We start from the raw sequence: 41,479 nt of genomic DNA on the forward strand, positions 1-41,479 counted from the left end.
ATCTGCGAGAACCCGCGGCACAAGCAGCGGCAGGGCTGACAGCCCTCAGTCGAGCAGCACACAGCACTTTCGCACCACAGCGCGCATGCTCGTCCGGCCACGCACCACCGGCCGGACGTCGCCCCCGGAACAGAGGCCGGGGCCTTGCCGGTGACAACAAACGCACCGAGGCGGGCAAGGACGCGGCGCGCCACCACACCTCTGCCGACGAAAGGAACACCGCCACATGGCACGCCTCGTAGGAGTCGACCTTCCGCGCGACAAGCGCATCGAGGTCGCTCTGACCTACATCTTCGGTGTAGGCCGTACTCGCGCCCTGGAGACGCTGCAGAACACCGGGGTTTCCGGTGACAAGCGCGTCCACGACCTGGGCGACGACGAACTGGTGAAGCTCCGGGACTGGATCGAAGCCAACTACAAGATCGAAGGTGACCTCCGCCGTGAGGTGACCGCGGACATCCGCCGCAAGATCGAGATCGGGTCGTACCAGGGTCGCCGGCACCGCAGCGGCCTGCCGGTGCGTGGTCAGCGCACGCGGACCAACGCCCGCAGCCGCAAGGGTCGTCGCAAGGCGATCGCCGGCAAGAAGAAGAAGTGATGACCCGGATGACTTTCGACCACCCCAGGAGCAACTGACCTATGCCTCCCAAGAGCCGCACAGCGGCCGGCGCGAAGAAGGTGCGCCGCAAGGAGAAGAAGAACGTGGCCGCCGGTCACGCGCACATCAAGAGCACGTTCAACAACACGATCGTGACGATCACCGACCCGACCGGCGCGGTCATCTCGTGGGCTTCCGCGGGCACCGTCGGCTTCAAGGGTTCGCGCAAGTCGACCCCGTTCGCCGCCCAGATGGCCGCCGAGGCCGCCGGACGCCGCGCGATGGAGCACGGCATGCGCAAGATCGACGTGTTCGTCAAGGGTCCCGGCTCCGGCCGTGAGACCGCGATCCGTTCCCTGGGTGCGGTCGGCCTCGAGGTCGGCACCATCCAGGACGTCACCCCGACCGCCCACAACGGCTGCCGCCCGCCGAAGCGGCGCCGGGTCTGATCCAGAGAGGTAGGTAGCGAACATGGCCCGTTACACCGGACCGATGACCAAGAAGTCGCGCCGTCTCGGGGTCGACCTCGTCGGTGGCGACAAGGCGTTCGAGCGCCGTCCGTACCCGCCGGGTATGCACGGCCGCGGCCGTCCCAAGGAGAGCGAGTACCTGCTCCAGCTGCGCGAGAAGCAGAAGGCCCGCTTCTCGTACGGCGTCCTGGAGAAGCAGTTCCGCCGGTACTACGAGGAGGCCTCGCGGCGCTCCGGCAAGACCGGTGACAACCTGCTGATCATCCTGGAGTCCCGGCTGGACAACGTGGTCTACCGCTCCGGCCTGGCCCGGACCCGGCGGCAGGCCCGTCAGCTCGTCGTGCACGGTCACTTCACCGTGAACGGCGTCAAGGTGAACATCCCGTCGTACCGGGTGGCTGCCCACGACATCATCGATGTCAAGGCGAAGTCGGCCGAGACGACCCCGTTCATCATCGCCCGGGAGACGCACTCCGAGCGCGTCGTCCCGGCCTGGCTCGAGGTGATGCCCGAAAGGCTGCGGATCCTCGTCCACCAGCTGCCGACCCGGCAGCAGATCGACACCCAGGTCGCCGAGCACCTGATCGTCGAGCTCTACTCGAAGAACTGATCTCAGTCCCGCCGGCGGTCTGGTGGCCGCCGGCGGGACCGGTTCTGTTCTTCACCCTTCGCGACCTCAAATAGTGGTCGTCGCGACAGACAAGGAAAACCACAGTGCTTATCGCACAGCGCCCCACCCTGACCGAAGAGGTCGTCGGCGAGCACCGCTCGCGGTTCGTGATCGAGCCGCTCGAGCCGGGCTTCGGCTACACCCTCGGCAACTCGATCCGCCGGACCCTGCTGTCCTCCATCCCCGGTGCCGCCGTGACCAGCATCAAGGTCGACGGTGTCCTGCACGAGTTCTCGACCGTTGCCGGGGTCAAGGAAGACGCCACCCAGCTGATCTTGAACCTCAAGGACCTGGTCGTCTCCTCCGAGCACGACGAGCCGGTCACCATGTACCTGCGCAAGCAGGGCCCCGGTGACGTCACCGCCGCCGACATCGCGCCGCCGGCCGGTGTCGAGGTGCACAACCCGGACCTGAAGATCGCCACCCTGAACGAGAAGGGCCGGCTCGAGATGGAGCTGGTCGTCGAGCGGGGCCGTGGCTACGTCTCCGCGATCCAGAACAAGTCCGCCGACGCCGAGATCGGCCGGATGCCGGTCGACTCGATCTACTCGCCGGTGCTGAAGGTCACCTACAAGGTCGAGGCGACCCGGGTCGAGCAGCGCACCGACTTCGACCGGCTGGTCGTCGACGTCGAGACCAAGCCGTCGATGCTGCCCCGCGACGCCGTCGCGTCGGCCGGTAAGACGCTGGTCGAGCTGTTCGGCCTGGCCCGCGAGCTGAACGTCGAGGCCGAGGGCATCGACATCGGCCCGTCGCCGGTGGACGAGCAGATGGCCGCCGACCTGGCGCTGCCGGTCGAGGACCTGCAGCTGACCGTCCGCTCGTACAACTGCCTCAAGCGCGAGGGCATCCACACCGTGGGTGAGCTGATCTCGCGCAGCGAGCAGGACCTGCTGGACATCCGCAACTTCGGCTCCAAGTCGATCGACGAGGTCAAGCTGAAGCTGGCCGAGATGGGCCTGTCGCTGAAGGACTCGCCTCCTGGCTTCGACCTGCGTGCGGCCGCCGAGGCCTACGGCACCGAGGCCGAGGACGAGGACGAGAGCTTCGCCGAGACCGAGCAGTACTGACACCCACCCCGGGCCGCAGTGGCCTGAGATCCTTCTGGAGTAAGAGATGCCTACCCCCACCAAGGGTGCCCGGCTGGGCGGCAGCCCGGCGCACGAGAAGCTGATCCTCAGCAACCTCGCGACGTCGCTGTTCGAGCACGGCGCCATCACCACCACCGCGGCCAAGGCCAAGCGCCTGCAGCCGCTGGCGGAGTCGATGATCACCAAGGCGAAGCGTGGTGACCTGAACTCGCGCCGCCAGGTGATGAAGCGGATCAAGGACAAGAGCATCGTGCACGTGCTCTTCACCGAGATCGGCGAGCGGTACGCCGACCGTCCGGGCGGCTACACCCGGATCACCAAGCTCGGTCCGCGCAAGGGCGACAACGCCCCGATGGTGAAGATCGAGCTGGTCGAGGCGCTGGCCGACTCGCCGAAGGCCAAGAAGACCGCGAAGAAGGCCCCGGCCAAGAAGGCGGCGGCGAAGCAGGATGCCGCCGAGGACAAGGTCGAGGACAAGGTCGAGGACGAGGCCAAGGTCGAGGACGTCGTGGACGAGAAGGTCCAGGACGAGACTCCGGAGACCGAGGACAAGTAACACCCAGCTGTTCCGCAGCGCCCCTCACCGCACGGTGGGGGGCGCTGTTTGCGTTAGATTGCCGTGTGCGCTGGCGGATCGACCTCAAGTACGACGGAACGGCCTTCCACGGCTGGGCCCGGCAGGAGGGTCTCCGGACCGTGCAAGGAGCCTTGGAGGAGGCGATCCGGGTCGTCCTACGGCTGCCTGAGCCGCTCACGGTCACCTGCGCCGGCCGGACGGACACCGGCGTCCACGCCCGCGGTCAGGTCGCCCATGTGGACGTCGAAGGCGCTGTAGAGCCGCTGAGGCTCCTGAGAGGCCTGAACGGCGTACTACCCGAGGATCTAGCTGTCACGGCCGTCACAGCGGCTCCAGACGGCTTTGACGCCCGTTTCTCCGCGCTGGCCCGTCGCTATGTGTACCGGCTCTGTGACGATCCGGCCGGCTGGGACCCGCTGACCCGTGGACATGTACTGCGGGTAGGCCGCCCGATGGACGTGGTCCGGATGAACGCCGCCGCGGCCGGACTGCTCGGCGAGCACGACTTCGCCGCCTTCTGCAAGAAGCGCGAAGGGGCCAGCACCGTCCGGGCCCTGCTGGAGTTCTCCTGGCAACGGACCGGCGTGGGACAGCTGGAAGGCACTGTGATCGCCGACGCCTTCTGCCACTCGATGGTCCGGGCTCTGGTCGGCTCGATGATCCCCGTGGGGGACGGACGCCGTGAGGTCGACTGGCCGGCCGCCGTACTGGCAGGCAAGGTCCGGGACTCGGCTGTATCGGTGCTGCCCGCGCACGGCCTCACACTGGAGGAAGTGCGCTATCCGGCGGATGACGAGTTGGCCGCACGGGCTCTCCAGGCCCGCCAAGTGAGGGGAGAGGTGCACCAGCGTGGCTGACCACTACTTCTCGGCGGAGCCCGCTTCCGCCGACGTACGACGTACTGTCGAGGCGCGGATCTGGGGTCGTGAGTACACCTTCACTACCGCGACCGGAGTGTTCTCGCGGGACCGCTTGGACATCGGTACGGCGGTGTTGCTGCGCGAGGTGGACCCGCCGACCGGTTCCGGCACGTTCCTCGACCTGGGGACCGGCTACGGCCCGATCGCGTGTGCCATCGCGGTGGAGGCGCCCAAGGCACAGGTGTGGGCGGTGGACGTGAACACCCGGGCGCTGGAGCTGACCGCGGAGAACGCGAAGGCCGCCGGGGTCGCGGACCGCGTGCACCCGGTGCTGCCGGACGGCGTACCGGCGGATGTGAGGTTCGACGAGATCTGGTCGAATCCGGCGATCCACATCGGCAAAGCCGAGCTGCACAAGATGCTGCTGCTCTGGCTGGCCCGTCTTGCCCCCGGCGGCGTGGCACGCTTCGTCGTCGGCAAGAACCTGGGCGGTGACTCGTTGCAGCGCTGGCTGACCGAGCAGGGCTATCCCTGCGGCCGGACCGGCAGCGCGAAGGGGTTCCGGGTACTGCGTGCAACGAACGCGGGCCCGTCGCCGTCCTGAGGGTATGGAGGCAGCCTTGGCGGCAGCAGAGGCACGGACGAGCCCGATCGAGTTCGAGCTCTGGGTCACCGAGAAGGCAGACGCGCTGCTGCGGTTCGCGTACGTCCTGACCGGGGACAAGGCCCTGGCCGAGGACGCCGTCCAGGATGCCCTGACGACAGCCTGCGCCCGGTGGAGCCGGGTCAGCAGGGCCGACGACCCCGAGGCGTACGTGAAGCGGATGGTAGTGAACGCACACATCTCCTGGTGGCGCCGGTTCCGCCGCCGGGAAGCGCCGTCGCCCGACCCGATCCGGACCACACCGTCCGCCTCGGACGGTGCGACCGCGCGGGCCGAGTCCGATGCGGTCTGGGCACTGTGCGCGACGCTGCCGGACAAGCAGCGGGCAGCCGTCGTACTGCGGTTCTACGAGGAGCTCTCGTACGCCGAGATCGGCGTACTGCTGCACTGCGCGGAGGCGACCGCCCGATCGCATGTGCACCGCGCACTGGCCGCACTGAAAACCACGCTGAGCAAGGAAGGAGCCGAGGATGCCTGAGCACGACCCTGAGCAGGAGCTCGGCCCCAAGATCTCCTCCGCGTTCCAGAACAAGGCCGACGCCAGTGAGCTGACCGGCAGCGGGATGGCGAGGGAAGCGCGCCGGCGCGTCCGGAAAAGGCGCCAGACGCTCACCATGGCCGCGGCGGCGGCCGTGGTGGCAATAGCCATCGGCGGTGTGTGGAGCGCAGTGGGCAACGAGGTGCCGACCGCGTCGAACGCCAGCGACAGTGGCGCGAAGCGGGCGGCCGGATCCGGCACCGCTCCCGGCCTGTCGAGCCCAGGCATCCTGCCGAACAAGGAGGATGCGGCCTGTCCGCTCGACCACCCGATCTTCAAGGCCGGCGGGTACAACACCATCGCACCCGGCACCGGACTGGATCTGGCGGCGCCAGTGACCGGACTGCAGGCGTGCCGCTACCGCCTCACGCCCGACACGACCGGACTGCTCGGGCAGGAGCGGTTCAACGGCGAGGTAGCGCAGCAGGTGGTCGACGCGATCAAGGTGCTGCCGGAGCGCAACGCGTCCTTGCCGGTCTTCAAGTGCACCCCGCAGACGGCTCAGCCGTCCGAGGCGATCGTGCTGCGCTTCGACACCGCTGACGGCGTCCGCGAGGTGTGGGTCGAGTACGACGGCTGTGACTCGGCCGGCTTCTTCACCGGCACCCACACCTACGGCCTGTTCTCCGCTCCGCTGAAGCTGTTCATGGTCGGCGATGTCCGGCCGACCGGAGGCACCTTCCTGAGCGCGCTCGGGGATTGGTGACGATAAGGGTTCGCCTCTCGGCGGGTACGCCGGTCAGACTGGTGGGATGGGCCACGTAGATGTCGCCGGGATCGGTTACGAACTGCCGGACGGGCGGGTGTTGCTGGACGACATCACGTTCCGGGTGGCCGACGGCGCCAAGGTCGCGCTGGTCGGGGCGAACGGCTCCGGCAAGACCACGCTGACCAGGATCATTGCGGGCGACCTGAAGCCGCACTCCGGCAGCATCGCGCGGTCCGGCGGGCTCGGTGTGATGCGCCAGTTCGTCGGCTCGGTGCGGGACTCGTCGACCGTGCGTGACCTGTTGCTCGGTGTCGCGCCGCAGGCGATCCAGGACGCCGCGGCCAAGCTGGACAAGGCCGAGCTGACGATGATGGACGCCGAGGACGAGAAGACCCAGCTCAAGTACGCGCAGGCCGTGTCGGACTGGGGTGAGGTCGGCGGGTACGACGCCGAGGTCCTCTGGGACGTCTGTACGACGTCCGCCCTCGGCGTCCCGTTCGACCGCTGTCGCTGGCGTGAGGTGAAGACGCTGTCCGGCGGTGAGCAGAAGCGACTGGCGCTGGAGGCTCTGCTACGCGGCCCGGACCAGGTCCTGATGCTCGACGAGCCGGACAACTACCTCGACGTACCGGGCAAGCGTTGGCTGGAGGAGCAACTCCGCAACACCGACAAGACCGTGCTCTACATCAGCCATGACCGTGAGCTGCTGGCCAACACGGCCACCCGGATCGTCACGGTGGAGCTGGGTGCCGCGGGCAACACCGCCTGGACGCACGGCGGAGGCTTCCGGACGTACCACGAGGCCCGGCAGCACCGGTTCGAGCGGTTCGAGGAGCTGCGCAAGCGGTGGGACGAGGAGCACGCGAAGCTCCGCGCCCAGATGCTCATGTACAAGCAGAAGGCGGCGTACAACTCGGACATGGCGTCGCGCTACCGGGCCGCGCAGACCCGGCTGCGCAAGTTCGAGGAGGCCGGACCGCCGCAGGCGCTGCCGCGCGAGCAGAAGGTCAGCATGCGGCTCACCGGCGGCCGCACGGGCAAGCGTGCAGTGGTGTGCACTGCCTTGGAGCTCACCGGTCTGATGAAGCCCTTCGATCTGGAGGTCTGGTACGGCGAACGCGTCGCCGTACTGGGGTCCAACGGGTCCGGGAAGTCGCACTTCCTGCGGCTGCTCGCCAACGGTGGTTCGGACCCGGACATCGAGCACCAGCCGATCGGCGACGTCCAGATCGCTCCGGTCGCGCACACCGGCAAGGCCAAGCTCGGTGCACGCGTCCGGCCGGGCTGGTTCGCGCAGACACACGAGCACCCGGAGTTGGTCGGCCGGACGCTGCTGGAGATCCTGCACCGGGGCGACGAGCACCGGGAGGGGATGGGTCGCGAGCTGGCGTCGCGGAAGCTGGACCGCTACGAGCTGGCGCACGCGGCCGAGCAGACGTTCGACAGTCTGTCCGGCGGACAGCAGGCGCGGTTCCAGATCCTGCTGCTCGAGCTTTCCGGTGCGACGCTGCTCCTGCTCGACGAGCCGACCGACAACCTGGACGTCGAGTCCGCCGAGGCGTTGGAGGAAGGCCTGGACTCCTTCGACGGCACGGTGCTCGCGGTCACCCACGACCGCTGGTTCGCCCGCGGCTTCGACCGCCACCTCGTCTTCGGTGCCGACGGCACCGTCTACGAGTCCGACGAACCAGTCTGGGACGAGGGCCGGGTGGAGCGCGCCCGCTAAGGCGCTGTGCACCAGCCGTCGCGGTACGCCGCCCAGTTGGCCGGTGTGGCGGTGAAGTCGACGTACATGGCCAGACCGAAGTTCTGACGGTCCGAGTCGCCCAGTCCTAGGCGGGCGCCTCGGACTGCAGCCTCGACAGTCTCCGCATGGCCCCAGTGCGACGGGTTGCTCTCCCAGTACGCCGGCAGTCCCATGAGCAGGTCGGTGGACGCGGGAGTCACCTCCAGCGCGAGTTTGGTCTGCTTGGCGACATAGCCGCCGTACAACGAGTCCAGCGGCATGGCGGTGTCGTAGGACATCACTGCGATCTGGTCGACCCGGCGGGCGACCTCACCGAAGTACTCCTGTGACCACCACTTGTCGATCGGGATCCGGTGGAGCTGCCAGAGCGGGTCGATCTGGGCCGCCGCGACGGACAGGGGTGCGCCGAGGGCCCGGGTTGCGTCCAGCACGGCAAGGAAGCCCTTCGAACCGGACTTCACCGGCTCGAAGTCGTAGTGGATGCCCTGAAAGCCCTGGGCCAGAACAGCTTTCGCCGACGCAGCCACTCGGGTGCGCACCGCCGAGTCGTCCAGATCCATCCCCGGGTCCTTCCCCGGCTGTACGACGTCGCCCAGCCACGCCTGCAGGCGTACATCGGGAGCCGCGGTCCGCATCGCTGCCACGAACCAGCTGGCCTTGGGCGAGACCTTCGCCAACGGCAGTGAGCCGTCGTGCTCCAGCGGACCGGTGTGGACGTAGAGATCTCGGATGCCTGTGCCGTTGAGTTGCTGGGCCAGCGCGGTGACATCGGCTGCTGTCTTGCGTCCATCGACCCACGCGTGGCCGAGCCACAGGGCGTCGTTGTTGCGCGTCCGCGTGTCCGCTGCGGGCTCACCGACGTACTGCAGGCGCAACGACACCGGGTACGCCGACAGCAGGAGGATCAGAGCCAGCGCGATGACCACCAGGACCCGGCGTCTCCGCGACCAGCGGCTCACGAACGCGGCTTCAGGCCGTCATAGACCAGGACCAGCATCCGATCGCGCACCTCCGGCGTCAGGCCGACCGCCGTGGCACCGCGGGAGGCCCCGATCAGCAGGGCATACACCTCAGCGAACTGCGCGTCCGCCCGTACTGCGCCGCTGCTCTGCGCCTGGGCGAGCAGTTTGTCGAAGGCCTCGCGCATGCCGGCCCCCGCCTCCTGCACACCCGTGCCGACGCCCGATCCGGCGGCGATCAGCGCCTCGCCGATCGCCAGCTTCGTCGCCGACTCCGCCACGACCTGGCTGAAGAACCCGAAGAACGCCGGCCCGGGATCGTCGCTCGCGGCCAGCTCCAGCGCGCGGTCGCGCAGCCGCTCCAGCCGCAGCGCCAGCACCGCCTCGAGCAGATCGACCTTGGTCGGGAAGTGCCGGAACACGGTCGCGATGCCGACGCCGGCCAGCTTGGCGACATCGTCGGTGGACGCGTTCGGCGACCGGCCGAACACCTCGTCCGCCGCGATCATGATCCGGGCCCGGTTGTCCCGCGCGTCTGCTCGCACCCTGCTCCCTTTCCTTGCCTTCAGCCTAGGAGACGCACCGGACCGGTTCGGGGTTGTAACCGAAGTTGTTACTCCGTATATTCGAAGTCATCACTCCGTTTAATCTGTGAGGAACCAGAACATGACACCCGAAGAGGTCTTCCTGAAGCTGGTGCACGGCGTCGCCGACCGGGACTTCGCCGCGCTCCCCGAGCTGTACGCCGAGCAGACCGACGTACGGCATCCGATGAACCCGTTCGGTGATCACCCGCTGCGGTCCCGCGACGACCTGCGGCGGCACTTCGGCGGGATCGGTCCGAAGGTGATGGAGGTGGTGCGGTTCCAGCCGGAGAACATCCGGGTCCACCAGACCACCGACCCGGAGGTGATCGTCGCCGAGCTCGACTACGCCGGCACAGTGCTCGCGACCGGGGCGCCGTACCGCACGCCGTGCATCTTCGTCATGCGGATCCGCGACGGCCTGATCGTCGAGTCCCGCGACTACATCGACCATGTCACGAACATCCGGGCCCGCGGCCAGGCCGAAGAACTGATAGCAACTCTGTGGGAACCGGCCGGCGCCCCCGCCGCGTCGTAGTCCGCAGAGGCGCCGGATGGCCCCGGACCGAGGCAACTGAGCCCGCCCGGGGCCATCTCCAACTCTCACACCCGCAGCCGTACTGGCGAGGCGGCCAGGGCCTTGGCGGCGATCACCAGTCCGGCGGCCGCCAGCACGATGTCCTTCAGTACGTACTGCGCTTCCAGCGTCGGCGCACCCGGGAACAGGTCGCTGAAGAACAGCACCAGCGGCGACATGATCCCGACCAGCGAGAACCCCAGCACCAGCAGCCCGGTGCGCAGGAACCGGCCGGACACCAGCGTGAGTCCGATGAAGCACTCCATCACGGCGGTCAGCAGGACCGCGGAACGGCCGTGGATGACGCCGAGTGTGAGCGTGTTGATGGTCCGCATCACCAGCGCCTCCGCCGGGCTCGCACCCGGGAAGAACTTCAGTACGCCGAAGATGAGAAAGATCAGTCCGAGACTGACCCGCAGGATGTCGACACTTTGCCGGCCGAGCCAGTCGGCCAGTCGATTTCCCTTGTACAGCAAGGCATTCATGGTGGTCTCCCTGTCGTGTTCGATATCACGAACAGACTCCCGAAAACCACCCAGGTGCCGCGTCGGGCAGCCGACGGCACTTCGGCTACCCCAGCCGCGGTAGGCCTCAGGGTGACCCTGAGGCCTGGGGGAGTAGGTCACTCGAGCCGGCGGCCGTCCAGCTTCAGCCGTCGTACCGTGGTCTCGGCGAAGCGGCCCCGGTCCCGGATGCCGGGGTACGACGCGACGGTCACGGTACGCCGTTCGATCCGCGCGACCTCGCGGATCAGCACCTCCCGCAACTCGGCGACGACCTCCCGATGCCCGGCACTGTCGATCAGGTTGTCCAACTCGTACGGGTCGGCGTCCAGGTCGTACAACGCGCGCTCCGCGTAGTGATCGGCGGCCGGTTCGTCGCCCGCGTCCGGCGCGATCACGTGGTACTTCCACCGCTCGGTCCGCAGCGCCCGCCCGACCTCCGTCTCACTGATCTGGATGAGTACGGCGTCCGACGTCGCCTCCCGGAGCGGTACGCCGTCCAAGTGGTCCGGCAACTCGATCCCGGCCGCATCCAGCAGGGTCGGTACGACGTCGACGGTGCTGACCGGATTGCTGACCCGCGATCCACCTCGATACCCCGGACCCTCGACAACCAAGGGCACCCGGATCGATCCGTCGTGCGGTGACCGCTTGTACTCGCTGTTGCGCGTCTTGAAGTGGGAGCCGTGGTCGGAGGTGTAGAGGAGCAGAGTGTCGTCGGTGAGGTCCAGGCTGACCAGTGCGTCGCGCAGTCGCCCGAGACACTCGTCGACACGCTTGATCTGGCCGTAGTACCCGGCCGCGTGCCGATGCGCCGTACCCGGAAGGGACGCGAGGTCGGGTGGCAGCCACGCGCCGTTGTAGGTGTTCCGGTAGACCTCGGGGGCCGGGTAGTCGTCGTGCTCGTTCTGGTGGTGTGGCTCGATCAGCGAGATGAACAGCATGAACGGGCGGTCGTCTTCAGAGGCACGGGTGACGTAGCGGATCGCCGCGTCGGTCAACGCATCCGGCCGGTAGCCGGGCAGGAACACCGGCTCACCGTCCCCGTCGTACACGATGGTCCGGTAGGCGTCGGAGGTGAACTCCAGGATGTTCGCACCCAGCCAGAAGTCGTAGCCGCCTTGTTCAGCGGCCGGGACCGGGTCCTGCGTGCCGAGGTGCCACTTGCCGATGTAGGCGGTCTGGTAGCCGGCCGCACCGAACAGCCGGCCCAAGGTCGGCGCGTCAGTTGGCAGTGGCACGTTGTTGCGGTAGACGCCGGTGTTGGTCGGGTACATCCCAGTCTGCATGGCGGCGCGTGCCGGAGCGCAGACGGGATTGGTGGTGCATGCCGTCTCGAACATGGTGCCGCGGTGGGCCATCAGGTCCAGGTTGGGCGTCAGGCCGAGCGGACTGCCGGCCGCGCCGACGGTGTCCCAGCGCTGCTGGTCGGTGAAGAAGACGATGACGTTAGGGCGCGTCAAGAGGTACTCATTTCAATCCGGAGAGCGCGATGCCCTCGACCAGGAACTTCTGCGTGATGACGAAGAAGAGGGCGGTGGGGACGAACAGGATCAGGGCGCCGGCCGCAGTGAGGTTCCACTGGGTGAAGTACTCCTGATTGAACAGGGTCAGCCCGATCGGCAGCGTGCGCATCTCGGTCCGGCTGGTGGCGATCAGCGGCCAGAGGAACTCGTTCCACTGGAAGACGAACGTGAACAGGCCGAGCACGGCCAGCGCCGGCTTGCACTGCGGCAGGATCACCCGCAGGTAGATCCGGAACTCGCCCGCGCCGTCCACCCGGGCCGCCTCGATCAGCTCGTCCGGCAGCGGCTTGATGAACTGCCGCATCAGGAAGATGCCGTAGGCATCCATCAGGAACGGCACGATCAGGCCCTGGTAGCTGTCGATCCAGCCCAGGCTCGCGAAGATCGAGTAGATCGGCAGCATCCGGACGAAGAACGGCACCATCAGCGTGGACAGCACCGCCACGAACGCGATCCGTTTGCCGGGGAAGTCCATCTTCGCGAACACGTAGCCGACGAGCGGGTCGAAGATCAGGTGCGAGACCGTGATCGCGCCGGCCATCACGAAGCTGTTCAGGAAGAACCGCTCGAACGGCGCCGCCTCGAACAACCGGGTGAAGTTGCCCCACTGCAGGTCCGCGGGCCACAGCACCGGATCGCCCGACTGCACCTCGGCGTCACTCTGCAAGGCCAGCACGATCATGTACAGCAGCGGCAGCACCGTGACCAGCCCGAGCGCGACCAGGACGACGTACGCCGCGATCCGGTCGCCGGGGAAGAGACGTTCACGCATTGGCACGGTCTCCGATCCGCAGCTGTGCCAGCGACAGCACGAGTACGACGAGCAGCAGCAGGACCGACAGTGCGGACGCGTAGCCGAAGTCGTTGTCGTTGAAGGCCACGATGAACAACCGGTGTGCGTAGAGCGAGGTCGCGTTGCCGGGGCCGCCGCCGGTCACGATGTACGGCAGGGCGAACTGCTGCAGCGTGCTGATCAATCCGATGATCGACACGAACAAGGTCGTTGGTGCCAGCAACGGAATGGTGATCGCGAAGAACCGGCGCCACGGACCGGCGCCGTCGATCCGCGCGGCCTCGTAGTACAGGCTCGGAATGCCTTGCAGACCGGCCAGGAACAACACCATTGTGTAGCCGGCCCCGGACCAGACTGTGATGCCGACGATCGTCGCGAGTGGGTGAGTGCTGAGCCAGGTCTGGCCGGGCAGGCCGATTGCCTCAAGCAACCGGTTGAGGATGCCGACCTGCGGATCGAGGATGTTCCGCCAGAGCAGGCCGACGATCGACACCGAGGTCAGGTACGGGATCAGCAGGACCGAGCGGAAGAGCGTTCGCCCGGGCAGCGCCTGGTTGAGGATCACGGCCAGTCCGAGACCGACCGCCGTACCGACGACCAAGGTGCCGGCCGCGTAGGCGAGCGTGATCAGGAACGAGTGCAGTACTTCGGGATCGCCGAAGGCGCGGCTGAAGTTGCCCAGCCCAACGAACGAGACGCCGTCGGAGTCGTACAGGCCGGTCAGCAACTGGTTGCCGATCGGGAGGAAGAAGAGCAGGGCGAAGAACAGCACCGCCGGAGTCAGGAACAGCCAAGCCGTCAGCGCCTGCCGGCGACGGGTCACAGCGCCGCCCCGGCCTGCTTGCGGAAGTCGGCGAGGGTCTGCTCGACCGGCGCGTGCTGGATGATCATCTGCTGGTAGGCCTTCTTCCACAGCTCGTTGATCTGGGCGGCCTTCCCGCTCGCGGACAGTGCGATGTCCTGTTTCGCCACCACAGCAAGGGATTTCGCGATGGTGGCCAGGCTCGGATCCGCGGCGACGGCGGGGTCGGCGGCCCAGCTCTTGCGCGGCATCGACATGCCGGCTTCCTTGGTGGCGGCCAGTTCGACCTTCACCGCGGCGAGCTTGGTGATCAGTTCCCACGACAGCTTGGGGTCCTTGGCCTTCGCCGGGATCATCAGGCCGGATCCGGCCATCGCGGCGGACTGGACCGCGCCGGTCAGCGGTACGGCGACGCCGAGGTCGATGTCCGGACTGCCCTGCCGGATCGGACCGATATCCCATGGCCCGGACACGAACATCGCCGCACGCTTGGCGGAGAAGAGCTTCTGCGGTCCGGAGTAGTCGGTCGTCGCCACCGGCGCGGGGGAGACCTTGTGAGTGAAGATCAGGTCCTGCATCCACTGCAGGGCCTTGAGAGCTCCGTCCGCCGGCATCATGAACTGCTTGGCGCCGGCGTTGCTGAAGTCCACGCTCTGCTGGTTGTAATACGGCGCCGCGTAGCTCGGGTCCGAGTTGAGCGCGCAGCCGCTGACCTTGTCCTTGGTGGTGGCCTTCGCGATCTCCAGGAACTCCTCCCAGTTGGTCGGCGGCTTGTCGAAACCGGCGGCCGACAGCATCCCCTTGTTGTAGAAGAGCAGGCCGTTCGCGGTCAGGTGCAGCGGGATCGAGTACGTCTTGCCCTCGTACTGCCGCGCCACCACGGCCTGGTCCAGGTAGTCGCCCGGGAAGCCGAACTCCTTGTCTCCGGCGGCGAAATCGTCCAGCGCCAGCACGTTGCCGGCCAGCCCGTACTGCGTCCCGGTCCCGGCGCTGACCTCCTCGACCAGGTCGGGCACGTTGCCGGACCGGAAGTCCGCGGTGAGTTTGGTGGTCAGGTCCGGCCACTGGAACTTCTGCCAGTTCATCTGCAGGTCGTGGTCCTTGCCGAACTGGTCGATCACTTCCTTGTAGGCCTGGTAGCCGTGGCCGGCGTTCCAGTAGATGGTGAACGTCCGGGCGTCCTGCTTCTTCGCCGCCGGAGTGGCCGGCGAGCAGGCCGTGCCGACCGCGCCGAGCACGGTGGCACCCAGGCCGAGCTGGAGGAACGAACGGCGGTTGAAGGAGGGCATGACAAACCTTTCGAATCGCATTCGGGCGTGACTGTGGGGGTTAGGCGGAGGCGCGGTGGTTCAGCACCCAGGGCATGGACAGCTCCCGGGCGGGCAGACTCGGATCGTCGATGCGTGCGAACAGCGCCTCGACCATTTCGGTGAAATCCAGTTGGTGCATGCCGACGCTGGTCAGCGGCGGCGCGGCGTACGTCGCCTCCCGGGTGTTGCCGGTACCGATCACGGCGAGGTCGTCCGGCACCTTGAAGCCGCGGTCCACGGCGGCCTGCAAGGCGGCGAACCCACCACGATCGGACTCCGAGACGATCGCGTCCGGTGGCGCGGGGGAGTCGAGGAGTTCGCGGACCACGACGACGGCGTCCTCGCGGGAAGCCGCGCCGACGCGAACCAGCGCTGGGTCGACCTCACGGCCGGCCTGCTGCAGGGCGTCGACGTACCCGAGGTATCTGTCGTCGTGGCTGCCGGTGTGGGAGAGGAACGCGATCCGCTCGCGGCCTGCTTCGATGAGGTAGGTGGTTGCCTCTGACAGCGCTTGGCGGACGTTGTTGCGGACGATGTCGACGCCGGGCAGTTCGAGGTTGTCGCTGAAGGCCATCAGGGCGCGGGTGGAGCGCCGGGCCGCGGTGAGATCCAGGTCGTCGCTGAGGCCGGGGGTGAAGATCGCGCCGTCCACGTGGCCGCGGGTGATCACGCGCAACGACTGCGCTGCGCGGTCGATCCGTCGTACTGGAACCCCGATCACGGAGTAGCCGTGCTCGGCGGCGACGTCCTCGCACTCCCAGGTCAGCCGATCCAGCCACGGTCCGACGGGTGGGGCGTAGACGATCGCGATCAGCTCGGACCGCTGCCGGCGCAGACTGCGTGCGGCGGTGTTGCCCTTGTACCCGAGTTGCCGCGCGGCCTCTTCAACCCGCCGCCGCGTCGGCTCGGGCAGCGGGGTGGTCCGGTCCGCCCGCCCACTCAGCACATACGAACACGTGGCCACCGACACCCCAGCAGCCTCCGCCACATCCCGCAGCGTCGTCCGGCCTTCCCTACTCATGGTGAAAGCATTAACCTGACCCCAGACCCCTATCAATACCCCAAAGTTGGTTAATTTGCTACACATTAACCAGAACAGGTTGCTGGGGATGCGCGAAAGGACGCCGCTCCGCGGCAGCTGTTCCTCGGGCCGCCTACGGCGGAGGGCGCCAAGCCATGACACGGGTCAGGTGATCGGCGCACACCCAGGTGAGCACCTGTAGAGCACACCCCGCAGGACCCGCCCGCAACTGCCGGGGGCGTGAACACCTCGTGGTCAGCTCGGACAGGTCACGTCATGTTCTGGGCCACCAGAAGGTGTTCTTGCCCACCGGTCTGCACCTGTGGAGCACCACCGGGGGTTGGGGTCGGTGAAGTTGTAGTGGTGGGCTAGGTGGGCTGTGCGGACTACCTGGCCTGTGTGGCGGATGACGTCGGGGTCGGTGGCTAGGGCTGCGACGCCGCGGCCGACGAACTGTGGGGACTCCGAGTCGGTGAGGTCGATGTACTCCGCCGCACGCAGGACCGATTCGGTTCGTACGAAGCCGGGGTACAACGACACCGCGGTCACGCCATGCTCGCGGAGTTCGTGCGCCATGCAGGCGACCATGTGGTCGGTCGCCGCCTTCGCCGCGCCGTACGTCACGTAGTGCGCGCGCACCCCGGCCTGGAACGCCGAGTCCCAGCGCTCGATCGGCTGCGTCCAGAAGCCGGCTTCTTCCCAGAACGGCGTACCGTCCCAGAAGTACTCGTAGCCGCCCCAGACGTTGTTCACCAGTACGTCGAGATGCCCGGCGTCGGCCACGATCCGCCGTACCGCCTGCCTGGTCTGCTCGTCGTCGCGGTGATCACACGCGATCGCGACCCCGCGCCCACCGACGGCCGTCACCTCCTCGGCCGTCTCCTGCACCGTTCCCGGCAGCGCCCCGCCGATCTCGGTCCGACCAGTCACATAGACCGTCGCCCCCTGCTCACCAAGCCCGAGCGCGATCCCCTTCCCCACCCCACGACTGGCCCCCGTCACCAGCGCGACCTTCCCCACCAACGTCTCCACCAGCCGAAGCTACATCTCCCCCGTGGTTGACGTAGCGGCCCGTGAGAAGGACACCGGTGCTTCGTTGGCGCTCGGTTGGTTCGACCGTTTGTTAGCGTGCGCGGGTGGAAGATCTGGGAAGCGTGGCGTGGCCGCCTGAGCCGATCAGGACTGCGCGGCTGGTGCTGCGTGAGGCCAAGGTGCAGGACCGTGCGGCGTTCATCGAACTGCTCGCCTCGCCAGAGGTGAACACCTACCTCGGCGGTCCCCGCCCGCGCAACGAGCTCGAGCGCGAGATTCCTGAGGTGCCCACGCGGCGCCCGGGGAGTTTCGTCGTCGAACTCGACGGCGCGATGATCGGCCAGGTCCTTCTCGGGAGAGCCGCCGGGCACAGTCGCCCGGCTGCCGAGGGAAAGGCCGAGCTCGGCTACCTGTTCCTGCCGCGGGCGTGGGGATTCGGATACGCCGCCGAGGCGTGCACGGCGGCACTCGACTGGTTCGACGGCGTCCTTCCGGGCGAGCCGGTCGTGCTCACCACCCAGACCGCCAACGCCAGCTCGCTACGCCTCGCCGCAAAGCTGGGCTTCACCGAACTAGAACGCTTCGAAGCCTGGAACGCCGACCAATGGCTCGGCCTCCGCTCTCCCCTCCCGCCACCCACCTGAGCTCGCAGCCGCGGCGGAGCGGTGTCCTTTACGACGGAACGGCCCCTCCGGGGAGGGGCCGTTCCGTTGGTTGGGTCAGCGGTCGCCGATGGGGACGTATTGGACGCCTCGTTCGCCGGTGTAGATCTGCTTGGGGCGGGCGATCTTCTGGTCGCCGTCGCCGAGCATCTCCAGCCACTGGGCCAGCCAGCCGGACGTGCGCGGGATGGCGAACAGCACGGTGAACATCTCCGGCGGGAACTGCAGGGCCTCGTAGATCAGGCCCGAGTAGAAGTCGACGTTCGGGTAGAGCTTGCGGGAGACGAAGTACTCGTCCTCCAGCGCGATCTTCTCCAGTTCGACGGCGATCTTCAGCAACGGGTTGATCCCGGTCACCTCGAACACGTCGTCGGCGGCCTTCTTGATGATCTTGGCCCGCGGGTCGTAGTTCTTGTAGACCCGGTGACCGAAGCCCATCAGCCGCTCGTCGCCGTTCTTGACGCCCTCGATGAACGACGGGACGTGGTCGACCGAGCCGATCCGGCGGAGCATCTTCAGCACCGCCTCGTTGGCGCCGCCGTGCAGCGGGCCGTAGAGCGCACCGATGCCGCCGGCAACGGCCGTGTACGGGTCGACCTGGGTGGACCCGATCGCCCGGACCGCGTTGGTGGAGGCGTTCTGCTCGTGGTCGGCGTGCAGGATGAACAGGATCTCCAGTGCCCGCACGAGCCGGTCGTCGGCGGCGTACTTGGGCTCGCTCATCTTGAACAGCATGGACAGGAAGTTCGCCGTGTAGCTCAGCTCGTTGTCCGGGTACACGTACGGCTTGCCCTGCGCGTGCCGGAACGCGAACGCGCCCAGCGTCGGCATCTTCGCGATCAGCCGCCGGATCTGCAGCGCCCGCGACTCCTCGTCGAAGATGTTGCGCGACTCGGGGTAGAACGTGGACAGCGCACCGACCGAGGCCAGCAGCATGCCCATCGGGTGGGCGTCGTACCGGAAGCCCTGCATGAAGGTCTTCAGGTTCTCGTGCACGAACGTGTGATACGTCACGTCGTGCGCCCAGGCCTCGTACTCCGCCTTGTTCGGCAGCTTGCCGTTCACCAGCAGGTACGCCACCTCGAGGTAGTTCGACTGCTCGGCGAGCTGCTCGATCGGGTAGCCGCGGTACTCCAGGATGCCCTTGTCGCCGTCGATGAAGGTGACGGAGGAGCGGCAGGAGGCGGTGTTGACGAAGCCCGGGTCGTAGGTGGCCAGGCCGCCGTCGCCGTCGGTGGCGCTGATCTTCTTGAGGTCGGCGGCACGGATGGTGCCATCGGTGATGGCAAGGTCGAAGTCCTTGCCGGTCCGGTTGTCCCGGACGGTGAGCGACTGTTCGGTCACAATGCCCTCTTCGGAAGCTGGCGTCATCGCCTGGTGAGTGAGGGTTATCGTCAGCCGGCGGGACGCGGGTTCGGACTTGATTCTTCACGGCTAAACTAGTGCCGTCCTCGACTCCTTCCAAGCCGGGGTCTCCTGCGGGTCTGGGCTCGCTTTGACCCCAGGGTGCCGACGCCGGTATTCTGGGCTGCTGTTGTGCGTTCCAGGTCCTTGCCACGTCGGCGGACCGCTCGCCGACGTCCCAGTTTTGTCAACCTCTGAGAAACGAAGGTCAACGACCGTGCGCACGTACAGCCCGAAGCCTGCTGACGTCACCCGTGAGTGGCACGTGATCGACGCCACCGACGTCACGCTCGGTCGGCTCGCCGTCCAGATCGCCACCCTGCTGCGCGGCAAGCACAAGCCGACGTTCGCGCCGCACGTGGACGGCGGTGACTTCGTCGTCGTCATCAACGCCTCCAAGGTCGCCCTGTCCGGCACCAAGCGGACGGACAAGCTGGCCTACCGCCACTCGGGTCACCCGGGTGGTCTGACGGCCACGCCGATCGGCGAGATCCTCGACAAGGACCCTCGCAAGGCCGTCGAGAAGGCTGTCTGGGGCATGCTCCCGAAGAACCGCCTGAGCCGGAAGCTTCTCACCAAGCTGAAGGTGTACGCCGGTCCGGAGCACCCGCACACCGCCCAGCAGCCGAAGCCGTTCGAGATCACCCAGATCGCCCAGTAAGCGATCGACGAGCCAGGTAAACGAGGATTCACAGCGTGAGCGACATCACCACCGAGACCGAAGAGTTCGACGCCGAGGTGCCCATCGACAACGAGGGCCCGGTCGCCTACACCTCCGAGACGAACCCGACTCCGGAGCAGCGCGCCGAGACGGGTCGCGTCGCGGTGATCAACCCGGCCGCGGCCACCGGTCGCCGCAAGGAGGCCGTCGCCCGCGTCCGCCTGGTGCCCGGCACCGGGCAGTGGACTGTCAACGGCAAGCCGCTGGACGTCTACTTCCCGAACAAGGTGCACCAGCAGCACGTGAACGAGCCGTTCGTCGTGGCGGGCCTGGAGGGCTCGTACGACGTGATCGCCCGGATCAACGGCGGCGGCATCACCGGCCAGGCCGGTGCGCTGCAGCTCGGTGTGGCCCGCTGCCTGAACGCGGCGGACCTCGAGGCGAACCGCCCGGGTCTGAAGAAGGCCGGCCTGCTCACCCGCGACGCGCGGATCAAGGAGCGCAAGAAGGCCGGACTCAAGAAGGCCCGTAAGGCGCCTCAGTACAGCAAGCGCTGATCACCTGATGGGGCGTTTGTTCGGCACGGACGGAGTCCGTGGCCTGGCGAACGTGGACCTGACCGCGGAGCTGGCGCTCGACCTCTCGGTCGCGGCGGCGCACGTACTCGGCGAGGCCGGTGCCTTCGAAGGGCACCGGCCACGCGCCGTTGTGGGGCGGGATCCACGGGCCAGTGGTGAATTCCTGGAAGCCGCCGTGGTGGCCGGTCTGGCCAGCGCCGGCGTCGACGTGGTCAAGCTCGGCGTACTGCCGACTCCGGCCGTGGCGTACCTGACCGGCTCGACCGGCGCCGATCTCGGCGTGATGCTGTCCGCCAGCCACAACCCGATGCCGGACAACGGCATCAAGTTCCTGGCCCGCGGCGGGATCAAGCTCGACGACGTGATCGAGGACGCCATCGAGGCCCGGATGAATGAGCAGTGGCAGCGCCCGACCGGCGCGGCCGTCGGCCGGGTGCTCGAGGACGGCCAGGGCTTCGAGACGTATGTCTCGCATCTGGTGCGTTCCGCGCCGAACCGGTTCGACGGCGTCAAGGTCGTGATCGACTGCGCCAACGGGGCCGCGTCCGAGACCGCGCCGGAGGCGTTGCGCCGGCTCGGTGCCGAGGTGATCACGTACGCCGCCGCGCCTGACGGGCTGAACATCAACCTGGACTGCGGATCCACCCACCTGGAGGGTCTGCAGCGCGAGGTGCTCGGTCACCGTGCCGATCTCGGCATCGCCCTCGACGGCGACGCCGACCGGTGCCTGGCCGTGGACGCCAACGGCGAACTCGTGGACGGCGACCAGATCCTCGCGATCCTGGCGCTGGCCATGCGCGACAGCGGCCGGTTGTCCAACGACACCGTGGTCGCCACCGTGATGAGCAACCTGGGCTTCGTCCAGGCGATGGTCCGGGAGCGGATCGCGGTCGAGCAGACCAAGGTCGGCGACCGGTACGTGCTCGAGGCAATGAAGGCCGGCGGTCACAAGCTCGGCGGTGAGCAGTCCGGGCACGTGATCCTGTCCGACCACGCCACCACCGGCGACGGCACGCTGACCGCGGTCATGCTGCTCGCCCGGCTCGCTCAGACCGGCAAGACCCTGAGCGACCTGGCCGGTGCGATGACCCGCCTCCCGCAGGTCCTGGTCAACGTGAAGAACGTCGACAAGTCCCGCGCGGGCTCCGACCCGACGGTGCAGTCCGCCGTCAGTGAGGCAACCGCTCGGCTGGGCGACACCGGTCGCGTTCTGCTCCGCCCGTCCGGCACCGAGCCCCTGGTCCGAGTCATGGTCGAGGCCGAGTCCTCCGACGCAGCCCACGAGATCGCCCACTCCCTCGCGGACGTGGTCGCCTCCTCGCTCAAGCTGTAGCCCTCACGACTGCAAGGAAGTATTCAGGTATCGGCACGGCTCCCTTAGCGTTCGAGGCATGAGAGAACGGCGTGCGATCCTCAGCGGGTCGACCTTCGAGGAGCAGATCGGTTACGCCCGGGCCGTGGTGGACGGGGACTGGGTGCACGTGTCCGGAACGACCGGCTTCGACTACGCGACCATGACGATCTCGGACGACGTGGTCGAGCAGGCGGAGCAGACTCTGCGCAACATCGAGGCCGCGCTCGCCGAGGCCGGGTGCACCCTCGGCGATGTCGTCCGGGTCCGCTACCTGCTGCCCGATCGGGAGGACTTCGAGCCGTGCTGGCCGGTCCTGCACCGTGCCTTCGGTGAGATCCGGCCGGCCGCGACCATGCTCGTGTGCGGTCTGTCCGACCCACGCATGAAGATCGAGATCGAGGCGTACGCCCGCCGCGCGACTGACGGCAACGCCGGAGAAACCCCCGCAGTTTCTCCGGCGCTGTGTTGTCAGGAGTGCAGGCCGACCGTCTTCAGTACGTCGGGCCAGGCCTGCAGAGCTGCCTGCAGGGCAGGGTCCTGGACGGTCGCCAGGGCTTCTGCGTAAGCAGACTCCAGTACGTCGGAGACACGGACCGGCGTACCGAGGGAGGCTGAGCGTACGGCGGCCTCCACCATGGCGACGCTGATCACGTTCGAGTGCACCTCGGACTGCGGGATCGTCGACTCGCGGACCGCGTCGACGAACTCGACCAGGGACCCGGCGATCTGCTCCGGGTCGTCGACGAGGACGGCCGGCAGGAATTCGCCGGAAGCGAGTTCGGCGACAGGCGGGTTGTCACCGTCCCAGGTCGCCGTACCGTCGCGGCCGCTGGCTCGCCAGCGACCGTTCCATGAGGTCTCCAGACCGGGCGCGCACCAACTGCCGGTGAAGGCGAAGCGGGTTCCGTTGGCAAAGGCAAACACCGCGTTGGCGGCGGCGTTGCCGTCGAACCAGCTCCACTCCGGGTTGTACGACTCGCAGTACACCGTCACCGGCTCGGAGCCGACCAGCTTGCGGGCCAGGTCGAACTGGTGGATCGCCATGTCGACCAGCAGCGGCTCGGCCATCCGCTCCCGGAAACCGCTGAAATGCGGCGCCTTGAAGAACTCGCAGGACAGCGACCCGATGGTGCCGAGCTCGGCGATCTGCCGGCCGAACGCCGACCCCGCCCGGAAGTAGCGGCGGGACTGCGAGACCATCAGCAGCTTCCCGCTGACCTCCGAGGCCGCGACCATCGCCAGGCACTCGCGGACCGACTCGGCCAGCGGCTTCTCGCAGAGGACGGGAAGCCCACGCAGCAAGGCATCCACGCTGACCTTCGGATGCGCGAGCGGCACGGTCACATCGATGAGGGCATCGGCGTCGACACCCAGTTCGTCGATCGACGCCGCCACGGGGACCGCGCCGAATCCGTGCTCGTCCGCAGCTGTCCGGGCGACCGCGAGATCGAGATCGACCAACCCGACGAGGTCAACATCCGGATTGTCGGCAATCGTACGAAGCCACGCGCGACCCATGCCGCCCGCGCCGGCCTGGACAAGGCGCAAGGGTTCAGGCATCCGCAGGCTCCTCGATCGGACCCTTGTAGCCGTGGCCGTTGAAGAAGTCACCGGTCTCGTACCGCAGCAGCGTCGGGACCGCCCGCTTGGGCAGGTCCGTCATCGCCCACTCGACGCCGTTCGCGATCACCTTCCGGACGTCCTTGTGGTGGTACACGGGGAAGTCCTGGTCGCCAGGGGAGAAGTAGAAGATCTTCCCGTGCCCGCGGCGGAACGTGCAGCCGGAGCGGAACACCTCGCCGCCGGAGAACGACGAGACGAAGATCAGTTCGTCCGGCACCGGGATGTCGAAGAACTCGCCGTACATCTCCTGCTGCTCGATCTCGATCGGGTGCGGCACACCCTGCGCGATCGGGTGCGTCGGATTCACCGTCCAGACCAGTTCGCGGTCCCGCTCGCTGCGCCAGCGCAACGTGCACGAGGTTCCCATCAGTTTGCCGAAGATCTTCGACCAGTGGCCGGAGTGCAGCACGACCAGGCCCATCCCCGACAGCACGTGCTGGTACACACGCTCGACCACCTGGTCCTCGACCTCGCCGTGGGCCGCGTGACCCCACCAGACCAGTACGTCGGTGTCGGCCAGCACCTCCTCGGTCAGGCCGTGCTCGGGTTCGTCGAGAGTGGTCGTCTCGACCTTGGCGGCGTCGCCGAGGTTCTCCGCGATCCCGGCCGCGATCGTGCTGTGCATGCCGTCGGGGTAGATCTCGGCGACGTGCGGCTCGACCTGCTCGTGCCGGTTCTCGCCCCAGACGAGTACGCGAATCGTCATAATGTGAAAGTCCTTGTCCGTAAGGGGTTATTTGACGGCTCCGCCGATGGCGCCGGCGGCGATGTACTTCTGTGCGGCGACCAGCAGCACGATGGCCGGGATCGCCGAGAGCACCGCGGTCGCCATCACCGCGTTCCAGTTCTGCACCTGGGTGCCGAGGTACTGGTAGATCCCGAGCGTCACCGGCCGTACGCCGCCCTTGGTGGTCAGCGTCAGCGCGAAGAGGAAATCGCTCCAGGAGAAGAGGAAACTGAACAGTCCCGCGGTGATCAGGGAATTCTTGCTGATCGGCAGCACGATCGCGACGAACGCCCGGAACAGCCCGGCGCCATCCACCCGCGCGGCCTCCACCAGCGACGGCGGCAGCGAGAGCATGAACGAGCGCAGGATCAGGATCGCGAACGGGATGCCGCTGGCACAGTTCGCCAGGATCAGGCCCGGGATCGAGTTCAGCAGCCCGATCCGCTCGTACGCCGTGTACAGCGCGTTGGCGATCACGATGCCCGGAATCATCTGCGAGATCAGGATGGCCAGCAGCCCGACCGACACCCACCGGGACCGGAACTGCGAGAGCGCGTAGGCGCACGGGGTCGCGATGGCCAGACTGAGTATGACGGTCCCGGTCGCGATGATCAGACTCGTGACGAGGTTTCCGCCCTGCTCGCTGAGCGCCCGCTGGTATCCGCTGAACGTCGGGTGCAACGGCAGAAAGCCGGCGGTCAGCGTGTTCCCGGACGGTTGCAGCGACGCGTTGAGCATCCAGTAGACCGGGAACAGCATCACGACCAGGATCAGTACGCCGATCACGGTGTACACCGCGCGACGGACAGCCGAATCGTTCATCGTCGTACCTCCCTACTCGTCGATCGCGCGGCGGGTGCTGCGCAGGTAGAAGATCGCGAACAGGAACGAGATCGCGATCAGGATGTTGCTCAGCGCCGCACCCTCACCGAACTTGAAGTCGATGAACGACCGCTCGTACGACTGGGTCGCCAGCGTCTGCGTCGCGTTGGCCGGTCCGCCACCGGTCAGGCCGAGGATGATGTCGAGCACCTTGATCGTGTAGACGACCCCGAGCATCAGCAGCACGCTCGCGACCGCCCGCAGGTTCGGCCAGGTGATGAACCAGAACGCGCGCCAGCCGGTCGCGCCGTCCAACTGGCCGGCCTCGTACAACTCGTCCGGGATCTCGGCCAGACCGGAGTACAACAGCGTCACGTTGAACGGGATGCCGATCCAGATGTTGACCCCGATCACCGCGATCAGCGCGACCGACGGCGAGTTCAGCCACGGCACGGGTTCGTTGATCAGATGCAACCAGGACAACGTCCGGTTCAGAATCCCGCTGTCCTGCTCGAGGATCGATCGCCAGGTCGCACTCGACACGATCAACGGCAGCAACCACGGCAGCAGCAGCAAGGACCGCAGTACGCCGCTGAGCGGGAAACGCCGGTGGAAGAACAGCGCCAGCGCCAGCCCGATGACGAACTGGAACGCGATCGAGCCGATGGTGAACAGCGCCGTGTTCACCATCGCGTCGGAGAACAGGTTGTCCGTCACGACCGTGCTGTAGTTCTTCAGCCCGACCCACGGTGCGGCACCGGTGAAGAACGTCCGCAGGCCGTAGTCCTGCAGGCTCATCAGCAGGTTCTTCACCACCGGATAGCCGAACAACGCGACCATCGCCACCGCGGCCGGCAGGACGAACAGGATCTTGGTCAGATCCTCACCGCGGTGGCGCCGGCCACGGGACCTGCGAACAGGTCCCGTGCCGCGCGCGTCCGTCGTCCGCGTGATCGTTGCCTGGGCCACGTCAGCCGCCGGAAGCCTGCTTGAAGGCGTCCTGGGCCGAGGCCTTACCGGTCAGCGCCAGCTGGATGGCCTGGTAGATCACCTTCGCGGCCTCCGGCCACTTCTCGCCGAGCTTGCCGGTGCGCGAGCGAGCGGTCTTGACCTGCTCGGTGAAGGCCTTCATCGACGGCACTTCCTTGACGTACTGGTCGAGCAGCGCGGTCTTGGTCGGGATGGTGAACCGGGCCTTCGCCCAGGCCAGCTCGTTCTCGTCCGAGTTCAGGCACTTCACGAAGTCGGCCGCCTTCTGCTGCTTGGCCTGGTCCTTGTTCAGCGGGACCGTCCAGGCCTCACCGCCGAGCGGAGCGACCGGGGTCTGATCCGGCTTGTTCAGCGGGAACGTGACCACTTCCCACTTCACGTTCGGGGTCTTCTCCAGTGCCGGGATCTGCCACGGCCCGTTCACCATCATCGCGGCCTTGCCCGCCACGAACTGGTCCTTCGCGTCGCCCTGGGTCCAGTTGATCACGCTCTTCGAGGCCGAGCCCGACTGCACCAGGTCGACCCACAGTTGCAGCGCCTCGCTCACCTGCGGGGTGTTCAGGTCGGTCTCGTCACCGCCGTTGGTCCACATCGCCGGCAAGAACTGCCAAGAGCCCTCGTACGTCGCGTTCGCGTTGAAGGCGATGCCGTAGCGACCGGGCTTGGTCAGCTTCTTGGCCGCCGCCTTGAGCTCGTCCCAGGTCTTCGGCGGCTGGACGCCGGCCTCCTGCAGCATCTGCGTGTTGTAGAACAGCGCGATCGTGTTGGTCACCGGCGCCAGCCCGTAGAGCTTGCCCTGGTACGACGTCGCGTCGACCATGCCCTGGATGACTCCGTCCCCGCTCAGACCCATGTCGTTCAAGGGCGCCAGCGCGCCGGTCGCGGCGATCTGCTGTACGTCGGGGTTGTCGAGCATCAAGACATCGGGCAGCGTCTTCGACGAGGCCTGCTGCAGCACCTTCTGGATCAAGGTGTCACCAGGCACCGTCTCCCGCTGGATGGTGATGCCGAGCTGGCTCGCGCACGAGTCGAGCCCCTTCTGCACCAGCGACTTGTCCGGGTCGTTGTTGTAGTAGTCCAGGATCGTGAGGCTCTTGACGCTGTCCCCGGACGAGGCCGGCGAGGAGTCCTCGCCGTTGCTGCCGCAGGCGGCCAGCACGAGCGACACGGTCGTCGCACCGGCCAGCACGGCGGCGATCCGCTTGCTGATCATGACATCGGGCTCCTTCGATCAAAGCGTTTAACCACGGGCTGTGAAAAGTTTCCGGTCGCTTGCTCTGAGGGGGGTAAACCGCTTAACTGAGATGTCTCAGGACTATGTTCCTTGGGTCACACTGCTGTCAAGGGTTCAGACGGGGAGGAATTCGATGGTCACCATGCGGGACGTCGCGGACCGTGCGGGCGTGTCGATCGCGACCGTGTCGTTCCTGCTGAACGACACCAAGCCGGTGACCGCGGCGACCCGGGCGCGGGTCGAGCAGGCGATGGCCGAGCTCGGCTATCGCCGCAACGCCGTGGCCCGCGCGCTGGCCAGCCGGCGGACGCACATCATCGCGATGGCCTATCCGGCGCTGGAGCACCGGTTCGGGATGTCGACCGCGGAGTTCTTCACCAGCGCGGCCGAGGCGGCCCGCAAGGAGGCTTATCACCTGGTGCTGTGGCCGGTCGGCAACGACGGCGTCGAGCTGCGCGAGCTGCTCGGGCAGGGTCTGGTCGACGGCGTCGTACTGATGGAGGTCCAGCTCGACGATCCTCGCGTCGACGTCCTGCGGGAGACCGGTACGCCGTTCGCCCTGATCGGCCGGACCACCGAGCTCGAGGGTCTGTCGCACGTGGACATCGACTTCGACACGACGGTCCGCGACGCGGTCGGGCACCTGTACGACCTCGGGCACCGGGAGCTCGTCTTGGTCTCCGGTGATCTGGCCGACCCGCGGTTCCATGCGTACGGCCCGTGGGTGCGGACCGAGGACGCGTACCGCCGGATCGCGGCGGAGTACGGCCTGCCGATCGTCGTGATGCCCTGCTCGGACACGACCCAAGCCGGGCAGGAAGCGGCCGATCGGCTGATCCAGGAGCACCCGAAGACGACCGCGATCCTGGTCCTGAACGAGTACGCCGCACTCGGTGTCATCTCCGGCCTGACGCGGCTGGGTCGCGACGTACCGGGGGAGCTCTCCGTGCTGCCGCTGCTGATGGTTCCCGAGACCGCGGCGCTGTCGAATCCGGAGCTCACCATCATGCGGACGCCCGGTCCCGAGCTCGGTCAGCTCGGCACCGACGCTCTCATTCGCCAGCTGGAAGGCGCCGACCCGCTGCCGCCTCAGCTCGTCCCAGCCAAGCTCTATCCCGGCGCTACGGTCGCAGCCCCCAGAGCGCCGCGATCAAAGGGCGGCGGAGGTCGGCGCGGCGAGCGCAAAGCCCGATCCTGAGCGGCTCGAGCGCCGGATCCGCGGGCAGTTCGACGAGGCGGTCGCGTACCGCCGAGGACTCGAACACCAGTCGAGGCACGACTCCCGTGCCGCAGCCCAGCGCCACGAGCGTCAGCAGCGCCTCGTGTCCATCCGGCTCGGCCGCGATCACTGGTTTCACTCCGGTCTTCCGGAACCAGCGGAACGCCGCATCCCGGACCAGACCGCGTGCCGGCACGACGAACGTCCCATCCGCTGAGCCGTCGCGGCTGCTGATCAGCACCAGATCGGTGACTGCGACGGTTCGACTCATCATCGTTTGCGGCAGGCGCTTCGGGATGCCCGCGACCGCCGCGTCCACCTCGCCCTCGTCGAGCCTGGCCAGAGCCGCCGCCGCGTCCCCGGTCTGAACGGCGAGCCGGATCTGCGGATGCGCCGCTCGCAGCGGGGCGAGGAGGTCGGGCAGCAGCGCTTGGCAGGCCGTGACGGTGGCGAAGATCCGCAGCTCGCCGACGAGCTCAGCCGGTTCGCCGGTGCCTGCGCGATAGTCCTCCCACAGTTCCAGAGCTTGCTCGGCGTACGCCGTGAAGCGTTGGCCGTCCGCGGTGAGGACGACTCCGCGTGGACCGCGGTCGAGCAGCCGTACGCCGGCGCGGGTCTCCAATCGCTGGATCGTCCTGGTCAGCGTCGCGGCGCTGACGTGGCACTCGAGGCTGGTGCGCCCGTAGTTCAGCGTGCGGGCGAGATGCAGGAACAGTTCCAGCTCGCGATGCTCCATGTTTCATCTCCTGCAACGGCCCGGTGCAGATGTTGCGCTTGCCGCAATGGCTGCGATTGACCTTAGCTGAAGGACATGAACCCCCTCACCTCGTCGGTCTTCCGGACCGAGACCATGACTGTTCCGGGCGGCACGGAAACGATCGTCCGTGGCGGCCGTGACCTGTTCCCGTTGCTTCCGCAGGCCTTGCACGGCGTACGGCGGATCGGCGTCCTGGGCTGGGGGCCGCAGGGGAGCGCCCAGGCCCAAAACCTGCGGGACTCGCTGGCCGGGACCGAGGTGATCGTGTCCGTCGGGCTGCGGCCGGGCTCGCGCTCGGCGGACGATGCCCGCGCGCATGGCTTCACCGAGGACAACGGCACCCTCGGGGACTGGCTGGCGGTCGCCGCGGATTCGGATCTGGTGATCCTGGTCATCGCCGACGCGGCGCTCGCGGCCGAGCACGAGAAGATCTTCGCGGTGCTCAAGCCCGGTGCCACGATCGGGCTGTCGCACGGCTTCCTGCTGGGTCATCTGCAGTCGATCGGCAGTGACTTCCCCGCCGGTCATCCGGTGATCGCCGTGTGCCCGAAGGGGATGGGTGACTCGGTACGCCGGCTGTACCAGCAGGGCGCGACGGTCAACGGCGCCGGCATCAACGCGAGCATCGCCGTCCATGCGGACCCGGACGGTCACGCGACGGACCGTGCGTTGGCCTGGTCGATCGGGCTGGGGTCGCCGTACACGTTCGCCACCACGCTGGCCGACGAGTACCGGTCCGACATCGTCGGTGAGCGTGCGATCCTGCTCGGCGCGGTGCACGGTCTGGTGGAGGCGCTCTACCGCCACTTCGTCATCGCGGGCGCCGATCCGGTGACGGCGTACGAACGATCGACCGAGTCGATCACCGGTCCGATCGCACGCACCATCTCGGACTCGGGCCTGGCGGCGGTCCGGGCGGCCACGGGTGACGAGGACCTGTTCGACCGGGCGTACTCCGCCGCCTACCGGCCGGCTCGCGACCTGGTCGCCGAGATCTACGATGAAGTTGCCGAGGGCACCGAACTGCGCAGTGTGATCCTGGCCGAGCAGCGCCTCGCCACCCGCCCGATGTCCCCGATCGCCGGCAGCCCGATGTGGTCGCACAGCGCGCAGGCCCACGCCCGCCGGGACAGCGCGCCGACGGTAGTCGACCCGCTGACGGCGGGTTTGTTCGTGGCCACCATGACCGCTCAGGTCGACGAGTTCGCGGTCCGCGGCCACGCCTGGTCCGAGATCGTGAACGAGTCCGTCATCGAGGCGGTCGACTCGCTGCTGCCCTACATGCACGCCCGTGACGTCGCCTACATGGTCGACAACTGCTCCCGCACCGCCCGCCTGGGCACCCGCCGCTGGGGCCCACGGTTCCAGGCGGCCTACGAGCAGATCGCCCTACCTCGCGTCGACGCCCCCGCTGACCAAGCCCTGGTCAAGCAGTTCCTCGACAACCCCGCTCACGAGGCCCTCGCCGCGGCCGCCAAGCTCCGGCCAACTGTGGACATTTCGGTTGAACGGCCGACGACTACATAACGTCAGTTCGTAGTTCCCCCTTGACCCCCCGTGTTCGTCGTCGGTAACTTTCACGTCGCGGGGGAGCGCCTGTAATTCAATTACTTGTGGGGGTTTTCGCCTTGCACCTGACCCGACGTCAGACCCTCGGACTCGCGGCGGCAGCAGTCGCCGGTACGACGGTTGCCGGAACAACCACCGCCCAAGCAGGTACCGATCGCTGGGTCCGCGAGACCCTGCGCCGGATGACGCTGGAGCAGAAGGTCGGCCAGCTGTTCGTCTGCTACGCCTACGGGCCGACAGCGGACACGGCCGATGCGCGCAACACGAGCCTGTACGGCGTCGCGACGCCGGCGGAGGTGGTGCGCAAGTTCCACCTCGGCGGGGTGATCTACTTCGCCTGGACCGACTCCGTGAAGGACCCGCAGCAGATCGCCCGGCTGTCCAATGGACTGCAGAGCGCCTCGCTGGCCGACAGCGGCATCCCGCTGCAGATCAGCACCGACCAGGAGCACGGCGTCGTGTTCCGGGTCGGGCCGCCGGCGACCCAGTTCCCGGGCGCGATGGCGCTCGGCGCCACCCGGTCGGCGGAGTACGCGCGGCAGGCGGGGGGCATCGGCGGCCGGGAGTTGAAGGCGGTCGGTGTCACCACGGACTTCGCCCCGGTCGCGGACGTGAACGTGAACCCGCTCAATCCGGTGATCGGCGTCCGGTCCTTCTCATCTGATCCTGCGGTGGTCGCCGCCCTGACCGCCGAGCAGGTGAAGGGGTACCAGCGGGACGGCCGGATCGTGTCCACCGCCAAGCACTTCCCGGGCCACGGTGACACCGCGACCGACAGCCACACCGGCATCCCGGTGATCAGCCACACGCTGGAGGAGTGGACGCGGATCGACCGGCCGCCGTTCGAGGCGGCGATCCGGGCCGGGATCGAATCGATCATGACCGCGCACATCGTCGTACCGGCCCTTGACCCGGCCGAGGACCCGGCGACGCTGAGCAAGCCGATCCTGACCGGGATCCTGCGCGAGCAGTTGCGATTCGACGGGGTCGTGATCACCGACTCGCTGGGCATGAAGGGCGTGCGGGACAAGTACGGCGACGCCGAGATCCCGCTCCGGGCGATCGAGGCCGGTGTAGACCAGTTGCTGATGCCGGTCGACCCCGGACTCGCGTACAACTCGGTGCTGGACGCCGTCCGTGGCGGCCGGATCAGCGAGGCCCGGATCGACCAGAGCGTCGAGCGGATCCTGAAGCTGAAGCTCCAGACCGGCGTCGTCGACCAGCCGTACGTCGACCTCGCCCGCGTCGCGAAGGTCGTCGGAACACCGGCGAACTACGCCGCCGCCCAGCGGATCGCCGATCGCAGTACGACCCTGCTGAAGAACGACGCCGGCCTGCTGCCGCTGTCCCCGGCGCCGCGGAAGATCCTGGTCGCCGGCTACAGCCCGGCGGCGCTCGGGACCGCACTGCAGGACCGTGGGGCGAGCGCGGTCGTGAAGGACACCGGTGCGACGCCGACCGACGCCAAGATCGACGATGCCGTCGCCGCATCGGCGGACGCGGACCTCACCGTCGTACTCACGATGAAGGCCTGGGACACCGAGGTCACCGACAAGCAGGCCAAGCAGCAGAAGCTGGTCAATGCGCTGCTGGCCACCGGCCGGCCGCTGATCCTGGTCGCCGTCCGCGATCCGTACGACGTCGCCTACTTCCCGTCCGCGTCGACGACGCTCGCGACCTACGGCTACGCGGCGGTCTCCATGGAGGCGTTGGCCAAGGTGCTGTACGGCGAGCTGGCGCCGACCGGCAAGCTGCCGGTCGCGATCCCGGCGCAGCCCGATCCGTCCGTGACCCTGCACCCCTTCGGTCACGGCCTCAGCTTCGACCAGCGGCAGACCCGGCTGACTGTTGCCTCGTACAACATTCATGCCGGGGCCGGCGAGGACAACGTGTTCGACCTCGACCGGACCGCGCAGGCCCTGAAGGCGCTGAACGCCGACGTGATCGGGCTGCAGGAGGTCGACGTTCACTGGGACGCCCGCAGCGAGTGGCGCGACACCATCGCCGAGTTGGCCGCGACGCTCGGGATGCACGCCGGGTTCGCGCCGATCTACGACCTCGACCCGCCCGTGCCCGGTCAGCCGCGTCGCCAGTACGGCGTCGGCGTACTGTCCCGGTTCCCGCTGGTGCGGACCGAGAACCACCCGATCACCCGGCTGTCCACCCAGGACCCGAACCCGGTGCCGGCCCCGGCGCCCGGATTCCTCGAGACCGAGATCGACGTCCGTGGCCGCCGCGTGCACGTCTACTGCACGCACCTGGACTACCGGGCGGATCCGTCGGTTCGGGAGGCCCAGGTCCGCGACACGGTGAAGATCCTGGCCGGGGACCGCCGCAAGGACCTGCAGATCCTCACCGGTGACTTCAACGCCGAGGCGACCGCTCCGGAGCTCGCGGGACTGTGGACCCGGCTGACCGACAGCTGGACCGCCACCGGCACGACCTCCGGCGGTCCGAACACCTATCCTGCGGTTGATCCGGTCAAGCGGATCGACTTCGTCACTGTCGGCACGGGACTGCACGTCCTGCGGGTCGCGGTGCCTCCTGAGGCGGTGCCTCCTGAGCAAGCGGCCAGCGACCATCGCCCCGTGGTAGCCGACCTGTCGTTCCGTCCCTGACGCCCCTGCCCGAAGGAGAGATCTGATGAAGCGACGCAGTTTGCTGGCGGGCGCTGGTGTACTCGCCGCCGCCCCACTGATCGACGTACCCGCGGCTCACGCCGGCGGTTCTCACGGCGGCAAGGCGGTGATGTCCGGCGCGGAGGTGCTGGCCAAGGACGGCTGGCGGGCGCTGGCCGGTCAGAAGGTCGGGGTGATCAGCAACCCGACCGGCATCCTGCCCGACTTCAACCACATCGTCGACACCATGCACGCGTCCGGGAAGGTCAATGTGGTCGCGGTCTTCGGACCCGAACACGGCTTCCGTGGTTCGGCCCAGGCCGGCGGCTCCGAGGGTGACCACGTCGATCCGCGCACCGGGATCATGGTGTACGACGCGTACGGCGCGACCGTGGACAAGCTGGTCGAGCTCTACACCAAGTCGGGGGTGGAGACGGTCGTCTTCGACATCCAGGACGTCGGCGCGCGGTTCTACACCTACATCTGGACCATGTACTCGGCGATGCAGGCGGCCATCACCACGGGCGCCCGGTTCGTCGTACTCGACCGGCCGAACCCGGTCGGTGGGTACGCGCGCGGCCCGATGATGAAGCCCGGCTTCACCTCAGGGGTCGGCAAGGAGGAGATCATCCAGCAGCACGGCATGACGGTCGGCGAGCTCGCCCGGCTGTTCAACGCCGAGTACCTGCCGCTCGACACCGGCGGCCCGCGGCTCAAGGAGCTCCAGGTCATCCAGGTGCAGAACTGGAAGCGCGACCAGTTGTACGACGACACCGGGCTGCCCTGGGTGATGCCGAGCCCGAACATGCCCACCCCGGACACCGCGCTCGTCTACCCGGGCATGTGCCTGTTCGAGGCGACCAACATGTCCGAGGGACGCGGTACGACCCGGCCGTTCGAGCTGATCGGAGCGCCGTACGTCGACTACAAGTGGGCGCAGGCGCTGCAGCACAAGGACATCCCGGGAGTCGAGTTCCGGGAGGCGTACTTCACGCCGTTCATCAGCAAGAACGCGAACGTGCTGTGTGGCGGTGTCCAGGTGCAGATCACCGACCCGGCCAAGGTCGAGGCGATCACCGCGGCGACGCACATGATCGTCGAGGCCCGCAAGCTCTACCCGGAGTTCACCTGGCGGGCCGAGAACCCGCCCGGCCGGTGGATCGACCTGCTCACCGGGTCGGACCGGTTCCGCACCATGCTGATGGCCGACGCGACCGCCGAGCAGATCGTCGCGGCCTGGAAGTCCGAGACCGACGCGTGGACCGCGCGCCGCGCCAAGTACCTGCTCTACAAGGGAGCCCACCGGTGAAACGCGTCGCGGCGCTCACGATAGCCTCAGCGGTGATGCTGACGATGGCAAGCCCTGCAGTTGCCAGTGGCAACAGATCCGGCCGGTTCGACCAGCCGTACGACGGCTACGCACCGAAGGGAACGCTGTTGCGTGACTCGACCCCGGCGAAGGCCGGCCTGGACCCGGCGCCGATCGACGCCGCGCTGGCCCAGGTGGACGGCTGGACCCGTCCGAGCGGTACGGCGAAACCCCTGTACGCCGGCGCGGTCACGCTCCTCGGCCACGACGGGAAGGTCGTCACCCGGACCGCCACCGGGATGGCATTGAAGTACACAGTGAACTCAGCCGGCGAGGGCCCTGTAGAACTGCCGGCCGACCAGCAGATCCCGATGCGCACCGACACGATCTTCGACCTGGCGTCGGTGTCCAAGCTGTTCACCTCGATCGTGGTGATGCAGCTGGTCGAGAAGGGCAAGGTCGGCCTCGACACCCCGATCGCGACGTACGTGCCGGAGTTCGCCGCGAACGGCAAGGAAGCCATCACGGTCCGGCAGGCGCTCACGCACACCACCGGGTTCCCGGCCTGGCTGCCGCTGTGGAGCACCGGCAAGACGCCGGAGGAGCGGCTCCAACTCGCGCTCACCGCCAAGCTGCAGAATCCGCCCGGCAGTACCTATCTCTACAGCGACCTGAACCTGATCACGCTGGGCGAGCTGGCGCACCGGGTGACCGGCAAGACGCTCGACAAGCTGGTTGCCGACGGCATCACCAAGCCGCTGCAGATGCGCGACACCGGCTACAACCCGGACCCGAAGAAGAAGCCGCGGATCGCCGCGACGGAATACCAGACGGCACCGCCGCGGGGCATGGTCTGGGGCTCGGTGCACGACGAGAACGCCTGGTCGCTGGACGGCGTCGCCGGTCACGCCGGCGTCTTCAGTACCGCCGACGACCTCGCCGTTCTGGCCCAGACCTTTTTGAACGGCGGCAGCTACCGCGGCGCCCGGATCCTCAAGGAATCCTCGGTGACCGCGATGATCACCAACTTCAACCAGGCCTTCCCGGGCAACGACCACGGCCTCGGCTTCGAGCTGAACCAGCGCTGGTACATGGGCGGCCTGTCCGGGCCGCGAACGGCCGGCCACACCGGCTACACCGGGACGTCGATCGTGATCGACTTCGACTCGCGTTCGTTCGCCATCCTGCTGACCAACCGGGTCCACCCCAGCCGCAACTGGGGCAGCAACAACCCGGCCCGCCGAGCCGTCGTGCAAGGGCTTGCCCTGGCCCTCGGCGTCGGTCCCCAGCACGGCAAGGACGCCTGGTTCTCCGGTACGACGGACAACGCGACGACCACTCTGGCCACGCAGGTCGCCGTACCGGCCGGGGGAGCGAAGCTCGCGTTCGACCTGTTCGTCGACACCGAGGACACGGATCTGCTGTACCTGGAGACGTCCACGGACGGGACCACCTGGACGAAGCTGCCGTTCACCGTGCGGGACCGGGGATCGGTGATCGACCATGACGGATCGATCAGCGGCTCCGGCGACCGGCACTGGCACCAGGTGTCGGCCGAACTCGGCGAGGGCGCGCAGACGATCCGGTGGCGCTACGCCTCCGATCCGCTGTACCAGGGCCGCGGTGTGTACGTCGACGGTGTGAAGATCACGCACGGACGCGATGTTCTTCTCGACGGAGAGCGAACGCCTGAATCATTTGTCGCTTCAGGTTGGAGACTTTCGCGTCGGTGACCCCACTTCGTGCATAGGCGCCGTACCGTGGCTGTCATGAATTCAACGACCTCTCCAGAACCCACGGGGCCGCTGCTGGTCCGGGTCCGCGCGGTGATGCCCGCGCTGGCGCCGGCCGAGCAGCGGGTGGCGAACGCGGTCCTCGCGGACCCGGGCGGAGTGGCCGCGATGACGATCTCCGAACTGGCCGAGGTGGCCTCCACCTCGGAGACCACGGTCATCCGGTTCTGCAAGCAGATCGGCGTCCCGGGCTATCCGCAGCTCCGCCTGCAGTTGGCGGCCCAGTCGGCGCAGGAGAGTGTGCGGCCCGAGGTGGGCGGCGACATCGAGCCCGGCGACTCGCTGGCCGACGTTGTCGGCAAGGTCGCGTTCGCCGACGAGCGGGCGGTCCGGGAGACCGCCCAGCAGGTCGACGTGGACGCCCTGGGCAAGGTCGTGACCGCGGTCGTGAACGCGCCTCGCGTCGACCTGTACGGGTTCGGCGCGAGCGCGTTCGTGGCGCTCGACCTGCAGCAGAAGCTGCACCGGATCCGTCGGGTCGCGTTCGCCTGGTCCGACGTCCACGTCGCGCTGCCCAGTGCTGCGCTGCTCGGGGACGGCGACGTGGCCATCGGCATCTCCCACACCGGTACGACGGTCGAGGTCGTCGAGGCGCTCGAGGAGGCGGCCAAGCACGGCGCCACCACGGTCGCGGTGACGAACTTCCCCCGCTCGCCGCTGGCCAAGACGGCGGATCTGGTGCTGACCACGGCCGCCCGGGAGACGACGTACCGGTCCGGGGCCATGTCCAGCCGGATCGCGCAACTGACCGTGATCGACTGCCTGTTCATCGGGGTCGCCCAGCAGGTGCTGCCGGACGCGCGCAAGGCGCTGGAGGAGACGGCCACCTCGGTCCGTGGTCACCGGCTCAAGGGCTCTGAGTGACGTCAACAGTTTCTGTCAAGGATGAACGGAATTGAAAATCCTTCAGTAGGAAACTAACATCGGAGCTGTGACCTCACCGACAGAGCAGCGCAACCCGAGGACGCTCGCCATCGATGCGGTGGGGACGTCCGAGATCCTGCAGTTGGTGAACAACGAGGACGCGCGGGTCGCAGGTGCCGTCGGACTGGTCATCCCCGAGTTGACCAAGGCCGTGGATGCCGCCGTCGAGGCGGTCCGCGGCGGTGGCCGGGTGCACTACTTCGGCGCCGGGACATCGGGACGTCTCGCCGTACTGGATGCCGCCGAGTTGCTGCCTACCTTTCATACGCCCGAGGGCCTCGTGGTCGCGCACCACGCGGGCGGGATGGACGCACTGCTCAGGGCGGTCGAGAACGTCGAGGACTCCGAGGAGGGTGGCGCCGAGGACGCGGCCGCTGTGACCGGCCAGGACATCGTCATCGGCCTCGCTGCCTCCGGGAGTACGCCGTACGTCGCTGGTGCCCTCAAGGCGGCCCGAGCGGCCGGTGCGACCACCGTGCTGGTGACGTCGAACCCGAACGCTCCGCTGGCGCCGCTGGCTGACATCGTGATCGCCCCGGACACCGGTCCCGAGGTGATCGCCGGCTCGACGCGACTGAAGGCCGGTACGGCGCAGAAGCTGATCCTGAACTCCTTCTCCACCACGCTCATGATCAAGCTCGGCCGCACCTGGTCGAACCTGATGGTCGACCTGGTCGCCACCAACAAGAAGCTCCGCGGCCGGATGCTGCGCATCCTCGCCGAGGCAACCGGCGCCGACGAACAGGCCTGCGAAGCCGCCCTGGCCGCGGCCGAAGGCGAGCTGAAGCCGGCCCTCGTCCACCTGCTCACCGGCGTCACCATCCCAGCAGCCCGCGCCGCCCTCGATGCCGCCCAGGGCCGGGTCGCGAGCGCCCTCACCACCCTCGGCGCACCCGCCTGAAATAATCCTCACGACGATGGTCCGGCATTCATTGCCGGGCCATCTTTTTGTCCGCAGGCAAACCCTCGCGGCGACTGCGCATTTCTTGAGTGGCTAACCTCCTGGCGTTTTCTGACAGGTTTCGTTTCCGGGCTCGTTCGGGCCTCCGCAAGAGGTTGCGAACGGTAGTTGGACCATCACTTCTGGTCCATAGCGCAGTTGTGTGATCGTGTCGTATCGTCGCGTCATCGCCAGACCTTGGTGGAGGTCCTGGTCTTCGAATCCTTTGTGTGCAACGAACTTCGGAGCTCGGATGACCAATCACGGTACTGTCGTGGTGCCCGGAACCACCCAGGGTGCGCAGTGGGTCGACGACGTCCTGCTCGCCGGTCCGGCCACTGATATCTGTTTTCGCCTTCCGGATCCTGTTGGTCGCGGGGAACTGCGCCGATTGGTCCGGGATCGTCAATCGGAACTCCGCGACGCGGGATTTCGAGCCGGCGGCGCGGCGGCTTTACGTTTGCCCCCCTCAATGGCTTTCGTGACGCATTTGCTGGCGGTCTGGCGCAGTGGTGGGCAGGCGATCCTGCTGGATCACCGGCTGACCGACTACGAGGTGCGGCGGGCGATCGAGCGGCTGGTTCCGCAGGTCGTGGTGTCGCCGGAGCGGCCGGTGCAGTCGGGGCTGCGGACGTTCGTCGAGGTGCACACCGATGTGGCCAGCTACTCGGGTCATCCGGCCGGGACCGCGCACGCCGTCGTACAGCTGAGCTCCGGGTCGACCGGACCGTCGAAGGTGATCGGGCGGACGGCGGAGGACCTCGTCGAGGAGGTACTGCGGTACACGCGGATCGACGGGGTGCCGGTGCGGGGTGAGCGGTTGATTCTGCTGCCGTCGATGGTGCATGTGCTCGGACTGGTCGGAGGTCTGCTCTACGGACTGCATGCCGGCGTCGAGTTGGTGCCGCCGGCGCGGTTGACGGGTGACGCGATCGTTCAGGCCATTGCTGCGGGGACCTCGCCGGCGACGGTTCTCGGGGTGCCCTTCCACATCGGATTGCTCGCGTCGGTCCAGGAGCCGCCGAAGTTGCCCCAGTTCAAGCGGATGACGACGGGCGGGGAACTGGTGCCGGCCCCGGTGTCGCGGTCGTTCGAGGACAAGTACGGCGTACCGCTCGGGAACATGTACGGGATGACCGAGGTCGGGGTCATCGGCACCGACCTGTACGGCGAACACCGGCCGGCGATCCGGCCCGCGCCAGGGATCGAGGTCCGTGCCGTCGACGGCGAACTCCATGTCCGGCGGGTTGAATCGCCGTACCTCGGGCTGTCCGATCCTGCTCGCTGGGCGGACGGCTGGCTGCGTACGCGCGACGCTGGAGTGGTCGACACGGAGACCGGTCTGGTCAGCATCAAGGGCCGGCTCGACTCGCAAGTGTCTGTCGGCGGGATGAAGGTCGACCTGACCGAGGTCGAGTACACGGTGAGCACCCTCCGCGGCGTCGAGGCAGCCGTCGTCGTCTTCGACGGCTCCATCACCGCCTACGTGCAGCTGAAGGAGCGCCGCGACGTCTCGGCCCTGGAGTCCGAACTCGCGCGACTCCTGGCGTCGTACAAGCGGCCCCGAACCCTCCGTCTGATGGATCAACTCCCACGCACAACCACCGGAAAACTGGTCCGAGACACCACCCTCCTCCGCAAGGCCACCCCGTGATGCGCGGTCACCACAACCTCCGTGAGACCGGCACCGGCAGCAAGCGCGACCACCGCCCCTTCCCACGGCACGTACGTCACCACCAGCTCGGGCTCCGACTCGACCGCTCCACCACCGAGTGGCATGCGGCGGCGGAGGCCGGAGTTTCTCAGGCCCCGGCCGAGGGCTTTGCCTACTGCTTCTTTGGCGGTCCAGAGGTGAAGGAAGGCGATCAAGTAGTCGGGTTGCCCGGACATCCACTGGAGTTCGGCGGGGTCGAACCAGCGCTGTGCGAGGGCGGTCACCTCGCGGGGGTGGATGTCTTCGACGTCCACCCCGAGCGGACCCGACACAGACGCGGCAACCACCACGAGATCGCGGCTGTGGCTGAGGCTGACCGCCAACCCGTCGACGTACGGCTGTCCGTTGTCCGCGTGATGCAGCGACGGCGAGCTGACCAGCGTGCCCGCGAGGTCGAGCAGCAGCGCGTGAGCCGTGGCGCGCGACTCGGCGCCGGCCGGCGCCACCCAGACATGTACCGAATCACCCACAGAAGGAAGGTATCTCGATGAAGGATGAGGTTCGCGCTTTTGTTATCGCGCAACTGCAGGACATGAACTACGACACCGAGGGCGTCGACGACGAGACCACGCTCGGGCCGGCCGGGGTGGATCTGGAGTCGCTGGCGCTGGCGGATCTGTCGGTGCGGGTCGAGGACCGGTTCGGGGTCAGGTTCTCCGACGACGAGTCCGAGCAGCTCGCGCTGATGACGGTCGGCGAGTTCACCACCGAGGTGGCCGGCCGGGTAGCCCAGCAGGTCTGATGAACTCGAACCCACCACCGCCCGGGCGGGACGAGATCATCGGCTGGCTCGCCGGCCTCGGTGAGCGACCACCCGGTACGGACCGGATCGACTCGATGGAGCTGGCCTGGCTGGTCCACCAGGTCGAGCAGCGGTACGGCGTCGAGCTCGGCGACGACCAGCTCGAGCGGATGACCACCGTCGACGACGCCGTCACCGTGATCGCCGAGGTGCTGACCAGCCATGTCTGAACCGCGACCGGTCTCCGTCACCGGCCTCTCGATCCTGACCGCGCTCGGCCGCGGACCGGAGGCGCAGCTCACCGGCGCTCCGGCGTTCACCGAGGTACGGCGTTTCGACGCCAGCAACCGCCGAGTCCGGTACGCCGCGACCGCCGCCGAAACCGGCACGCTGGAAGAAGAACTGGACCTGGCGATCGCCACCGCCTGCGCGCAAGCAGGCGTCGACCGCAGTACGACGGCACTCCTGCTCGCACTCCACTCAGCGCCGGACTGCGACTTCGGTCAGCGCCGCATCTACACCAGCGCCTGCGTCTCAGCCAGTACGGCGCTCGCCGACGCTGCGACCCTGATCAGCACGCGCCGTGTCGATCGCATCGTCGTAGCGGCCGCATACCTGGTCGAGCCATACCAGTTCGCCCTCTTCGACGCCGGGCGAGCGCTGGCCGACGACAACACGGTCCGTCCGTTCAGCCTCAACCGCCGAGGTTGGGACTGCCCCGGGATTAGTTGACTCGCGGGGTGTGGTGGTTCAGGCCGCGAGTGCGACCGGTTGAATCATCTCAAACTCGATGGGTGTGAGCTTGCCG

45 protein-coding genes (1 of these 45 cut by a window edge) are annotated in these 41,479 nt (G+C 67.8%); 28 read left to right on the top strand and 17 right to left on the bottom strand.

What is annotated here, in order from left to right; genetic code table 11:
- The 11 genes from rpmJ to E0H75_RS10065 all read left to right on the top strand — a co-directional run.
- Positions 1–39, top strand: the 3' end of a protein-coding gene (gene rpmJ / locus E0H75_RS10015; protein ID WP_008361054.1) for a 50S ribosomal protein L36. 75 nt of this gene lie to the left of the window's left edge; only the last 39 of its 114 coding nucleotides appear in the window; its start codon lies beyond the left edge, outside the window; the stop codon is at positions 37–39.
- A 187-nt stretch (positions 40–226) separates the two neighbouring features.
- The gene (rpsM, locus tag E0H75_RS10020) at positions 227–598 is read left to right on the top strand and encodes a 30S ribosomal protein S13 (RefSeq protein WP_131512865.1); all 372 of its coding nucleotides are present in this window, start codon (positions 227–229) and stop codon (positions 596–598) included.
- A gap of 41 nt (positions 599–639) precedes the next feature.
- A complete protein-coding gene (gene rpsK, locus E0H75_RS10025; RefSeq protein ID WP_012923659.1) occupies positions 640–1,047 on the top strand; it encodes a 30S ribosomal protein S11 in 408 nt (135 codons plus the stop codon).
- Between the two features lie 22 nt (positions 1,048–1,069).
- On the top strand, positions 1,070–1,678 hold the full coding sequence (gene rpsD, locus E0H75_RS10030; protein ID WP_131360977.1) for a 30S ribosomal protein S4: 609 nt from the start codon (positions 1,070–1,072) through the stop codon (positions 1,676–1,678).
- A 104-nt stretch (positions 1,679–1,782) separates the two neighbouring features.
- Positions 1,783–2,808, top strand: a complete 1,026-nt coding sequence (locus E0H75_RS10035; RefSeq protein ID WP_131360975.1) for a DNA-directed RNA polymerase subunit alpha — start codon at positions 1,783–1,785, stop codon at positions 2,806–2,808.
- 46 nt (positions 2,809–2,854) lie between these two features.
- Positions 2,855–3,385 carry a 50S ribosomal protein L17 gene (gene rplQ / locus E0H75_RS10040; RefSeq protein WP_131512866.1) on the top strand — a complete coding sequence of 177 codons (531 nt, stop codon included), beginning with the start codon at positions 2,855–2,857 and terminating at the stop codon, positions 3,383–3,385.
- 65 nt (positions 3,386–3,450) lie between these two features.
- Complete coding sequence (gene truA, locus E0H75_RS10045) at positions 3,451–4,263, top strand: tRNA pseudouridine(38-40) synthase TruA (RefSeq protein WP_131512867.1); 813 nt, start codon at positions 3,451–3,453, stop codon at positions 4,261–4,263.
- On the top strand, positions 4,256–4,870 hold the full coding sequence (locus E0H75_RS10050; RefSeq protein ID WP_131512868.1) for a class I SAM-dependent methyltransferase: 615 nt from the start codon (positions 4,256–4,258) through the stop codon (positions 4,868–4,870). Before truA ends, E0H75_RS10050 begins: the two co-directional genes overlap by 8 nt.
- Before the next feature lie 16 nt (positions 4,871–4,886).
- Positions 4,887–5,408, top strand: a complete 522-nt coding sequence (locus E0H75_RS10055) for a SigE family RNA polymerase sigma factor (protein WP_238162914.1) — start codon at positions 4,887–4,889, stop codon at positions 5,406–5,408.
- Positions 5,401–6,174: a hypothetical protein gene (locus tag E0H75_RS10060; protein WP_131512870.1), complete on the top strand. Its 774-nt coding sequence runs from the start codon at positions 5,401–5,403 to the stop codon at positions 6,172–6,174. Before E0H75_RS10055 ends, E0H75_RS10060 begins: the two co-directional genes overlap by 8 nt.
- A 46-nt stretch (positions 6,175–6,220) precedes the next feature.
- On the top strand, positions 6,221–7,903 hold the full coding sequence (locus tag E0H75_RS10065; RefSeq protein ID WP_131512871.1) for an ABC-F family ATP-binding cassette domain-containing protein: 1,683 nt from the start codon (positions 6,221–6,223) through the stop codon (positions 7,901–7,903).
- Here the strand turns inward: E0H75_RS10065 and E0H75_RS10070 are convergent.
- Positions 7,900–8,883, bottom strand: coding sequence for a glycoside hydrolase family 18 protein (locus E0H75_RS10070; protein WP_131512872.1), 984 nt, complete (start codon positions 8,881–8,883; stop codon positions 7,900–7,902). The two genes, E0H75_RS10065 and E0H75_RS10070, sit on opposite strands and share 4 nt — an antisense overlap.
- Positions 8,880–9,428: a TetR/AcrR family transcriptional regulator gene (locus tag E0H75_RS10075; RefSeq protein WP_238162915.1), complete on the bottom strand. Its 549-nt coding sequence runs from the start codon at positions 9,426–9,428 to the stop codon at positions 8,880–8,882. The genes E0H75_RS10070 and E0H75_RS10075 overlap by 4 nt, the downstream gene beginning before the upstream one ends.
- A 121-nt stretch (positions 9,429–9,549) precedes the next feature.
- Here E0H75_RS10075 and E0H75_RS10080 point away from each other — a divergent pair, with 121 nt between their 5' ends.
- Entirely contained in the window at positions 9,550–10,005 is a 456-nt protein-coding gene (locus E0H75_RS10080) for a nuclear transport factor 2 family protein (RefSeq protein WP_131512873.1), read from the top strand.
- A 65-nt stretch (positions 10,006–10,070) separates the two neighbouring features.
- On the opposite strand, the gene E0H75_RS10085 is transcribed toward E0H75_RS10080, so the two are convergent.
- The 7 genes from E0H75_RS10085 to E0H75_RS10115 form a co-directional block, all read right to left on the bottom strand.
- Positions 10,071–10,529, bottom strand: a complete 459-nt coding sequence (locus E0H75_RS10085; protein ID WP_131512874.1) for a DoxX family protein — start codon at positions 10,527–10,529, stop codon at positions 10,071–10,073.
- Positions 10,530–10,666: 137 nt separating this feature from the next.
- A complete protein-coding gene (locus tag E0H75_RS10090; protein ID WP_131512875.1) occupies positions 10,667–12,010 on the bottom strand; it encodes a sulfatase-like hydrolase/transferase in 1,344 nt (447 codons plus the stop codon).
- A gap of 7 nt (positions 12,011–12,017) precedes the next feature.
- Complete coding sequence (locus tag E0H75_RS10095; protein WP_131512876.1) at positions 12,018–12,845, bottom strand: carbohydrate ABC transporter permease; 828 nt, start codon at positions 12,843–12,845, stop codon at positions 12,018–12,020.
- Positions 12,838–13,689: a carbohydrate ABC transporter permease gene (locus tag E0H75_RS10100; protein ID WP_131512877.1), complete on the bottom strand. Its 852-nt coding sequence runs from the start codon at positions 13,687–13,689 to the stop codon at positions 12,838–12,840. The genes E0H75_RS10095 and E0H75_RS10100 overlap by 8 nt, the downstream gene beginning before the upstream one ends.
- Entirely contained in the window at positions 13,686–14,957 is a 1,272-nt protein-coding gene (locus tag E0H75_RS10105) for an ABC transporter substrate-binding protein (RefSeq protein WP_165553547.1), read from the bottom strand. Before E0H75_RS10105 ends, E0H75_RS10100 begins: the two co-directional genes overlap by 4 nt.
- A gap of 40 nt (positions 14,958–14,997) precedes the next feature.
- Positions 14,998–15,999 carry a LacI family DNA-binding transcriptional regulator gene (locus E0H75_RS10110; RefSeq protein ID WP_165553549.1) on the bottom strand — a complete coding sequence of 334 codons (1,002 nt, stop codon included), beginning with the start codon at positions 15,997–15,999 and terminating at the stop codon, positions 14,998–15,000.
- A 255-nt stretch (positions 16,000–16,254) separates the two neighbouring features.
- A complete protein-coding gene (locus tag E0H75_RS10115) occupies positions 16,255–17,031 on the bottom strand; it encodes an SDR family NAD(P)-dependent oxidoreductase (protein ID WP_131512880.1) in 777 nt (258 codons plus the stop codon).
- Positions 17,032–17,135: 104 nt separating this feature from the next.
- On the opposite strand from E0H75_RS10115, the gene E0H75_RS10120 reads away from it, so the two are divergent.
- Positions 17,136–17,675 carry a GNAT family N-acetyltransferase gene (locus E0H75_RS10120; RefSeq protein ID WP_131512881.1) on the top strand — a complete coding sequence of 180 codons (540 nt, stop codon included), beginning with the start codon at positions 17,136–17,138 and terminating at the stop codon, positions 17,673–17,675.
- A gap of 75 nt (positions 17,676–17,750) precedes the next feature.
- On the opposite strand, the gene E0H75_RS10125 is transcribed toward E0H75_RS10120, so the two are convergent.
- Complete coding sequence (locus tag E0H75_RS10125) at positions 17,751–19,037, bottom strand: citrate synthase (RefSeq protein ID WP_238162916.1); 1,287 nt, start codon at positions 19,035–19,037, stop codon at positions 17,751–17,753.
- Between the two features lie 277 nt (positions 19,038–19,314).
- Between E0H75_RS10125 and rplM the strand changes: the two genes are divergently transcribed.
- The 4 genes from rplM to E0H75_RS10145 are packed head-to-tail and all read left to right on the top strand — an operon-like array spanning position 19,315 to position 22,255.
- Positions 19,315–19,758 carry a 50S ribosomal protein L13 gene (rplM, locus tag E0H75_RS10130; RefSeq protein WP_131360941.1) on the top strand — a complete coding sequence of 148 codons (444 nt, stop codon included), beginning with the start codon at positions 19,315–19,317 and terminating at the stop codon, positions 19,756–19,758.
- 35 nt (positions 19,759–19,793) lie between these two features.
- Entirely contained in the window at positions 19,794–20,315 is a 522-nt protein-coding gene (gene rpsI, locus E0H75_RS10135) for a 30S ribosomal protein S9 (RefSeq protein ID WP_131360939.1), read from the top strand.
- 7 nt (positions 20,316–20,322) lie between these two features.
- Positions 20,323–21,669, top strand: coding sequence for a phosphoglucosamine mutase (gene glmM / locus E0H75_RS10140; RefSeq protein ID WP_131512882.1), 1,347 nt, complete (start codon positions 20,323–20,325; stop codon positions 21,667–21,669).
- A 58-nt stretch (positions 21,670–21,727) separates the two neighbouring features.
- Positions 21,728–22,255, top strand: coding sequence for a RidA family protein (locus E0H75_RS10145; RefSeq protein WP_202872878.1), 528 nt, complete (start codon positions 21,728–21,730; stop codon positions 22,253–22,255).
- On the opposite strand, the gene E0H75_RS10150 is transcribed toward E0H75_RS10145, so the two are convergent.
- From E0H75_RS10150 to E0H75_RS10170, 5 genes are read right to left on the bottom strand one after another with little or no spacing between them, the layout of a single operon-like run.
- A complete protein-coding gene (locus E0H75_RS10150) occupies positions 22,159–23,250 on the bottom strand; it encodes a Gfo/Idh/MocA family protein (RefSeq protein ID WP_131512883.1) in 1,092 nt (363 codons plus the stop codon). The two genes, E0H75_RS10145 and E0H75_RS10150, sit on opposite strands and share 97 nt — an antisense overlap.
- Positions 23,243–24,019: a ThuA domain-containing protein gene (locus tag E0H75_RS10155; RefSeq protein ID WP_131512884.1), complete on the bottom strand. Its 777-nt coding sequence runs from the start codon at positions 24,017–24,019 to the stop codon at positions 23,243–23,245. Before E0H75_RS10155 ends, E0H75_RS10150 begins: the two co-directional genes overlap by 8 nt.
- 27 nt (positions 24,020–24,046) lie before the next feature.
- Positions 24,047–24,862 carry a carbohydrate ABC transporter permease gene (locus E0H75_RS10160; RefSeq protein WP_131512885.1) on the bottom strand — a complete coding sequence of 272 codons (816 nt, stop codon included), beginning with the start codon at positions 24,860–24,862 and terminating at the stop codon, positions 24,047–24,049.
- Positions 24,863–24,874: 12 nt separating this feature from the next.
- A complete protein-coding gene (locus E0H75_RS10165) occupies positions 24,875–25,831 on the bottom strand; it encodes a carbohydrate ABC transporter permease (RefSeq protein ID WP_202872879.1) in 957 nt (318 codons plus the stop codon).
- Between the two features lies 1 nt (position 25,832).
- Positions 25,833–27,065, bottom strand: a complete 1,233-nt coding sequence (locus tag E0H75_RS10170; RefSeq protein ID WP_131512886.1) for a sugar ABC transporter substrate-binding protein — start codon at positions 27,063–27,065, stop codon at positions 25,833–25,835.
- Between the two features lie 154 nt (positions 27,066–27,219).
- On the opposite strand from E0H75_RS10170, the gene E0H75_RS10175 reads away from it, so the two are divergent.
- Complete coding sequence (locus E0H75_RS10175; RefSeq protein ID WP_131512887.1) at positions 27,220–28,284, top strand: LacI family DNA-binding transcriptional regulator; 1,065 nt, start codon at positions 27,220–27,222, stop codon at positions 28,282–28,284.
- On the opposite strand, the gene ilvY is transcribed toward E0H75_RS10175, so the two are convergent.
- Positions 28,208–29,041 (bottom strand): HTH-type transcriptional activator IlvY, encoded by an 834-nt coding sequence (gene ilvY / locus E0H75_RS10180; protein WP_131512888.1) that lies wholly within the window; start codon positions 29,039–29,041, stop codon positions 28,208–28,210. The genes E0H75_RS10175 and ilvY overlap by 77 nt on opposite strands.
- Positions 29,042–29,116: 75 nt before the next feature.
- Between ilvY and E0H75_RS10185 the strand changes: the two genes are divergently transcribed.
- The 7 genes from E0H75_RS10185 to E0H75_RS10215 all read left to right on the top strand — a co-directional run bounded on the left by E0H75_RS10185 (position 29,117) and on the right by E0H75_RS10215 (position 39,869).
- Positions 29,117–30,589, top strand: a complete 1,473-nt coding sequence (locus tag E0H75_RS10185; protein WP_131512889.1) for a ketol-acid reductoisomerase — start codon at positions 29,117–29,119, stop codon at positions 30,587–30,589.
- 101 nt (positions 30,590–30,690) lie between these two features.
- Positions 30,691–33,249: a glycoside hydrolase family 3 N-terminal domain-containing protein gene (locus tag E0H75_RS43990; protein WP_238162917.1), complete on the top strand. Its 2,559-nt coding sequence runs from the start codon at positions 30,691–30,693 to the stop codon at positions 33,247–33,249.
- A 25-nt stretch (positions 33,250–33,274) separates the two neighbouring features.
- Positions 33,275–34,558 carry an exo-beta-N-acetylmuramidase NamZ family protein gene (locus E0H75_RS10195; RefSeq protein WP_131512890.1) on the top strand — a complete coding sequence of 428 codons (1,284 nt, stop codon included), beginning with the start codon at positions 33,275–33,277 and terminating at the stop codon, positions 34,556–34,558.
- Positions 34,555–36,291: a serine hydrolase domain-containing protein gene (locus E0H75_RS10200; protein ID WP_238162918.1), complete on the top strand. Its 1,737-nt coding sequence runs from the start codon at positions 34,555–34,557 to the stop codon at positions 36,289–36,291. The genes E0H75_RS10195 and E0H75_RS10200 overlap by 4 nt, the downstream gene beginning before the upstream one ends.
- 36 nt (positions 36,292–36,327) lie before the next feature.
- Positions 36,328–37,215: a MurR/RpiR family transcriptional regulator gene (locus E0H75_RS10205; protein WP_131512891.1), complete on the top strand. Its 888-nt coding sequence runs from the start codon at positions 36,328–36,330 to the stop codon at positions 37,213–37,215.
- 67 nt (positions 37,216–37,282) lie between these two features.
- A complete protein-coding gene (gene murQ, locus E0H75_RS10210; RefSeq protein ID WP_131512892.1) occupies positions 37,283–38,176 on the top strand; it encodes an N-acetylmuramic acid 6-phosphate etherase in 894 nt (297 codons plus the stop codon).
- 292 nt (positions 38,177–38,468) lie between these two features.
- On the top strand, positions 38,469–39,869 hold the full coding sequence (locus tag E0H75_RS10215; protein WP_131512893.1) for a class I adenylate-forming enzyme family protein: 1,401 nt from the start codon (positions 38,469–38,471) through the stop codon (positions 39,867–39,869).
- Here E0H75_RS10215 and E0H75_RS10220 read toward each other — a convergent pair.
- Positions 39,800–40,399: a 4'-phosphopantetheinyl transferase family protein gene (locus tag E0H75_RS10220; protein ID WP_131512894.1), complete on the bottom strand. Its 600-nt coding sequence runs from the start codon at positions 40,397–40,399 to the stop codon at positions 39,800–39,802. The genes E0H75_RS10215 and E0H75_RS10220 overlap by 70 nt on opposite strands.
- A 17-nt stretch (positions 40,400–40,416) precedes the next feature.
- Between E0H75_RS10220 and E0H75_RS10225 the strand changes: the two genes are divergently transcribed.
- From E0H75_RS10225 to E0H75_RS10235, 3 genes are read left to right on the top strand one after another with little or no spacing between them, the layout of a single operon-like run.
- Positions 40,417–40,671, top strand: coding sequence for an acyl carrier protein (locus E0H75_RS10225; RefSeq protein WP_131512895.1), 255 nt, complete (start codon positions 40,417–40,419; stop codon positions 40,669–40,671).
- On the top strand, positions 40,671–40,901 hold the full coding sequence (locus tag E0H75_RS10230; protein WP_131360905.1) for an acyl carrier protein: 231 nt from the start codon (positions 40,671–40,673) through the stop codon (positions 40,899–40,901). Before E0H75_RS10225 ends, E0H75_RS10230 begins: the two co-directional genes overlap by 1 nt.
- The gene (locus tag E0H75_RS10235; RefSeq protein WP_131512896.1) at positions 40,894–41,403 is read left to right on the top strand and encodes a beta-ketoacyl synthase N-terminal-like domain-containing protein; all 510 of its coding nucleotides are present in this window, start codon (positions 40,894–40,896) and stop codon (positions 41,401–41,403) included. Before E0H75_RS10230 ends, E0H75_RS10235 begins: the two co-directional genes overlap by 8 nt.
- Positions 41,404–41,479 lie beyond the last annotated feature (76 nt).

Source organism: Kribbella capetownensis (assembly GCF_004331485.1).
Taxonomy (GTDB): domain Bacteria; phylum Actinomycetota; class Actinomycetes; order Propionibacteriales; family Kribbellaceae; genus Kribbella; species Kribbella capetownensis.

What these genes read in the sequence shown, in the direction of transcription:
- rpsM (WP_131512865.1), top strand. Translation starts at nt 227, where the DNA reads ATGGCACGCCTCGTAGGAGTCGACCTTCCGCGCGACAAGCGCATCGAG.
- rpsK (WP_012923659.1), top strand. Translation starts at nt 640, where the DNA reads ATGCCTCCCAAGAGCCGCACAGCGGCCGGCGCGAAGAAGGTGCGCCGC.
- rpsD (WP_131360977.1), top strand. Translation starts at nt 1,070, where the DNA reads ATGGCCCGTTACACCGGACCGATGACCAAGAAGTCGCGCCGTCTCGGG.
- rplQ (WP_131512866.1), top strand. Translation starts at nt 2,855, where the DNA reads ATGCCTACCCCCACCAAGGGTGCCCGGCTGGGCGGCAGCCCGGCGCAC.
- E0H75_RS10060 (WP_131512870.1), top strand. Translation starts at nt 5,401, where the DNA reads ATGCCTGAGCACGACCCTGAGCAGGAGCTCGGCCCCAAGATCTCCTCC.
- E0H75_RS10065 (WP_131512871.1), top strand. Translation starts at nt 6,221, where the DNA reads ATGGGCCACGTAGATGTCGCCGGGATCGGTTACGAACTGCCGGACGGG.
- E0H75_RS10080 (WP_131512873.1), top strand. Translation starts at nt 9,550, where the DNA reads ATGACACCCGAAGAGGTCTTCCTGAAGCTGGTGCACGGCGTCGCCGAC.
- E0H75_RS10085 (WP_131512874.1), bottom strand. Translation starts at nt 10,529, where the DNA reads ATGAATGCCTTGCTGTACAAGGGAAATCGACTGGCCGACTGGCTCGGC.
- E0H75_RS10095 (WP_131512876.1), bottom strand. Translation starts at nt 12,845, where the DNA reads ATGCGTGAACGTCTCTTCCCCGGCGACCGGATCGCGGCGTACGTCGTC.
- E0H75_RS10105 (WP_165553547.1), bottom strand. Translation starts at nt 14,957, where the DNA reads ATGCCCTCCTTCAACCGCCGTTCGTTCCTCCAGCTCGGCCTGGGTGCC.
- E0H75_RS10110 (WP_165553549.1), bottom strand. Translation starts at nt 15,999, where the DNA reads ATGAGTAGGGAAGGCCGGACGACGCTGCGGGATGTGGCGGAGGCTGCT.
- glmM (WP_131512882.1), top strand. Translation starts at nt 20,323, where the DNA reads ATGGGGCGTTTGTTCGGCACGGACGGAGTCCGTGGCCTGGCGAACGTG.
- E0H75_RS10145 (WP_202872878.1), top strand. Translation starts at nt 21,728, where the DNA reads ATGAGAGAACGGCGTGCGATCCTCAGCGGGTCGACCTTCGAGGAGCAG.
- E0H75_RS10150 (WP_131512883.1), bottom strand. Translation starts at nt 23,250, where the DNA reads ATGCCTGAACCCTTGCGCCTTGTCCAGGCCGGCGCGGGCGGCATGGGT.
- E0H75_RS10155 (WP_131512884.1), bottom strand. Translation starts at nt 24,019, where the DNA reads ATGACGATTCGCGTACTCGTCTGGGGCGAGAACCGGCACGAGCAGGTC.
- E0H75_RS10160 (WP_131512885.1), bottom strand. Translation starts at nt 24,862, where the DNA reads ATGAACGATTCGGCTGTCCGTCGCGCGGTGTACACCGTGATCGGCGTA.
- E0H75_RS10170 (WP_131512886.1), bottom strand. Translation starts at nt 27,065, where the DNA reads ATGATCAGCAAGCGGATCGCCGCCGTGCTGGCCGGTGCGACGACCGTG.
- E0H75_RS10175 (WP_131512887.1), top strand. Translation starts at nt 27,220, where the DNA reads ATGGTCACCATGCGGGACGTCGCGGACCGTGCGGGCGTGTCGATCGCG.
- ilvY (WP_131512888.1), bottom strand. Translation starts at nt 29,041, where the DNA reads ATGGAGCATCGCGAGCTGGAACTGTTCCTGCATCTCGCCCGCACGCTG.
- E0H75_RS10185 (WP_131512889.1), top strand. Translation starts at nt 29,117, where the DNA reads ATGAACCCCCTCACCTCGTCGGTCTTCCGGACCGAGACCATGACTGTT.
- E0H75_RS10195 (WP_131512890.1), top strand. Translation starts at nt 33,275, where the DNA reads ATGAAGCGACGCAGTTTGCTGGCGGGCGCTGGTGTACTCGCCGCCGCC.
- E0H75_RS10205 (WP_131512891.1), top strand. Translation starts at nt 36,328, where the DNA reads ATGAATTCAACGACCTCTCCAGAACCCACGGGGCCGCTGCTGGTCCGG.
- E0H75_RS10215 (WP_131512893.1), top strand. Translation starts at nt 38,469, where the DNA reads ATGACCAATCACGGTACTGTCGTGGTGCCCGGAACCACCCAGGGTGCG.
- E0H75_RS10225 (WP_131512895.1), top strand. Translation starts at nt 40,417, where the DNA reads ATGAAGGATGAGGTTCGCGCTTTTGTTATCGCGCAACTGCAGGACATG.
- E0H75_RS10230 (WP_131360905.1), top strand. Translation starts at nt 40,671, where the DNA reads ATGAACTCGAACCCACCACCGCCCGGGCGGGACGAGATCATCGGCTGG.
- E0H75_RS10235 (WP_131512896.1), top strand. Translation starts at nt 40,894, where the DNA reads ATGTCTGAACCGCGACCGGTCTCCGTCACCGGCCTCTCGATCCTGACC.